The following is a 56,424-nucleotide window of genomic DNA, read 5'->3' as shown; positions in this document are numbered from 1 at the left end:
CGGCACCACCGGCAGCGAGTTGGCGGTCCGCGACGAGAGCAGCGCGCTGGCCAAGGTCGGGCCGGTCGACGTCGCGTTCTCCCTGCTGCACGGGCCGTTCGGCGAGGACGGCACGATCCAGGGCCTGTTCGAGATGATGGGCACCCGCTACGTCGGCGCCGGCGTGCTGGCCAGCGCGGTCGGCATGGACAAGCACTACATGAAGCTGGTGCTGGCCGGCTCGGCGATCCCGGTCGGGCCGTACGCGGTCGTCACGCCGCACCAGTGGCGGACCGACCGGGTCGCCGCCCTGGAGGCGGTCGCGCCGCTGACGTACCCGCTGTATGTGAAGCCCGCCCGCGGCGGCTCCAGCCTCGGCATCAGCAAGGTCGACGACCCGAGCAAGCTGGAGGCCGCGATCGAGCAGGCCCACGAGTTCGACCCCAAGGTGATCGTCGAGCAGGCGTTCGTCGGGGCCCGGGAGCTCGAGTGCGGCGTGCTGGCCGAGGTCGACGGCGGCACGCCGCGGGCCAGCAAGATCGCCGAGATCCGGATGCACAACGAGTCCGGCTTCTACGACTTCGAGGCGAAGTACCTGCCCGAGGAGCAGGTCGACCTGGACGTGCCGGCCGACATCGAGCCGGCGATCGCGGAGGAGATCCAGCGGCTGGCGATCGAGACGTTCGAGGCGATCGGCTGCGAGGGGCTGGCCCGGGTGGACGTGTTCGTCACACCGGAGGGCCGGGTCGTCGTGAACGAGATCAACACGATGCCCGGCTTCACCGAGCACTCGATGTTCCCGCGGATGTGGGCCGCCAGCGGCGTCAGCTATCCGGAGCTGGTCGACCGGCTGATCCGGCTCGGCCTGGAGCGCCCGCTCGGCCTCCGCTGAACCGCTGGCACGGCTCGGCGTGACGCAGCCTCGGGGGCCGGTGAAGTCGGCCGACCGCGCGCTGGCGGCGATCGACCTGGTCGCCGCCCTCGGCTCGGCGAGCTTCGCCGAGATCGCCGAGGCACTACAGCTGCCGCGGTCCAGCGCGCACGGGCTGCTCGGCACCCTGGTCGACGCCGGCTGGCTGGACGTGTCGGCGGAGCCGCGGCGCTACCGGCTCGGCCTGCACGCCTGGCAGATCGGGCAGCGGTACGACGGTCACCGGCTGCTGCTGGAGAAGGCGAAGCCGTTGATGGACGCCCTGGTCGGCGCGACCGGTGAGACGGTCCAGCTGGCCCGGCTGGACGGCGTCGAGAACGTCTACATCGGGATCAGCCTGTCGCCGAACCCGATGCGGATGGCGTCCTCGGTCGGGATGCGGCTGCACGCGCACGCGACCGGGATCGGCAAGGCGCTGCTCAGCGTGCTCGACGAGGCCGACGCCCGGGCCCGGCTGGAATCCGTCGTGCTGCCGCAGCTGACTCCCCGGACGCTGACCGATGTCGACGAGATCCTGGCGGCCGTCGGGCGGGCCCGCGAGGTGGGTTTCGCGACCGACGACGAGGAGTTCGTGGCCGGCTGCCGGTGCGTCGCCGTACCGCTGACGACCGAGCGGGAGACCGGGATCGCCTCGGCGATGAGCCTCACCATGCCGACGGCCCGTACCGACGGCTCCTGGCCGCACGGCCTCTATCCGCCGCTCCGCGACGCCGCGCAGGCGATCCGGGAGCAACTCGGACTGACCGGCTCGCTGTCGCCCTGATCTGCTCAGGGACCGTTGCATGGCGCCCGCGGTTGTGGCACCATCTGCCGATTTCACATTGATGAACCCAGATTCACATCCGTGAACAGCTCTGGAGATCGACGGAGATTCCTATGACCACGACGTCGACGGCGAACCTCGCGCCCGTCATCCGCAAGGTGACAGCACGGCTCATCCCGATCCTGCTGCTGATGTACATCCTGGCCTTCCTGGACCGGTCCAACCTCGGCTTCGCCAAGGCCGCGTTCCAGGCCGACACGGGCCTCTCCAATGCCGCGTACGCCCTCGGCGCCGGGATCTTCTTCCTCGGCTACGCGGTGCTCGAGGTGCCGAGCAACCTGCTGATGCGCCGGGTCGGTGCCAAGGCCTGGCTGGCCCGGATCATGATCAGCTGGGGCATCGTGTCGGCGCTGATGATGTTCGCGACCAACGAGCCGACCTTCTATCTGTTGCGCGTGCTGCTCGGCATCACCGAGGCCGGCTTCTTCCCGGGCGTGATCTACTACCTGACCCAGTGGATCCCGGTCGAGCACCGGGCCCGGGTGAACGGCCTGTTCTACTTCGGGGCGCCGCTGGCGTTCATCTTCGGCGGGCCGCTGTCCGGCCTGCTGCTCGATCTGGACGGCCTCGGCGGGTTGCACGGCTGGCAGTTGATGTTCTTGATCACCGGTCTGCTCACGGTCGTCGTCGGCATCGTCGTGATCAGCTATCTGCCGAACGGGCCGAAGGACGCCCGCTGGCTGTCCGAGGCCGAGCGGGCGACGCTGCTCGCGGCGATGGACTCCGAGGACGACGCGAAGCAAGATCATTCTCCGCGCGGCGCGCTGCGGGCGTTGGCGAATCCGGGGGTGCTCTATTTCAGTGCCATCTATCTGACCATTCAGATGGCCGTGTACGGCGTCACGTTCTACCTGCCGACGCAGGTGGCCGGCGTGGTCGGCCAGGAGGTCGGCCTGCAGGTCGGTCTGCTCACCGGCGCGGTGTGGACGCTGGCGATCGTCGGCGTCGTCGTGGCGACCCGGATCGCCGACCGGACCGGGCATCGCCGGGTGGTGGCGGCCGTGGCGCTCGGCCTTGCAGCGTTGGGAATCCTGCTGTCCGTGGTGCTCGCCCAGCCGGTCCTGGTGCTGCTGTCGCTGGCCGTCGGCGCGGCCGGGTTCATCGCGGTCCAGCCGGTGTTCTGGACCCTGCCGACCTCGTTCCTTGTCGGCGCCGCCGCGGCGTCGGGCATCGCCTTGATCAACTCGGTCGGCAGCCTGGGCGGCTTCCTGGCGCCGATCGTCAAGAACTGGGCCGACGGGGCCTGGGGACCCAAGGGCGGGTCGATCACGTTGGCGATCATCGCGGCCGTCGGTGCCGTGCTGATCGCGGTCAGTCATGTCGTTTCCGCGGGAGTCCGTACGATCGCGGAACGCCGAGAGAACGTGGAGGAGCACTCGTGAAAGCACTGCGACTGGAGGAGATCGGGCGGCTCGAGGTGGTCGACCTGCCCGATCCGGAGCCGGGCCCGGGCGAGGTACGGCTGCGGATCGTCGCGACCGGGATCTGCGGGTCGGACCTGCACGGGTTCACCGGTGAGAACGGGCGGCGGCATCCCGGTCAGGTGATGGGACACGAGGCGGTCGCGATCATCGACGCGGTCGGTGCGGGCGTCGACGGTCTGGCCGTCGGGTCGCCGGCCACGTTCAATCCGGTCGTGGTGCCGGAAGCTGATCTTGAAGCGTTCGCGGGCCGGGAGCAGTTGTCGCCGGGCAAGCAGGTGATCGGGGTGGCCCGGGAGATCGTGGCGGCGTTCGCCCAGTTGATCATCGTGCCGGCCCGCAACGTGGTGCCGCTGCCGGCGTCGATGCCGATCGAGCTGGGCGCCCTGGTCGAGCCGCTCGCGGTGGCCGTGCACGCGGTGCGCCGGGCCGGAGCGGCGCCGGGGGACCGGGTGCTGGTCGTCGGCGGCGGGCCGATCGGTCAGTCGGTGGTGCTGGCGCTGCAGATGGCGGGCGTGGAGCGGGTCGCGGTGACCGAGCTGGCGCCGTCGCGCCGGGCGCTGGTCGAGCGGCTCGGGGCCTCGGCCCTGGATGCGGCCGCGGCCGACGCGGCGGCGGTCACCGAGGCACTGGGCGGGCCGGCCGATGTGGCGATCGACGCGGTCGGCGTCGAGGCGACGGTCCGGCTCGCGCTCGAGGCGACCCGGCTCGGCGGCACCGTGTGCCTGGTCGGGATGGGGGCGCCGAAGCTGGGGCTGGACGCCTACCTGGTGAGCACGGGGGAGCGGGCGCTGGTCGGCAGCTTCACGTACACGGCGCAGGACTTCGCCGACGCCGCCGCCTGGATCGGGCAGGCCCCGGCCCAGGCGGGCGAGTTGATCTCGCGGGTGGTGCCGCTGGAGGAGGGGCCGGGCGCCTTCGTCGAGTTGGCCGGGCACGCTGACGTACCGGGAAAGGTCTTGGTCCGCCTCGATCAGGGAGAGGAACAACGATGACGCAGCCGACGATCCGCGAGGTGCGCGCGACCACGGTCCGCGGCAAGGGTGCGGACTACCATGATCAATCCGGCTACCACTGGATCGATGATCACATCGCGACGCCGATGTCGGTCTACCCGGAGTACCGGCAGTCGCGGCAGTCGTTCGGGCTGAACGTGCTGGGCACGCTGGTGGTGGAGATCGAGGCGAGCGACGGCACCGTCGGGTTCGCGGTCACCACGGGCGGCGAGATCGGCGCCTGGATCGTCGAGAAGCACCTGGCCCGGTTCCTGGAGGGGCGGCCGGTCACCGACCTGGAACGGATCTGGGACCAGCTGTACCGCTCGACGCTCTACTACGGTCGCCGCGGCGTCGTGCTGAACACGATCTCCGGTGTTGATCTTGCCCTCTACGACCTGCTGGGCCGGCTCCGCGGCGAACCCGTGTATGCGCTGATCGGCGGACCGGTGCGCGACGAGCTTCAGTTCTACGCGACCGGCGCCCGGCCCGACATCGCCCAGCAGCTCGGCTTCATCGGCGGCAAGATGCCGTTGCACCACGCGCCGGCGGAGGGGCAGCAGGGCTTCGTCGACAACCTGGCCGCGCTGGCCGACATGCGGTCCCGGGTCGGCGACGACTTCTGGCTGATGTGGGACTGCTGGATGTCGCTCGACGTCGAGTACGCCACCCGGCTCGCCCACGCCGCCGCCGAGCACAAGCTCAAGTGGATGGAGGAGGCGCTGATCCCGGACGACTACTGGGGTTACGCACAGTTGAAGCGGCAGGCGCCGGCCGGGATGTTGATCACCAGCGGTGAGCACGAGGCGACCCGGTGGGGCTTCCGGCAGCTGCTGGAGACCGGCGTCGACATCATCCAGCCGGACGTCAACTGGTGCGGCGGCATCACGGAGTTGATCAAGATCTCGGCGCTGGCCGATGCGCACGGCACCATGGTCGTGCCGCACGGTTCGTCGGTGTATTCGTACCACTTCGTGGTGACCCGGACGAACAGCCCGTTCGCCGAGTTCCTGATGATGCACGAGACCGCCGAGGAGGTGGTGCCGATGTTCACACCACTGCTGCTCAACGAGCCGGTGCCGGTGAACGGGCGGCTGCGGGTCCCGGAAACGCCGGGCTTCGGCGTCGAGCTCAATCCCGAGGTGCCGCGGGAGCGTCCGTACACGCACTGATCATGATCAACAACCGCCGCGGTCCGGGTCGTGCTCGGTGATCACGGGAGCCAGGTCGATCAAGGCGTCGCCCGGGGGCTGATAGCGCCCGGGCACCCGAACCTCGATCATCGCGTCCCGGCCGATCGCGGTGAAGATCGCGCCGCCGTCGGCCTCCTCGGGGAACCAGTCGACGCCGTTGGCCGTGAAGCAGGTGACCGCGCCGGCCATGGCGGCCGGCCGCTCGACGCCACAGCGGAGCGTGATGGTCGGGGAACCCCAGGCGGCGGCGTAACGACCCGGCGTGACGTCGCGCCGGGGCTGGCCGAGCACCCGCTCCGGCAGCGCGGACATCACGGCAGCACAGGCCGCGGCTGCGGGTCCCGTCGGGGTCGGCTCGTCGAGGGCGACCGTCTGCGTACATCCCGCCGCGAGCAGGAGCGCCGCTCCCAGGCCGAGGCGGCGCAGTCGTACGGGCTTCAGATGTGCACCACCGGGCAGGTGACGGTGCGCGTGATCCCCTCGACGGTCTGCACCTTCGCCACCACGAGTTGGCCGAGCTCGTCGACGTTGGCCGCCTCGGCCCGGACGATCACGTCGTACGGTCCGGTCACGTCCTCGGCCAACGTCACCCCCGGGATCGTGCCGATCTTGGCGGCGACCTCGGCGGCCTTCCCGACATTGGTCTGCACCAAGATGTATGCCTGTACCACCATCGCGTCGGTCTCCTTCGTCACTCTGCTCCAGACCGGCCGCGATCTAGGTAGCAGCGCCGCCGGATGCCGCCACGGTACAGCGTTGGCGGTTGGGCCCGCGACCGGTGGTGTCGGAAGACGGATCGACGATGAGGGCAAGGAAGGGAAACGCATGAGCGAGCCGACGATCGGGGAGTTGGGCGAGTTCGGGCTGATCGAGTTGATCACCGCCGACCTGCCGGAGACACCGGCGGTGGTGATCGGCCCCGGTGACGACGCCGCCGGGGTGACGCTGGAATCACCGGTCCTGGTGACGACCGACGTCCTGGTCGAGAACGTGCACTTCCGCCGGGCCTGGTCGACCGGGGCCGATCTCGGCCGGAAGGCGATCGCGGTCAACGTCGCCGACATCGAGGCGATGGGCGGCCGGGCGGTCGCCGTGACGCTGGCCCTGTCCGCGCCACCGGACACCACGGTCGCCTGGGCGCGCGAGTTCGCCGCCGGCGTCCGCGCCGAATGCGCCGCCGCCGGGGTCGCGCTGGCCGGCGGCGACATCACCGGGGCGGGCGAACTGGTCGTCTCCGTCACCGCGCTCGGCGTCACCGACGGGCGGGCGCCGGTGCGCCGGAACGGTTGCCGGGTCGGTGACGTGGTTGCGGTGCGCGGCAGGCTGGGCTGGGCCGCCGCCGGGCTGGTCGTCCTCGGCCGCGGGTTCCGGTCGCCGCGGGTCGTGGTCGAGGCCCAGCGGGCACCCGAGGTTCCGTACGGGGCCGGGGCCGAGGCCGCCGAAGCCGGAGCCACCGCCATGATCGACGTCTCCGACGGCCTGCTGGCCGACCTCGGCCACCTGGCCCGAGCCTCCGGCGTGACGATCGACGTGACCGCCGGCGCCTTCGAGATCCCGGAACCGCTGCAGGCCGTCGCCGCCGCGACCGGCACCGACCCGCTCCGCCTCGTCCTCACCGGCGGCGAGGACCACGCCCTGGCCGCCACCTTCCCCGCTCCGGACGCGGTCCCGGACGGCTGGCTCGTCGTCGGCACCGTACGAGCCGGCGACCCGGCCGTCCTCGTCGACGGCGAACCCTGGCCCGACGAAGACCGCGGCTGGAAGCACTTCTGACCCCGTAAACCCCGCCGACCGGTCACAAAAGCAGCGCTTTTGGCGGCGTGTCGCTGCAGAAGTGACGTGTCGGTGCGGAGGCGGCGCGCCCGGGGCCGAAGTCGTCCACGCGGCGGAGGTCGGCGCCTTTCCTGCGTGTCCGCGACCGTTCGTCGCAGCCGCGACTGGTGCAACGGTCGCGGAGGCGAGCAATGGTCGCGGCTGTCTGCCGGGAGGCTGCGTCGGATCTGAGCAGCCGACCTGAGGTCAGCGGGTTCGGAGGGGGCGGTGGCTGGGATCGCGGGGTGTGCCGAGGAAGAGGGGGAGGCCGCCGTGCCAGTCGGGGGCCTGGCCGGCCAGGAGTTGGGTCGGCGTCTGGCCGGAGATCGTGCGGCACTCGCGGGACAGGTGGGCCTGGTCGGCGTAGCCGGTCTCGGCGGCGAGCTCGGCGAGCTGCGCGTACGGACGGCTCCGGGCCAGTCGCATGAAGCGCTGCAGCCGCAGGATCGAGCGCAGGGTGGCCGGACCGTAGCCGAAGTAGCGCTGGCTGCGGCGCTCCAGCTGCCGTTCGGTGATCGCGGTCTCGGCGGCCAGGTCGCTGATCCGCCAGTTGCGGCCGGCCAGGGCCATGCCGATCCGGCCGGCCCACGGGTCGGTGTCGTCGGTCCGCCGGCGCAGTTCGCGGGCGAGGTCCTCCAGCACCGCCACCCGGGCCGTCGGGTCGGGCGCCTCGTCCAGGCGCGCGGTCACGGTCCGGCCGAGCCGTTCGCCGGCGAGGTCGGCCAGCCCGGCGCGCCGGTTCCGGAGCTCGTTCAGCGGCGTCCGGAACAGGTCCGCGACCAGGCCCGGCCGGAACCGGATCCCGACCGACTTCCTGCCCGGCGGCAGCGAGAACGTCCAGGCACTGGTGTCCGGCCCGCAGAGCAGCACGCCGGCGCCCTCCAGCCACATCACGTCGATGCAGCCGTCCGGCACCAGCCGGTGGGTGCCCTCGATCTCGGCGGTCCAGGAACAGACCAGCCGATCGGCGAGATCGGGCGCCACGGCGCGCGGCACGTACCAGGTCATGATTCGAACAGTAAACCCAAGCACTGACACCGGGCGGCGTGTACCGGGCCTCGCGGAGGTCCCGATCGCGTAGGCTCGCGACCATGGCGACCCGCGCGTCTTCCCCGTCGCGGTCTCGAGCCTCCGGCGGTTCCCGCTCCGGTTCGAACTCGCGGTCGAGCGGAAGCAAGAAACAGTCGGCGAGCAAGAGCCAGTCGACGAGAATGAGGAACGTGCCCGGAAAGGCTTCCGGCCGGCCTCGTTCCGGACGAGGCTCGGCTCGGAACCGACAGCCCCAGCGGCGTTCACTGCCCCAGGTGATCGGCGGCGGTCTCGCCACGCTCTGGCTCGGCATCGCCGGTGCGCTGGGCAACGGCCTGCGCCGGATCGGCAACGACGCCAAGGAACTCGACCCCGAGCTCCGCCGGGACGGCGTCGGCCTGTTCCTGGTCGGCGTCGCGGTGATCTTGGCGGCTCAGTTCTGGTTCGGCCTGCCGGCGCCGGTCGGCCCGGTGATCAAGGTCGGCGTCACCAGTGTGATCGGTACGCTCTCGTACGCCGCTCCGCTGCTGTTCGGCCTGATGGCCTGGCGCACCCTGCGCCGCCCGGACCGCAACGGACCGGCCGGTCGCCAGATGATCGGCTGGTCGGCGATCCTGCTCGGCCTGCTCGGCTTGATCAACGTCGCCAAGGGCCTGCCGCGGACCGACAAGCCGGAGCTGCTGCGCGAGGCGGGCGGCATCCTCGGCTACATCTCCTCGACCCTGCTGGCCGACCTGCTCACCGTGTGGGTGGCGGTGCCGCTGCTGGTGCTGCTGCTGTTGTTCGGCCTGATCGTGGTGATCGGGATTCCGCTGCACCAGTTGCCGGACCGGATCCGGTCGCTGCGCGAGTTCATGCAGCGGCCCGGCGACGATGATGATCTTGACGATACCGAGGTGTACGGCACCGAGAAGCCGTACGAGTCCGTGCTGACCATCGAGGCCGATCAGGCACCGGCCGGCGAGCTGACCACCGGCCGCGACATCACCGCGGAGCCGGAACCGGACGAGTTCGACGCCGAGGAGCCGACGGTGATCGTCGACGAACCGGGCGACCGCAAGCCGGGCAAGCCGGTGACGGCCGGCCTGCCGCCCGGCGTGACGGTGCACGGCGAAGATCAGGAACTCGAACCGCCGCTGCACACGCCGATCCCGCAGCGGGTCGAACAGCTGCAGCTGTCCGGCGATGTGCAGTATCTGCTCCCGGACTCCGAGGTGCTCAAGCAGGGCAGCGTGCACAAGGCGCGCACCGAGGCGTCCGATTCGGTGGTGCACCGGCTGACCGGCGTCCTGCAGCAGTTCGAGATCGACGCCAAGGTGACCGGCTACACCCGGGGCCCGACCGTCACGCGGTACGAGGTCGAGCTGGGCCCGGCGGTGAAGGTGGAGAAGGTCACCGCGCTGTCCAAGAACATCTCCTACGCCGTGGCCAGCAACGAGGTCCGGATCCTGTCGCCGATCCCGGGCAAGTCCGCGATCGGCATCGAGATTCCCAACACGGACAAGGAAGTCGTCTCCCTCGGCGACGTGCTGCGGTCCAACGTGGCCCGCAATGATCAACATCCGATGACGGTCGCGCTGGGCAAGGACGTCGAGGGCGGGTTCGTGACGGCCAACCTGGCCAAGATGCCGCACCTGCTGGTCGCCGGCGCGACCGGCTCCGGCAAGTCCAGCTTCATCAATTCGATCATCACGTCGATCATGATGCGGGCCACGCCGGACGAGGTGCGGATGATGCTGGTCGATCCGAAGCGGGTCGAATTGACCGCGTACGAAGGCATTCCGCATCTGGTCACGCCGATCATCACCAACGCGAAGAAGGCGGCCGAGGCGCTGCAGTGGGTGGTCCGCGAGATGGACCTGCGCTACGACGACCTGGCCGCGTTCGGCTTCCGGCACGTGGACGACTTCAACAAGGCGGTACGGGCCGGTTCCGTCACCCCGCCGGAGGGGTCGGAGCGGGTCCTGACCGCGTACCCCTATCTGCTGGTGATCGTCGACGAGCTCGCCGACCTGATGATGGTCGCGCCGCGCGACGTCGAGGACTCGATCGTCCGGATCACCCAGCTGGCCCGGGCCGCCGGCATCCACCTGGTGCTGGCCACGCAGCGGCCGAGCACCGACGTGGTCACCGGTTTGATCAAGGCCAACGTGCCGAGCCGACTCGCGCTGGCGACGTCGTCGATGACCGACTCGCGGGTGATCATGGACCAGCCGGGCGCGGAGAAGCTGGTCGGGCAGGGCGACGCGCTGTTCCTGCCGATGGGCTCGAGCAAGGCGATCCGGATCCAGGGCTCCTGGGTCAGCGAGACCGAGGTGCGCTCGGTGGTCAAGCACGTCACCGATCAGCTGAAGCCGATCTATCGCGAGGATGTCACCGAGAAGCCGGAGAGCAGCACCAAGGTCGCCGAGGACATCGGAGATGATCTTGAACTGGTGCTACAGGCGGTCGAGCTGGTGGTCAACCTGCAACTCGGCTCAACCTCGATGCTGCAACGCAAGCTCCGGGTCGGGTTCGCCAAGGCCGGCCGGCTGATGGACATCCTGGAGACCCGCGGCGTCGTCGGTCCCTCGGAGGGGTCGAAGCCGCGCGAGGTGCTGGTCAAGCCGGACGATCTCGAAGCCGTGATGGAGAATCTCCGGTCCTCCTGATCCCCGCTCGGCCCGCGCGGTGGCGTGCGGGCCGGGGCTCGGCTCAGTAGGCTGCGGCGGATGTATTACATCGACTTCCTGACCGAGGTCCATCGTCGGCACCGTCCGGGCGCCTATCTGGAGATCGGTGTCGCCAGCGGCAAGAGCCTCCGGCTGGCCGAGTGCCGGGCGGTCGGGATCGATCCCGCCTTCGCGATCACGGCCCCGTTGGACAACGACGTCGCCGTGTTCCGGACCACCAGCGACGAGTACTTCAACCGCCCGGATCCGTTGCAGGCAACGGGAGGGCAGCCGTTCGAGCTGTCCTTCATCGACGGCCTGCACCTGTTCGAGTTCGCGCTGCGCGACTTGATCAACGCCGAGCGGACCTCGAGCCCGCACGGCGTGATCATCATCGACGACATGTTCCCGCGTACGGTCGACGAGGCGGCCCGGGTCCGGCACACCGACGCCTGGACCGGCGACGTGTTCTGGATCATCGACGTGCTGGCGCGGTATCGGCCCGGCCTGACCGTCGTCGGCGTCGACACGCGGCCGACCGGCCTGCTGCTGGTGTTCGGGCTCGACCCGTCCGACACCACGCTGGCCGATCACTACGACGAGATCCTGGCCGACTACCGCCGGGCCGACCCGCAGCCAGTGCCGGACCAGGTGCTCCAGCGGTCGATCGTGTTCCCGGCGGACCGGCTGCTCGAGTCCGAGTTGATCGAGGAGACCCGGTCGGCCGAGACGCCGGCCGCGATCCAGGCGAACCTGCAGCGGGTGGCTGCGGCTCGCCTGGGCACGGCCTTCGTCACGGCGTGAAGATCCGCGTCACGGCGTGAGGATCCGCGTCACGGCTTGATCAACCGGCGGATCCGGCGGTAGACGGCCCGGGCGGTGCGCGGCGCGGTCAGCACCGGAGCCGCGCCGGCCGGGCCGACCGGATTGAGCGATGCCGGCTTCGGCGCCGCTGCGGCCGGTTGCGGGGTGGTCGGCTTCGCGACCTTCGGCGGCACGGCAGCGACCGCCGGCTCCTTCGGCGGTACGGCGGCCGGCCGCGGGATCACCTGCATCCGGCCGATCGGCGAGACGTCGAGCAGCAGCTCCAACGGCGTCCTGGCGGTGCCGAACCGGGTCGACAGCTGGACCCGGCCGCTGAGCCCGGAGACGTACGCCTCGAGCACGCCGACGCCGTCCTGCTCGACGATCCGGGCCGGCACCCGGAGGCCGCCCAGCCCGATCTCGCCGGCGAGGTCCGTACCCGGTTCGGCGACGATCCGGGGCAGCGTGAGCCGCAGCAGCGTGCCCCGGGCCGAGTCGGTGATGCTCGCGTCGCCCGCGTCGGCCTGCTGGACCAGGCTGGCCCGGACGCAGCCGGCGTCGAGATGCAGTCGGTCGTCGATCGTGACCACGCCGACCGGCCGGCCGTCGAGCACCGCGCCACTGGGCGCGCCGCCGCGGAGTGGCGCCTGGGCCCGGATCCCGACCGCCACCAGGTCGCCGTACAGCTGGTGGATCGCCGTCTCCAGCGGCCGGCCGTCCCAGCTCGACCGCGGATCGAGCTCGGCCTGCAGCCGGACCCCGCGGGAGCCCTCGGCGTCGCCGGCGCTGAGCCACTGGGTCCGGGCCGGCAGGATCAGCTCGGTTCCGGCAGCCGGTTCGCGGACCCGGAGCACCCCGGTCGGCTCCGCGTCGTCCGCCGCCAGCCCGGTGAACCGGCCGGTCGCCTCGATCAGCAGCCGGCCCTCGGTCCAGCGCAGCGTCGGCCGGTCCCAGCTCAGGCTCACCGGTGGGTGCCGCGCGTCCAGGGTGCGCAGCCGTTCCGCGACGCCACCGCTCAGCAGCGACGGGTCGGACACCGGCGCGGGCTGCCAGCGCCTGCGGCCACGAAGGTCGAGGGCGGGGTAGCCGGCCAGGACGGCGACCGCCGGCCCGGCGGCGAGCAGCGGGCCGCGCTCACCGGGCAGAACGGCCACCGGAGCCGCCGCCGCGAGGCCGCGCCGGATCAGCACGGCCGGCTCCCGTACGGCAGCGGCGCGGAGGTCGTCGGCCGGGGCGGGCAGGCCGAAGACGACCGGGTCGGTGAACGCGCCGGCCAGTCCCACCGAACGCCCGACCACCAGGTCGGCCTCCGGCGCCCGGCCGGTCAGCAGTTCCAGGGAGCGGGGGAGCAGCCGGTCCTCGGGCCGGACCGCCAGCACCCAGTCGCCGGTGGCCGGCCGGATCGCGGCCGCGGCGAGCTCGGCCTCCGAAGCCGCGCCCTCGTCGGCGACGAGCCGCAGATTGGGGCGGCGGCCGGCGCTCACCGTCGGCCCGATCGCGTCCGGTCCGAGCGAGGCCGGGACCGCGACGACGACCTCGAACTCGTCCAGCCGCAACGATTGGCGGTCCAGCGAGCCGAGCAGCCCAGCCAGATCGGCCGGCTCGACGACGGGCACGATCACACTGACTCTTGGTGTTCTTGTTCCGTTCACCTCAGGTGTCATGCCGCCTCATCCTGGCAGCACCCGCGGTGGTTCGGCAGCCCGAACCACCGCGGGCCGTCACTTCAGCAGGTTTCCAGCGGCGTCGCGTCGACGAGGCCGTACTCGCTGCGGGCGTCCAGCAACAGCGGGATCAGGCCCCGGTCGGGCTGCGCCAGCGGGACCAGCCGGCCCTCGTCGGCCGCCTGCGACGAGATGCCGTGCACGGCCAGGGTCGGCTTCAGCTGCTCGTACTGCTCGCCGGTGAGCCGGTAGCCGCACATCGGGTGCGGTTCGACCTGGTCGGCGTCGGTCGGGATCATGTCGTCCTGGCCGGCGAAGTAGATCACGCCCGAGCCGTCGGCCCCGGCCTCGGTCTGCCGCTCGGCGGCCGCGGCGGTCTCGGTGATCAACGTGTCACGCTGCTCCTGCACCAGCTGGATGCTGCCCAGCGCGCTGTTGTAGTTGACCGTGACCCGGCGCCGGTTGGTCAGGGCGGGGTCGGCCTCCTCCGCGTCGTCCAGCGGCGCGTTCGCGGTCTCGCTGAGCATGCCGACGACGTTGGCCAGGCCGGCGTAGTTGCGCAGGATCCGGGCCTGGCCGTCCCCGGCGACCTGCAGGTACGGCTCGCCGTCCTTGATCAACTGGCCGTAGACGCCAGACGTGTAGCCGAGCGAGGTGACCTGCGCGGACGCGTACTCCTCGCTCATCTCCCGGGCCAGATCGTGCAGGCGGGCGTCGACGTTGCGGTTGCGCGGCCACAGGTGGAGCAGGTCGGTGTCATAGTGCTCGCGCGGCCCGTACTCGTGCAGATCGTTGAGCACGTCCGGCTTCCAATCGCGGATCACCTTGAGCACCGCCTTCGCCTCCGGGGTGGCGGCGGCCAGGTAGTCCCGGTTCACGTCGGTGCCGTCGGCGTTGCCGCGGGTGTCGGCGACCCAGCCGTCCGGGTTGGCGTTGATGAACAGCACCGTGGTCCGTTCCAGGAACCGGGTCACGGCCGCGTCGGTGCTCAGGGCGAGATCGCGGGCCAGCTGCAGGCAGGCCTCCCGGCCGGACGGCTCGTCGCCGTGCACCGAGCAGACGAACAACGCGACCGATCCCTGCGCGGCCTCGGCGACCGGCTTCGGCGCCGGGGCGCCGACCGAGACCAGTTGCAGCGGGCGGCCCTCGGTGGTGCGGCCGATGTTCTCGACCTTCACCCGTTCGCTGGCCGAGTCGAGCGAGCGGAGGTAGCGCAGGCTCTGCGGGTGGCTGGTCCAGGTCGCGCCGTTCGACGTCTCGAACGGTGTCGGCAGCGGGCTTCCCGGTGCGGCGGCGAGGGCCTGCGCGATCGGACGGTCGGCGCCGGCGCCCGGGTTGGGCTCCGCCTGCGCCGAGACGGCGACGGCGGTGGTGAGCAGGGCCGCAGTGGCGGCCGCCGCGAGGACGAATCGAGGTTTCATGGTGCGGGTTCCCCTTCGTTGGGTGGTACGGCGGTGAACGTCACTCAAATTCGTCGGAAGGACCCTGTCAATGGCCCCGGCGCCCGGGATCGGCGATGCCGGAACCGCCGTGCGGCGCTGTCATACTGGTCCGGTCATGACTGCAGAAACCCGCTCCGATTCCCTGACTTCGGTTCACCTGATCACCCTCGGCTGTGCCCGGAACGAGGTCGACTCGTCCGAACTCGCGGCCCGGCTCGAGGTCGGCGGCTTTCAGCTGGTCGACGACCCCGAGGCCGCCGACGCCGTGATGGTGAACACCTGCGGCTTCATCGAGGCGGCGAAGAAGGACTCGGTCGACACGCTGCTCGCCGCCGCCGACCTGAAGACCGACGGCAAGGCGCAGGCCGTGGTCGCGGTGGGCTGCATGGCGGAGCGGTACGGCAAGGAACTGGCCGACTCGCTGCCCGAGGCGGACGCGGTGCTCGGCTTCGACGACTACGCCTCGGTCGCCGAGCGGCTGCAGTCGATCCTGGCCGGCAACCAGCACCAGGCGCACGTGCCGCGGGACCGGCGCACCCTGCTGCCGATCTCGCCGGTGGACCGGCAGGCCGCCGCGGGCGGCGCCGCGATTCCCGGGCATGCCCCGGTCGCGCCGGACCTGCCGACCGGTCTCGCGCCGGCCAGCGGGCCGCGGGTGGTCCGGCGGCGGCTGGACGGCGCGCCGTCGGCGCCGCTGAAACTGGCCTCGGGCTGCGACCGGCGCTGCACGTTCTGCGCGATCCCGTCGTTCCGCGGCGCGTACGTGTCGCGGACGCCGGACGAGATCGTCGCGGAGGCGCGCTGGCTGGCCGAGAACGGCGTCCGGGAGGCGTTCCTGGTCAGCGAGAACTCGTCCTCGTACGGCAAGGACCTGGGCGACATCCGGCTGCTGGAGCGGCTGCTCGGCGACCTGGCTGCCGTGGACGGGCTGGACTGGGTCCGGGTGTCGTACCTGCAGCCGGCGGAGACCCGGCCGACACTGGTCCAGACCATGGCCACGACGCCCGGCGTGGTCCCGTACTTCGACCTGTCGTTCCAGCACGCGTCGGCGCCGGTGTTGCGCCGGATGCGGCGGTTCGGCCACACGGAGACGTTCCTGGGTCTGATCGAGTCGATCCGGGCGCTGGCTCCCCGGGCCGGGATCCGGAGCAACGTGATCGTCGGCTTCCCGGGCGAGACCGAGGACGACGTCCAGGTCCTGTCGGACTTCCTGATCGCGGCCGGCCTGGACGCGATCGGCGTCTTCGGCTACTCCGACGAAGAGGGTACGGAAGCGGTCGGCTTCGACGGCAAGCTCAGCGAGGACGAGATCGAGGACCGGCGCAACCGGCTGACCGACCTGGCCGACGAACTGGTCGCGGCCCGCGCCGAGGAACGGATCGGCGAGCCGGTCCGGGTGCTGATCGAGGAAGTCGCCGACGGCGAGGTGATCGGCCGTGCCGAGCACCAGGGTCCGGAGGTGGACGGCGCGACGACCGTCACCGGGCTGACCGACGCGCGGCCCGGCATGATCGTCTCCGCGACCGTGATCGGGACCGACGGGGTCGACCTGATCGCCGACGCCGGTGAGCCGGCGTGACCAGCGATCCGCCGGTCGAACCTCGGGAGGCTTCTCCCTGGAACGTTCCGAACGCCCTGACGGTGTTCCGGATCATCTTGGTCCCGGTCTTCGCCTGGATGCTGCTGGCCCATCCCGATCAGCCCGGCTGGCGGATCGCGACGACGCTGGTCTTCGCGCTGGCCATCGGCACCGACTGGATCGACGGCTATCTCGCCCGTAAGTACAAGATCGTCACCAGCTTCGGCAAGCTCGCCGACCCGATCGCCGACAAGGCGCTGACCGGGATGGCGTTCATCGGGTTGTCGATCATCGGCGAGCTCTGGTGGTGGGTGACCATCGTGATCCTGGTCCGCGAGTGGGGGATCACGATCATGCGCTTCGTCATGCTGCGGTACGGGGTGATGGCGGCCGGCCGCGGCGGCAAGATCAAGACCGTCGTCCAGGCCGCGGCCTTGATCATCGCGCTGTTGCCGCTGCCCGGCTGGGCGTTGCCGATCTCCTGGACCGTGATGGGCGCTGCGCTGGTGCTCACCGTGATCACCGGCATCGACTACGTGCTGGAGGCGCGCCGGCTGCGGACCGGGAAGTGGACCGGGTGACCGACCCGGAGCAGCTGGCTGCTGGGGTGATCGCCCGGCTGATCGAGCGGGGGGAGACCCTGGCCACCGCGGAGTCGCTGACCGGCGGCTTGCTCGGTGCGTTGCTGACCGGCATCCCGGGCGCCTCGCTGGCGTACCGCGGCGGGCTGATCGTCTACGCGACCGACCTCAAGGCCACCCTGGCCGGCGTGGCCGAGGAGACCCTGGCCCGGGACGGCGCCGTCGCCCAGAGCACGGCGGCCGAGCTCGCTGCCGGCGCGGCGGACCGCTGCGGCGCGACCTGGGGCCTGTCCGCGACCGGGGTGGCGGGGCCGGACCGCCAGGAGGGCCATCCGGCCGGGACGGTGTTTGTCGGGCTGGCCGGGCCCGATGGGCCGGAGGTGCGCCGGCTCTCGCTGTCGGGGGATCGGGCTGCGATCCGCGGGCAGACCTGCGTGGGTGCGCTTGATCTGCTGCTGGGCAGACTGACCGAAATCCAGCGCACTTCGCCCTGATCCTCACCGATCCGGCCCGATTCCGACGAAGTGCCCTCGATACCGGTCACGATCTCGGAATGCGGGCGGCCCGCGTGGTGTTCGGGAGTGGTGTGCGTGAGTTGTCGGACGGGGTGGGTAGAGTTTCGGTATGCGACCGGAGGATTCGTTGAGGCCAGTGCTGATGCGCGAGTTGATCGGCGAGTCCTTGCGTGAAGAACGAGTCACGCAGGGCAAGACGCTGCGCGAGGTCTCCAAGGAGGCCCGGGTGAGCCTGGGCTACCTGTCCGAGGTCGAGCGCGGCCAGAAGGAGGCGTCCAGCGAACTGCTGGCCTCGATCTGCGGCGCCCTGGAATTGCCACTCTCCGTCGTGCTCGGCACCGTGAGCGAGAAGATGGCCCGCCAGGAACTGCTGGCCAAGGTCCCGACGATCCGCCCGGTGGCCAGCGTCGCCGCCGCCTGAATTGCACGCTGCTCTGTATTGGGTGAACGGGTTGAGGATCTGCCGTCGCCAGAGCAGGTTCCGCTGAGTCTCGGTCAGTCTGACCAGATCTGCTACCTCGTCCCACTCGTTCGTGATCACGTCGCGGACCGAACGCCATCGCCTGCGCCGACATCTCGCCGGACCGCGGCTGCGGGCAGAGGTCGTAGGCGGGTGTGAGGTCGAGTGATTCGCCGTTCCAGAACGCCGCGTGATTGCGGGCATGATCATCGTTGTTCCCGATGGCCACGTTGAACACGATCCGCTCGAAGAGCCGGCGTCCGACCCTCGGGTCTGCGCCGTCCTTGCGTAGCACGTCCAAGAGCTCGGGATAGGTTGCGTAGCGGCCCTCCATCTCATCAAGGCCGAGCATCGTCAGGCCGGACACGACGAGGCGGCGGCATGCGTCGCCGACCCGATCGAACCGCTCGACGAGGAGCACGTCCTTGCCCAGCGAGGTCGTGACGAACGAGCGAGGGACGTCGATACCGACCCGGCGGGCGAACTCCATCGCCAGCGCCTCGGCGTTCACCACCGGGTAGTGATCACTCGACGAGGAGAACTTCGCGACATAACGGTGGCCGCCGTCAGTGATCAGCGCCTTGGGCCGGGCTCCGCCGATCGATGTTCCGCGGACCAGCGCGGCCGCAAGGTCGTCCGTGAGCGGATGCCCCTGCTCCAGCGCATCCGCCGCTGCATGCAACTCGTCCAGCGAGGCCGACGAGCCGCGCGCACGGTACGTTTCCGGGCTGGCCTGGAAATCGAGGCCGCCGATTCGATCGGATCCGGACTCCAAGAAGTACGTGAGCTGATCAAGGTCACCCGGATCGGCGTCCATACCGTGACGGCCGTACAGGCGCTCCAGGATGACCCGCTGACCCCACGAATCGGGTCCCGCGTCTCGGAGAACCGAGGCCACCGAGAGGTTGTCTGTCGGGTACTGCCAGCCCGACCGGAGCGGCAACTCTGGTGAGTAGAGACTGATGGCATCGGACCGCTCGAGGTAGCTGCGGCCGTAGCCGAAGCGATAACGGCCGCCTTGCCGCTGAACCCTGCCGGCGACCGTGGGTTCGGGGTGATCGGGGAGCCACACCCACACGAAGGCATCCGTCCGGTCAGAAGTCGAGGCCATCGTCATCCTTGGCGCTCCGCGGTGCGTATTCCCGACTTGGGATCAAGGCAACCCGCTCCTCGCCCTGGCGCCGGAGCCGCGCCAGCCCGGCCTCGCCAGCTCCGAAGAGCTGCAGCCCGACCACGGACGCAGCATTGAACACGGTGCCGACGGCAACGCCCGGGCTGCCGCGCTCGATCGCGGTCACCGTCCGGGCGGTCACGCCGATTCGGGCACCCAGGTCGGCCGCGGTCCAGTTTCGGTCGTGCCTCGCCAACCGGACCTGCGATCCGAGGACCGCCAACGCGTCTGCCGCCGCCCGAGTCGGGACGACCTCCTTCTTGGCCATGTCAACTCCTATAAAACGTCGCTAGAACCAATCTAGTGACGTTTTATAGTCAATACTAGTGGTCTGGTCTGTGCCTCAGCCCTTGACGGCGCCGGCGGTCAGGCCGCGGACGAAGAAGCGCTGCAGGCCGAAGAAGACCAGCATCGGCACCGCGATCGAGACGAAGGCACCGGCCGGCAGCAGCTCGAAGCCCTGACCCTGGGTGCCGAGCAGGCCCTGCAGGGTCACGATCACGGTGGCGTTCTCGCCCGAGCCGAGGAAGAGCAGCGCGATCAGCAGGTCGTTCCAGACCCAGATGAACTGCAGAATGCCGAACGCGGCGATCGCCGGCACCGACATCGGCACGATCAGCCGCCAGAACGTCTGGAAGTGGGTCGCACCGTCGATCTTGGCCGACTCGATCACCGAGTTCGGCAGGGTAGCCATGTAGTTGCGCAGCGTGTAGATCGCCAACGGCATGCCGAAGCCGGTGTGCAGGATCCAGACCGCGAGGTACTGCCCGTTGATGTTCAGGTTGTTCGGGCCGAGCAGGTCGAGCATCGGGACGAAGGCGACCTGGATCGGCACCACCATGACGGCGACGATCACGATGAACAGCACGTCCCGGCCGGGGAACCTCATGAACGTGAAGGCGTACGCGGCGAAGGCGGCGAACATCAGCGGCAGGATGGTCGCCGGGATCGCCACCACGATGCTGTTCAGGAACGAGTTGGCCATCCCACCGCCCCCGCCACCGGACAGCACGTCGCGGTAGTTCTCGATCGTCCAGCCGCTGCCGAACGGGTTGAACAGGGCGGTCCACCAGCCGGTGGAGACCTGGTCGTCCACCGGCCGGAAGGACGTGATCAGCAGGCCGATGGTCGGAATCGACCACAGCACCACGAGCAAGATCATGATGATCCAGGCCGGGATGTTCCGCGGCTTGATCGACGGCGCTTCACTCATCGCATGGCCTCCTGTTGGCGGAAGGCTCTGACCTGGTAGACCAGCACCGGGGTGATCACGATCAGCAGCACGACGACGATCGCCGACGCGATGCCGGACTGGGAGTTGGCGAAGATCTCCTGGAAGAACAGGTTCGCGATCACGTTGGTGTCGAACCGGCCGTTCGTCATCACGTACACGATGTCGAAGATCTTCAGGACCAAGATCACCAGTGTGACGAAGACGGTGATCATGGTGCCGCGGATCTGCGGGATCACGATCCGCATGAAGATCTGGAACTCGTTGGCCCCGTCGATCCGGCCGGCCTCGATGGTGTCCTCCGGGACCCCCTTGATCGCCGACGACAGCAGCACCATGCCGAACCCGGCCTGGATCCAGATCAGGATCACCATCAGCAGCAGGTTGTTCAGCTTCAGCTGGGTCTGGCTCATCCAGGAAACCGGGTCGCCGCCGACACCGGTGACCAGGGCGTTCAGCAGGCCGACCTGCGGCTGGCCCGGCGGGTTGTACGCATACATGGCGCCCCAGATGGTCGCCGCACCGACGAACGAGATCGCCATCGGCAGGAAGATCAGGCTCTTGGTGACGTTCTCCGCAGCGCCGGGCAGCCGGTCGGCGAGCACCGCGACGATGGTGCCGAAGAAGACGACCGCCGCCGGAACGATCAGCAGCCAGAGCAGGTTGTTGATCAAGGACGACAGGAACTCCACGTCGGTGAAGATCGCGACGTAGTTCGCCAGGCCGACGTAGGCGGTGCTGTCGGCGTTGGCGAAGCTGAAGTTGATCGTCTGCACGGTCGGGTAGAGCAGCATCAGGCCGATCAGCCCGACGCCCGGCAGCAGGAAGGCGTACGGCATCAGGCCGCTGGACACCCGCTTCGGCAGGGCCTCGACGAACATGTTGATGAAGTAGAAGACCGCCGCCGCGCCGAGCACGCCGAGCACCACCGCCAGCAGTCCCTGCAGCAACTTGGGGAAGAACTGCGGGTAGTAGACGAAGGCCTGGAACAACGACCCGATGCCGGCGATCAGCACCCAGATGCCGACCACGGCGATGATCATCCGCAGCACCGCCGGCAGCCGGTGCTCGCGCTGGGCCGGCCCCTCCGGTTCCGCCGCCGTGCCCGGTCCGGTCCCGCCCGGTCCGCCCGAGCCCTGCCCGGCCGTGCGCTGCTCGCTCGCCGCGTCCGCGGCTACTTCGGCCACGACGCCTCGATCTCATCGGTGACCTGCTTGGTCGACTTGGTGCCGCGCACCCACTCGACCATGCCGGTCCAGAACGTCCCGGAGCCGACCGCCTTCGGCATCAGGTCCGAGCCGTCGAACCGGAACACGTCGGCGTCGGCGGCGAACGCCGCGATCTTGCGCGTCGTCTCGTCGGGATAGTTGCTCGGGTCGAACGTCTTGTGCGGCGAGAGCCAGCCGCCGTCGGCCGCCCACTCCTTGCCGAACTCGTCCGAGCTGAGGAACTTCATCACCTCGATGGCGTCCGGGTCGTTTCCGTTGAACAGCCCGGCCAGGTCGCCGCCGCCGAGCACCGGGCTGCCGGAGTACTCACCGTCGTAGCGGGGGAACTTGAACACGTCGACCCGGTTGTCCAGATCGGCCTGCACCTCCTGGGGGTAGAAGGAGTAGGCGAAGTTGCCCTGCCGGTGCAGCAGGCACCGCGGCGGGTCCTGGAAGGCCGGGTTCATCGCGTCGCCGAACGGGGTGTTGATCACGCCATCGGCACCGCCGAAGACGTTGCCCTCGGTCAAGATCAACTTGCCGAACTCGTCGAACGCCTGCTGGACCCGCTCGTCGTTGAAGGGGATCCGGTGGCTGGTCCAGTCGTCGTACACGTCCGGGCCCCACATCCGGAGCATGTACTCCTCGATCCAGTCGGTGCCGACCCAGCCGGTCGACTGGTCGGCGTTGAAGCCGACACACCAGGGCGCGATGCCCTTGCCGCGGATCTCCGCGGCGACCTTGTCCAGGTCCTGGATCGAGTCGACGTTGGTCGGATAGCCGTCCTGCGAGTACGTCTTCGGGGCCCAGACCACGCTCTTCACGGCCATCCGCATCGGCGCCCCGTAGACCCGGCCGTTCAGCCGCGCCGATTCCAGGAAGCCGGGGACCAGGGTCCGGTCGATGGCGTCGAAGTCGAGGTACGTGTCGATCGGCGCGATCTGGTTCTGCGCGGCCAGTTCGAGCAGGCCACCGGGCTGCGGGAAGAGCGCGATGTCGGGCTCCGACCCGCCCTGTACCCGGGTCTTGACGATGGTGGTGAAGTCGGACGAGTCGACGTACTCGATCGTGATGCCGGTGCGCTGCTGGAACTCCTGCAGCGACTTGACGAAGGAGTCCTTCTCGGCGCCGCCGAACGCTCCGAGGATCTCGACCTTCTTGTCGTTGTCGACCGTGTTGTTGTCGGCGATGGCCTCCCCGCCGCCCGTGCCGCCGTTGCGCGAGCCGGCGTTCGGATCACGCAGGCAGCCGGTCAGGCCGAGCACCAGAATCAAGCACCCGGTGATCGCCGCCACCAGTCGCTTCGCATGCGATGTCATGGTCACGCTCGCTTCCCCACGGGCCCGATCGCCCGCCGGATCGATCAGTCCTCTATCTCTACCCCCATTCGGCGTGACTGTCCACCGAACTCGCCAGACCGGTACGGGATCGCTGCCGCCCCCGGCGGTTCCAAGATCACGAGTCGGTCACGCGGCATGATCGACTTTTTCATGATCAACTCGTCAGTAGCCGGCGGCCGGCCGGATCCGCAATCCCTGCGGCGTCATCACGAAACCCGCTTCTTGAAGCGCTTTCCGTACCGGCTCGGAGCCGAAGACATGATCACCGTCCGCGCGCTGCACGGTCAGCTTGCCGAGCTGGCCGCGCCGTACCGCCGAGGCCAGCGCGACGGCCGCAGGCTCCAGCACGTCGCGCCGGTCGGTGAAGCTGAGCAGGGTCCGGCCGCCGCGTTCCACGTAGAAGATCAACTCGCCGGCGACCAGGACGACCAGGGCGCCGGCCTTGCGACCCGGCCGGTGCCCGGCCCGGTCCGGCCAGCCCAGCGCCGCCCCGTACGGGTTCGCCGGATCGCAGGCGGACAGCACGATGGCCTCCGGGTGCTCCGGCTCGGCCGACGCCGCGCGCAGCCGGTCGACCGCGCCGGGGAGCGCGAACTGGGCAGCGCCGAGCCCCTCGATGAAGTAGCCGCGGCGGCACTGGCCGGACTCCTCGAGCGTGGCCAGGGCCCGGTAGGCGGCGCCGAAGCCGCCCTCGGTGCCCTCCGCGGTGACGGCGCCGCGGGTCACCACGCCGTAGCGGTCCAGCCAGCCGAACACCTGGTCCGTGAACCGGGTCGACCGATCGGAACCGCCGTCGCCGACCAGGGACTCGCGCGCGACCAGGGACCAGCGGCCGGCGGTGGTGGGGCTGGCGTTGATCCGGGCGGCCACCCGGGCCCGCAACTGGGCCCGCAGCTGCCCCCGGTGGGTCCGGCTGCGCGGCGCCGGTCGGCTGCGGTGCACGCCGCCGCTGACCCGGGCCCGGACCGGGGCGAACGTGTCACCGGTGACCAGACCGGCCCAGACCAACTCCCAGAGCGCGTCCTCGTAGCCGGCCGTCTCGTCGTCATCGCCGAGTCGCCGGGTCAGCTCGGCCAGGAACGAGGCGCCGCCGGGCTGGAACACCGACAGCAGCGCCAGGGCGCGCTGATCCTCCGGTTCCCGCCGCGGCGGTGGCGCCTCCAGGCCCGGCAGCAGGAACCGGATCCAGCCGTCCGACTCGCCGATCGGCCCGTCCCCGGCCCAGCTGACCTCGCCGGCCGTGATCAACTGGTCCAGCAGCGCCGGCTGGTAGTCGATGACTCGGGCCGGCAGGATCACCGACTCGACCGCGCTGGCCGGCACCGGATAGCCGGCCAGGGATTCCAGCGCCGCGAGCACGCCGTCGGCACCGCGGCCCGGACTGCCGATGCCGTGCCAGTCGACCAGGAACCGGGCGTACGCGACCCGCTCGACCGGCTCGACCTCGCGACGCAGCCGGGCCAGCGTGCGCCGCTTGATCAACGCCAGGACGCGTTGGTGGCAGAACTGCCGCAGGTGCTGCTGCTCGTCGGCCAGCTGGACGAAGTGGCCTGCCACAATCGCACCGTCGTCGATCAGCCGGCGGCACGCGTCGGTGACCACGCCGAGCGGCAGCCCGTACCGGTCCGCGATCGTCTCGGCGACGAACGGCCCGTGCTGGCGGGCCCAGCGCAGCACCAGGTCGGCGACCGGCTGTGGCACCGGCTCCGCGAAACCGGCGGCGACGCCCGGCGGCACCGGCACCCCGAGCCCGTCGCGGAGTCGCGGCACGTCCTCGATCACCGCGACCAGGTCGGCGCCGGCGATCCGTACCTCGACCAGGCGGCGCGCCGTGATCAACTCCTTGACCGCGCCCTCATGATCGAAGTCCGCTGGGGTGCGGTCCGCCAGCTCGTCGATGCGGAACGGACCGGCGGTGCGGATCAGGTCGTACAGCTGTTCGGTGGTGGACGCCTGGCGCTCCTCGCTGAGCCCCTGCAGGTCGGCCTCGATCTCCGCGATCACCTCCGGATCGAGCAACTGCTGCAGGCCGTCCTTGCCGAGCAACTCGGCCAGCAGGGTGGCGTCCAGGGCGAGCGCGGCGGCCTTCTTCTCGGCCAGCGGCACGTCGCCCTCGTAGACGAAGGCGCCGACATAGCCGAACAGCAGCGACCGCGCGAACGGCGACGGCTCGGTGGTCTCCACCTCGACGACCCGCAGTTCGCGACTCGCGATCGCCTGCTGGACCTTGATCAACTCCGGCAGCTCGAACACGTCGGTCAGGCATTCCCGCATCGTCTCCAGCACGATCGGGAACTCGGGGTAGCGGGCCGCGACGCCGAGCAACTGGGCGGACCGCATCCGCTGCTGCCACAGGGGAGAACGGGCTCGTGGGTCCCGGCGGGGGAGCAGCAGCGCCCGGGCCGCGCACTCGCGGAACCGGGAGGCGAACAGCGCCGAGCCGCCGACCTCGTCGGTGACGATCTGCTCCAGCGCCTCGGGATCGGTGATGATCAAGTCCGCGCCGGGCGGATCGGCGTCGGTGTCCGGGATCCGCAGGATGATCCCGTCGTTGGTCGCGGTGGCCTGCACCTCGGCGCCGTACCGGTCCCGGGCCGTGTGCTCGATCGCCAGCGCCCACGGGGTGTGCACGCCGAGGCCGAGCGGCGAGTGCAGGCAGACCCGCCAGTCGCCGAGCTCGTCGCGGAACCGTTCGAAGACCACCGTCCGGTCGGTCGGCAGTGCGCCGGTCGCCTGCTGCTGCTCGGCCAGGTAGCTGACCAGATTGCGCGCTGCGGAGTCGTCCAGACCGGCCTCGCGCAGCCGCTCGGTCGCCGGGCCCGTCTTGAGGCCGGCCAGCTCCCGGACGAAGCCGCCGAAGGCCGCGCCGAGCTCGGCCGGGCGCGCGGGGGCGTCGCCCTTCCAGAACGGCAGCCGGCCGGGTTGGCCGGGCGCCGGCGAGACCAGCACCCGGTCGTGGGTGATCTGCTCCACCCGCCAGCTCGTCGTACCGAGGGTGAACACGTCGCCCACCCTCGTCTCGTACACCATCTCCTCGTCCAGCTCGCCGACCCGGCGGCCCGGCCCGGTGTCCTCGCCGGCCAGGAAGACGCCGAACAGGCCGCGGTCGGGGATGGTGCCGCCGGAGGTGACCGCCAGCCGCTGGGCGCCGGGCCGCGCACTGAGCGTGTCGGTGTCGCGCTGCCAGACCAGCCGCGGCCGCAGCTCGGCGAAGTCCTCCGACGGATAGCGGCCGCTGAGCATGTCCAGCACCGCGTCGAAGACGCTGCGGGGCAGGTCGGCGAAGTTGGCGGCCCGCCGGACCAGCCGGTAGACGTCGTCGGCCGCCACCTCGCCGCCGGCCGTGATCGCGACGATCTGCTGGGCCAGCACGTCGAGCGGATTACGCAGTTCCGGTACGGCCTCGATGGCGCCGGCCCGCATCCGCTCCACCACCACCGCGGACTCGATCAGATCGCCGCGATGGTTGGGGAAGAAGACGCCGCGGGAGACGGCGCCGACCTGGTGACCGGCCCGGCCGACCCGCTGCAGCCCACTGGCCACCGACGGCGGCGCCTCCACCTGGACCACCAGGTCGACCGAGCCCATGTCGATGCCCAGCTCGAGCGAGGACGTGGCCACGACACAGGGCAGCCGGCCCGACTTCAGGTCGTCCTCGATCTGCGCCCGCTGCTCCTTGCTCACCGAGCCGTGGTGGGCCCGCGCGACCACCGGCGTCGTCGTGCCGTCCCGGCCGGCCGACTCACCGGACTGGGCCATGATCTGGGCCGGCAGCTGGTGTGGCTCGGTGACCTCACCGAGCCGTTCGGCGTGCAGTTCGTTGAGATGGGCGGTCAATCGCTCGGCCAGCCGCCGAGAGTTGGCGAACACCAGCGTCGTCCGGTGCCGGCCGATCAGGTCCAGAATCCGGTTCTCCACGTGCGGCCAGATCGACGGCGGGCGGCGGCTGTCGGCGGCCTCCGGCTCGTCCGAGACCGAAGCCCGGGGCGCGGCAGCGGCCTGCAGATCGCTCATGTCCTCGATCGGGACGACGATCTCGAGGTCCCAGCTCTTGTCCGCCAGCGGCGCGACGACCGTCACCGGCTGGTCGCCACCGAGGAACCGGGCGACCCGTTCCGGCGGTCGCACCGTGGCCGAGAGCCCGATCCGCTGCGGCGGCCGCTCGGTCAACTCGGCCAGCCGCTCCAGCGACAGGGCCAGGTGGGCGCCGCGCTTGGTGCCGGCCAGCGAGTGCACCTCGTCGACGATCACCGTACGGATGCCGGTCAGGGTGTCCCGGGCCGCCGACGTGAGCATCAGGAACAGCGATTCCGGCGTGGTGATCATGATGTCCGGCGGCCGGGTGACCAGCTTCCGGCGGTCGGACGCGGTGGTGTCGCCGGACCTGATGCCGACCGTGACACTCGGCGCCGGCTCGCCCAGCCGGGCCGCGGTCCGGCCGATGCCCGCCAACGGCGCCCGCAGGTTGCGCTCCACGTCGACCGCCAGCGCCTTCAGCGGCGACACGTACAGCACCCGGCAGCGTTCCTTGGCCGGCGGCTCCGGCTCCCGGATCAGCCCGTCCAGCGCCCAGAGGAACGCGGCCAGCGTCTTGCCGGACCCGGTCGGCGCGATCACCAGCGCGTTCTGCCCGGCCGAGATCGCCGACCAGGCACCGGCCTGCGCCGGCGTCGGCGCGGCGAAGACGTCGGTGAACCAGGCCGCGGTCGCCGGGGCGAACGCGGCCAGCGGATCGAGGACCTGCTTGGACACGTTCTCCATCCTGCACCCGACCACCGACAGTCCCGGTCGGGATCGCTGGTTGCGCGGCTCCGAGCGACTCTGGTCGCCATCCAATCGAGTTGTCAGTGGTCCCCCCATACCTTGCCGTCCCTCAGACCTGGGGGGCGCAACCATGACCGAGCCGCAACCGTTGTGGACGGTGGAGTACGAGGGAGATCAGTTCGAGCGGTTCTACACCGATCTTCACGAATACGACCAGGCGGTTCTGACGGCAGCGATCACCCACGTCCTGAGGGTCCGCGGGATTGACATCTGCTCAGGGTTCACCGCCACTTCCATGGAGCGCGGATCGTGCTGCTGCTCGGCGGATACGACAAGGGCAGGGACAGCTCGGAGCGACGTCAGCAACGGGAGATCAAGAGGGCTCGGAAGGAGTTGGCTCGGTGGCGAAGGAGCCGTCCGTGATCAACTGTCGAGCTCGTCCTCGTTGCTGGCCCCTCACAGTCTTATGTGCTATAACACATAGGCACAGCCATCATCCGGTTTGCCATTCGAGGAGGCGACGTCGTGCCGAAGAGTTTCGATCAGCTGGCTGCCGGGGCCGCCGACGGATGGTCCGAGGATGCCAAGCAGGTGCATGCCGCGGCCAGCGAGGTCTTCGAGCGGGAGATGACCGTCCAAAGCGAGTTCGGTCTGATGCTCGCCGCCGCGAGGGAAGAGCAACAGATGACCCAGCAGGCGCTGGCCGCAGCCGCTGGAGTACGCCAGCCGGAGATCAGTCGAATCGAGAATGGTCAGGCCAACCCGACCCTCGAGACCCTTGCCAGGCTGACGGCGGCACTGGGCAAGCGGCTGACACTGACGTCGTGAACGGTGATCCAGGAAAGTGTTCGTCGGCCGACCGCTGCGGCAGCAGGGCGCAGGCCGTGGTGGCAGCGATGACGCCCCGGCCAGGGCGAACAGGCTGCGCGTCTGCTCAGTATGGGCGGATGGTATCCGTCGACAGGCCTCGGACCAGTGATCAATTCGTTAGATTAACCGCGACGCGGGCGGACTGAACCCCTTAAGCTACGGCGGGTACCCAGGTCTCTCGAGGAGGACGTATGCGCCCCACCCGTACTGTGGTCGCTCTGCTGGCTGTGGCGAGTCTGTTGTTGGCCGGCTGCTCCGGCGGACGGAACGCCCAACAGGGTGACCCGACCGCGGCTCCGGGGGCCCAGCTCGACCAGGACGGCTACGCGGTGCACACCGGCGAGGCCAAGAAGGGCGGCGTGGTCCGGGTGCTCGGCCAGCCCGAGTTCTCCCACCTCGACCCCTCGATGGGCAACGACGGCGGCGTGAACAACTTCTACCGGTTGATCTACCGCACCCTGGTCACGGCGGCCAACGAAACGGGGCCGGGTGGCACCAAGATCGTTCCCGATCTTGCGACCGACACCGGCCGGCCGAACGAGGACGCCACCGAGTGGACGTTCACGCTGAAGGACGACATCTTCTTCGAGGACGGCACGCCGATCACCGCCGCCGACTTCAAGTACGGTCTCGAGCGCTCGATGGACCCGGCGTTGCGGATCGGCTCGGACTTCCACATCCAATACCTGGAAGGGGCCTCGGACTACAAGGGCGTCTACCAGGACCCGAAGGGCCTGGACTCGATCGAGGTCGTCGACGAGAAGACGATCACGTTCCACCTGAACCGGCCGGTGGCCTACTTCCCGGTGGTGGCGATGACGCCGCCGTTCACGCCGTTCCCGGCCGGCAAGGTGGCCAACGTCCGGCAGATCGACGAGAAGCCGATCGCCTCCGGCCCGTACAAGCTCGACAGCTACCAGCGCGGCTCCAAGTTGATCTTGGTCCGGAACGAGCAGTGGAAGCCGGAGACCGACCAGGTCCGGCCGGCGCTCCCGGACGGCTACGAGTTCCTGTTCGGCATCGACGCCGCCACGGTGGACGACCGGATGCTCGCCGCGCAGGGCGAGGACGCCAACGCGGTCGGTGTCTACTCGATCCAGCCGGCGACGCTGGCCAAGATCCAGACGCCGGAACTCAAGGCGCGCACGATCCGTGATCATCCGAGCTGCACGTTCTATCTCTTCCTGAACATGTCGAAGAAGCCGCTGGACGATCTCAAGGTCCGGCAGGCGATCAACTACGCGATCGACAAGCAGAGCGTGATCACCGTGACCGGCGGACCGCTGGTCACCCAGCCGGCCACCGACATGCTGCTGCCCAGCGTGCCGGGCCGGGAGGAGTTCGACCTGTACCCGACGCCGGACTTCAAGGGCGACGTGGAGAAGGCGAAGCAGCTGCTCGCCGAGGCCGGTCATCCGAACGGGTTCAAGGTCACCATGGACGTCCGCGGGCTGCCGAAGTGGCAGGCGCAGTCCGAGGCGATCCAGGCCTCGCTGGCCAAGGTCGGGATCGACGCGACGCTGAACGTGATCGACGCGTCCACCTATTACGAGGTGATCCAGACCACCGCCAAGCAGAACGAGATCGGGATCACCGGCTGGTGCGGCGGCGGGCAGACCGGCGAGACCCTGCTGGCCCCGCTGTTCGACGGCAAGCGGCTGTATCCCACCGGCAACAACAACAACAGCCAGCTGGACGATCCCAAGATCAACGCCCGGTTCGAGGAGATCGCCAAGATGAGCAACATCGACGAGCAGAACGCCGCGGTGGCTCAGCTGAACCGGGAGATCATGGAACTGGCGCCGGTTGTTCCGCTGGTCCGGGACACCCCGCTGCAGTTGATCGGCCCGAACATCGGCGGCGCCTTCGCGCACGCCGGGATGACGGGGTACGTCGACCTCACCTCGCTCGGCCTGAAGAACCCGTGATCCGGCGGGCCGGCGCAAGGTGAGCACGCCCGCCCGGCTGACCGGCCCGGGACCGGACAGCGACGGCACGGGTGGTCCGGGGGCGCCGGGGCTGGCACCCCGCGGGCTGCCGCGGCGCCGTCGGCTGCCCCGGTTGCTGCTGTCCCGGCCGGCGTCCGTGATCAGCCTGGTCTTCCTCGCCCTGCTGGTGCTGATGGCGCTCTTCGCCCCGGTGCTGACGGCGATCTCGGGCCACGACCCGTACGCCTTCGACGAGGACGCGATCGACCCGCGGCTCGGCGGGCTGCCGATCGGCCCGCTGGGCGGCATCTCGGCCGAGCACTGGTTCGGCGTCGAGCCGCTGAACGGCCGCGACATCTTCGCCCGGATCGCTTACGGGGCTCGGTTCTCGCTGAGCATCGCGGTGCTGGCGACGGTGCTGACGGTGGTGATCGCGGTGCTGCTCGGCACCATCGCCGGTTATGCCGGCGGGGTGGTCGACACAGTGATCGGCCGGGTGATGGACTTCCTGATGGCGTTCCCGTCGCTGATCTTCATGATCGCGATCCTGTCGGCGGTGCCGCAGGCGAACCGGATGGTCATGTTGATCACCGTGCTCAGCCTGTTCGGCTGGCCGCAGCTGGGCCGGGTGGTCCGGGCTCAGGCCATGTCGCTGCGGCAGCGGGAGTTCGTCGAGGCGGCCGTGGCGTCCGGGGCGGGGCCGTTCCGGATCGTGTTCGCCGAGGTGATCCCGAACCTGTCCGGGACGATCATCGTAGTGGCGACGCTGATGCTGCCGCAGTACATCGCCACCGAGGCCGGGCTGAGCTTCCTCGGTGTCGGTGTCCGGCCGCCCGACCCGTCCTGGGGCCAGATGATCGCCGGCGCGGTCCAGTGGTCCGCCACGAATCCCATGTTCTTCGCCATTCCCGGCCTCTTCCTCACCTGCACCGTGCTGTCCTGCATGGTGATCGGTGATCACATCCAGCGGATCATGGCCCGGCGGGAAGGGATCTGACCATGATCAGTTACGTGCTGCGCCGGGTCGGCTGGGCCCTGCTCACCCTGTTCGGCGTCTGCTTATTCACGTACGCGATCTTCTTCCTGCTCTCGCCCGACCCGGCGGTGCTGATCTGCGGCCAGACCTGCACGCCGGAGCGGATCGCGACGATCCGTGATCAACTCGGCCTGGACCAGCCGTTCTGGGTCCAGTTCGGCACCTTCCTGCTCGGCCTCGTCGCCGGCCGCTGGTATGGCAGCGGACCCGGCGCCGTGCACTGCGCGGCACCGTGTCTCGGGCACAGCTTCCAGAGCGGGCAGAGCGTCGGCACCATGATCGGCGAGCGGATCGAGGTGACGATCACCCTCGCCGTCGGAGCCGCGCTGCTCTGGCTGGTCTGGGGCCTGCTGTCCGGCGTGCTCAGCGCGCTCCGCGAGGGCAGCTGGGTCGACCGCTCGTTCAACACCGTCGCGCTGGCCGGCATCGCGCTGCCGAACTACTTCGTCGCGCTGGTGCTGCAGTTCGTGCTGGTGGTACAGCTCGGCGTGCTGCCGTTCCCGACCACGGTCCGGTTCAGCGAGGATCCGGCGCTGTGGTGGGACAGCTACCTGATGCCGTGGATCGTGCTGGCCCTGATGTACGCGGCGATGTACACCCGGCTGACCCGGTCCAACGTGCTGGACACGCTGGGCGAGAACTACGTCCGGACCGCCCGCGCGAAGGGCCTGCCGCCGGTCACCGTGGTCGGCAAGCACGTGCTGCGGCCGTCGCTGACGCCGATCATCACGATCTTCGGGATGGACGTGGCGACGCTGATGGGAGGCGCGTTGATCACCGAGTCCGTGTTCGGCCTGAACGGGATCGGCAAGATGGCCCGGGACGCGATCAGCACCAACGACCAGCCGGTGATCATGGGCTTCACCCTGGTCGCGGCGTTCTTCGTGATCACCGCCAACATTGTGGTCGACCTGCTCTACTCGGTGCTCGACCCCAGGATCCGGGTGCGTTCCGCATGAACGACTTGATCACCGTCGAGGACCTGACGATCACGTTCCCGACCGCGGACGGCGAACCGGCCGTCGTGGTGGACGGGTTGTCGTTCACGATCGAGTCCGGCGAGGCGCTGGGCCTGGTCGGCGAGTCCGGCTCGGGCAAGTCGATGACCGCGCTGGCGATCATGGGCCTGCTGCCGCCGGCCGCACAGGTCACCGGGTCGATCCGGCTGGCTGGCCCGGACGGCGAGGAGCTGGAGCTGGTCGGCCGCTCCGACCGGCAGCTGCGGCGGATCCGCGGGATGCGGATCTCGATGGTGTTCCAGGACCCACTGTCCTCGCTGAACCCGTACTACACGGTCGGTGATCAGGTCGCCGAGGCGTACCGGGCGCACCGGGGCGGTTCCCGGGCCGACGCCCGGAGGGCGGCGATCGCGGCGATGGAGCGGGTCCATCTGCGCGAGCCGGCGCGGACGTACCACAACTATCCGCTCCAGTTCTCCGGCGGCATGCGGCAGCGGATCATGATCGCGATGGCCCTGGTCTGCGAACCCCAGCTGGTGATCGCCGACGAGCCGACCACGGCCCTGGACGTGACCGTGCAGGCGCAGGTGCTGGACCTGATCAAGGAGGTCCGGGAGACCACGAGGGCCAGCCTGCTGTTCATCACTCATGATCTTGCCGTGGTGAGCCGGGTGACCGACCGGGTGCTGGTGCTGAACCAGGGCGTCCGGCAGGAGCTGAGCACGACCCGGGAACTGTTCACCGACCCGCAGTCGGCCTATACGAGGATGTTGATCGACGCCACGCCGCGGCTCATCGATCCCGATCAGGGCGGGGAGACCGCGTGACCACCACCGACACCGCGCCGCCGCCGGTGATCTTGGCCGCGGAGAACCTGATCAAGGACTACCGGGTGTCCCTGCGCGGCCGGGTGCTGACCAGCCGACGTACCTTCCGGGCGGTCGACGACGTCTCGCTGGAGATCCCGGAGGGCCGGACGGTCGGCCTGGTGGGGGAGTCCGGCTCCGGCAAGTCGACCACGGCCCGGATGATCGGCCGGCTGATCGAACCGTCCCAGGGTCGGGTCCGGATCGGTGCTCGCGACGTCACCCGGGCCACCGGGCCGGCGCTGCGGGAGTTCCGGTGCAGTGTCCAGTTCGTCTTCCAGGATCCCTTCTCCAGCTTGAATCCGCGGCAGAACGTCGAGCAGTTGGTGTCGGCGCCGCTGCGCTACCAGGGCCTGTCAACGCTGGCCGCTGCCGTGCCGCGGGTCAAGGAGTTGATGGAACGGGTCGGGCTCAACCCGGACCACTCGCGGCGCTACCCGGCCCAGTTCTCCGGCGGCCAGGCACAGCGGATCGGGATCGCCCGGGCGATCGCCTGCAACCCGCGGGTGATCATCTGCGACGAGCCGGTCTCCGCGCTCGACGTGTCGGTGCAGGCGCAGGTGCTCCGGTTGCTCACCGAACTGCAGGCCGACTTCGGGTTCAGCTACCTGTTCATCTCCCATGATCTTGCGGTGGTACGGCAGGTGGCGCACCGGGTCTGCGTCATGCAGGGCGGCAAGATCGTCGAGCAGGGCGAGCGGGACCAGATCTTCGCCGAACCGCGGCACGAGTACACCCGGACCCTGCTGGCGGCGGTGCCGACCATCCCGCCCGAATGGGAAAGCGAGCGACGCTCGCGAGGAGGAGCGCGATGACTGCGTCATCGGGAGACAGCGCGCTGCGGCGGCTGTACACCGACGAATGGGCCTGGCGGACCGGCGAGCTCGGCCACGGCAGCTGGCGGTCCACCGAGACGGACCCGTTCCTGCCCGACGTCGGGCCGGCCGCCCAGGAACGCCGGCAGCGGCGCTGGGAGGAGACCCTGGCCGCGGTCCGGGAGATCGACCCGGCCACCCTGTCCGAGGCCGAGCGGACCAATCAGGCCGTTTACGCCAACCAGCTGCAGACCTTGATCAACCAGCAGCGGTTCCGGACCTGGGAGGCGCCCGCCAACGCCGACAGCTCGTTCTGGAACGACCTGATCGACCGCGGCCGCCGGCCGATCACCGACCCGGACCAGGCCGACCGCTGGCTGAGCCAGCTGGAGCACGTACCGGCCTACCTGGAGCAGCAGATCGAGAATCTGGGCGCCGGCCTGGCCCGCGGTTTCGGCCCGCCCAAGATCACCATGACCGGCCGCGAGACGACCGCCCGGACGGTCGCCGAGGCCACCGACCCGGCCGCGCTGCCGTTCGTGACGACCCTGGACGGGGTGACCGGCTCGCGGGCGGAATCTCTGCGCAGGCAGGCGATCCGGCTGGTCGAGGAGCGGGTCCAGCCGGCCTTCCGTGGCCTGGTCGACTACCTCACCGAGAGCTATCTGCCGAACCTGCCGGAGTCGATCGCCGCCGTCGAGATCGCCGGCGCCGACTACTACGCCGCTCAGCTGCGCGAATACACCACGCTCGACCTGACCCCCGAGGAGATCCACGCCATCGGGCTGCGCGAGGTGGACAAGATCAGGACCGAGATGCGGGCGATCGCCGAGCAGACCGGTTTCGGCGGCGACGTGGACGCGCTGCTGGCGTTCATGCGCTCCGATGATCAGTTCTACGTCGACGAGCCGCGGGAGCTGCTCCGCGAGGCGGCCTGGCACGCCAAGAAGTTCGACGCGGTGGTGCACCGCTACTTCGGCCGGGTGCCGCGGCAGCGGTTCGCGATCATCGAGGTGCCGCCGGACCTGGCGCCGTTCTACACGTTCGGCCGCGGCGGGGTGGACCGCTACCTGCTGAACACGTACGGCCTCCGGGAACGGCCGCTCTACTCGCTGCCGGCGCTGACCCTGCACGAGGCGGCGCCCGGGCACGCGTTCCAGATCCCGCTGGCGCTGGAGCAGCAAGATCATCCCGAGTTCCGTCGCAACGACTACCTGTCCGCCTACGGCGAGGGCTGGGCGCTCTATACCGAGCGGCTCGGCGTCGAGATGGGGATGTACGAGACCCCGTACGAACTGATGGGCATGCTGGGCTACCAGATGTGGCGCGCCGTCCGGCTGGTGATCGATCCGGGGATCCACGCCCTCGGCTGGTCCCGCGAGCGGGCCCAGGCCTTCCTCCGGGACAACACCGCGATCGGCGGCCACGAGGTGATCACCGAGGTGGACCGCTACACCGCCTGGCCCGGGCAGGCCTGTGCCTACTATCTCGGCCAGCTGGAGATCCTGGAGTTGCGGGCTCGGGCTGAGCGGGAACTCGGCGAGGGCTTCGATCTCCGGAATTTCCATGATCAGGTGCTGTCGCTCGGTTCCGTACCGCTGCAGGTGTTGCGGGCCGAGATCGAACGCTTCATCGCCCGCGGCGGTACGTCTCCGTACCCGGCGTCGGGCCTCACACAGTGACGATCGAAACCTCGCCGTCCCGAACCTCGGTGAGTCGAGCAAGATCGTCGGGATCGCTGGTCAGCAACTGATCGCCCGGCTTGGTGAGCATCGCCACGAGTGTCCGTCGGCTCGGTCCACAGCGATCAGGGCCCTGCGCCGAACAAGGTTCAGATCGCCGTCGACTTGGCGCTCAGTGCCGCGGCGGCGGAGGAAGATAGATGACTCCCGCGTCCCGGGCGAGGGCCTTGAGTTCGTCCTCGCTGAACGTGCCGTGCTCCGTCTCATATTCACTCAGCCAGGCGTCGATCAATCGCCCTCGCGCCCAGGCGGCAAGCGCGGTCGTGACGACGGCCGAGAACGGCACGCCGAGCTGATCGGCCTCGTGCGCGATGAGGTGCTGTAGCTCCTCAGGCAAGGCGATCGTGACGCGAGACGTCCTCATGCTGCAGAGCGTACTTCGCTCTGCGCGCTGGAGGTCAGATCCAGCCGTGCCGGCGGGCGACCTGGATCGCCTCGTGCCGGTTGCTCGCGCCGAGCTTCGAGGTGGCGGCGGACAGGTAGTTGCGGACGGTGCCGAGCGACAGGTGGCTGCGGGCGGCGATCTCCTCGGCGTCGGCGCCCTCGGCGGCGAGTTCGAGCACGTCGGCCTCGCGGGGCGACAGCGGGGATTCGCCGGCGGCGATGGCGTCGGCGGCCAGGTCGGAGTCGACGTAGCGGCCGCCGGCGGCGACGGTCCGGATCACCTCGGCCAGCACCGACGCCCGCGTCGTCTTCGGGACGAAGCCGCGCACGCCGGCGGCCAGGGCGGCCTTCAGATAGCCGGGCCGACCGTGGCTGGTCACGATGATCAGGCCGCACTCGGGCTGCTCGGCGGCCAGCCGGCGCGCCGTCTCGATGCCGTCCAGCCCGGGCATCTGAAGATCGAGAACGGCGACGTCCGGGCGTACCTTGGCCGCGACCGCGAGCGCCTCGGTCCCGGACGCGGCCTGCCCGACGACCTGGAGATCATCGACCAGGTCGAGCAGCGCGGCGAGCGCGTCCCGGATCAGGTTCTCGTCGTCGGCCAGCAGTACGGTGATCATGGAACATCATCCTTGGTGGGCAGGGTGACCAGCAGCGTGAAGGTAGCACCCGACCGGCGCTGCTCGACCACCCCGCCGAGCGGCTCCAGCCGCTCGGCCAGGCCGAGCAGCCCGGAGCCCGTCTCGCCGGGGTCGGCCTCGACGCCGTTGTTGATCACCTCCAGCCGGGCCCAGGCGCGGGCCTTGGTGATCGAGATCGTGCACTCGGTCGCGGCGGAGTGCCGGATCACGTTGGTCACCGCCTCGCGGACCGCCCAGCCGAAGGCCGTCGCCTGCTGGTCCGGCAGCTCCAGGTCCTCGCCGAGCACGGCACAGGCGATGCCGGCGGAGTCGAGCAGGGCCCGGGCTCCCCGGAGTTCCTGGCCGAGATCGGCCTGCCGGTAGCCCGCCGCGACCGCGCGGACCTCGGCCAGCGAGTCCTGCGCCAGCTGCCGTACCTCGAGCATCGTCGTCGCGGCGTCGTCTGGCCGCCGGCCGGTCAGCTGGGCGGCCAGCTCGCTCTTGACCGCGACCGCGGCCAGCACCCGGCCGAACACGTCGTGCACGTCGCGGGAGAACCGCAACCGTTCCTCGGCCACCGCCAGCCGGGCCGCTGTGCCGCGGGCCCGGTCCAGCTCCCGGACCACCCGGAGCATCCAGGCCGAGCTCGCGTACACACTGAGCCACATGATCACCCAGACCAGTGCGCCGAACGAGACCAGGACCGCCGCCACCGGGCCGTACGGCAGCTGAAGCCCGATCATGATCACGACACAGCCCGCGCCGACCAGGGCGACGGTCCGGGGTCGCAGCACCGGCACCCAGCTCGCCGCGACACCGGTGATCACCAGCAGCTGACCGAAGACGGACGGGCTGAGGAACAACGATTCCGCCGGAGCCCGGGTCAGTCCGAGCATGATCAACACCGCCGCACCGCAAAGGATCTGGGCCACGGCGAGGGGCCGCCGGATCCGGTCGCCGGCCAGGGTGCGGCGCAGCATGATCAGATTGAGCACGGTCTGGGTGACGTACGGCAGCAACGCGGCCCAAGCGAGCCAGTCGACCGGCCCGCGGCCGGCCGCCAGCTGGAACGCGTAGATGAACGGTGGCAGGGCGGACAGGGGATAGAGCGACCAGCGCATGTACGCGTCGAACCGCTCCGGCTGACTGCGCTCCCGCCACGGCTTGATCCGCCATCTCACCCGGCCCAGCCTTCCACCTGGACGGCCGGGACGGGCGAATCAGCGCCGTTCGGGCGGTTCGCCGGGGAGGTCGCGGAGGAACCGTGACGACCGGCCGGACTGGTCGACGTAGCCGAGCCGGCGGTAGAAGGCGTGGGCGTCGCGGCGGCGGTCCGCACTGGTGACCTCCATCCGGACACAACCGCGGCCGGCGGCGAAGGCCTCCGCCTCCGCGACGAGGCGACTGCCGACGCCGAGCCCGCGGGCCTCGAGCGAGACGACCAGGGCCACGATCCGGCCCCAGGACCCGTCGCGTTCGAAGAACGGGCAGCAGTGCACGGCGACGACGCCGAGCACCGTGCCGTCGACCTCGGCGACGTAGGCGGCGCCGTCCGGGTGATCCGCCCAGGCCGTCAGCCGGGCCGCCGTGGCACCGGGCACGTGCTGTGGATAGCCCAGTTGGTGCAGCAGCTCGTCGATCGTCGCGGCGTCGTCGGGATGGGCCGGTCGGAGCTTCATGCCTTCCTTCCTTGTCCGGATCATCAGGAGACGGGAAAGTCGTAATAGGTGTCCGGATGTGGTTCGTCCCGGAGCCGGTAGTGCCACCATTCGCGATCGTAGGCGTCGAAGCCGGAGGCCCACATGATCGACCGGAGATACTGCCGATTGCGGGTCTCGGCCTCGGTGATGCCGGGCGCGCCGTGGTGCGAGACCGGATCCATCAGGTCATGATCACCACCCATCGGTACGGCCTCGCCGGTGGACAGCCGGAACAGTGTCAGGTCGATCGCACTGCCCCGGGTGTGACCGGACCGGGCGGCGATATAACCGCGTTCGAACAATTCCGCCCGGGCCAGATTCGGATGGTGCCTGGCTTTCGTACGGCCGTTCTCCGGCGAGCGGGACCAGCGCAGAAAAGCGTCCACGGCCCGCTGCGGTCGATAACCGTCCCAGAGCAGCAGTCCGAAGCCGATCGAAGCCGCCTTCTCCTGCGCCAGGTCCAGGGCGACGCAGAGCGTTTTGGTGCCGATGATGCGATTCGCCAGATAGCCGTCCACCGGTGCGCCGGTGAAATTGTCGGCCGTCGCATAACGGGCGTCCCACCGAATTCCGGGTACGGCCTCGTCGACGTAGACGAAGTCGTCGATCATCGCCCGGTGCCGGCGAGCGCCAACGCCACCAGCCGGTCGATCAATTCGGTCATCGAGATCCCGGCGGCCGCCATCATCCGCGGATAGCGGCTGTAGGAGGTCAGGCCCGGCAACGTGTTGACCTCGTTCAGGATCGCCCGCCCGTCCTCGGTGAGGAACAGGTCGACCCGGGCCAGCCCGCGGCAGCCGAGGGCACGGTAGATCGCCTTCGCCGTGTCCTTGATCAACTCCTGCGACGCGGCCGGGATGTCCGCGGGGACGATGAAGGACGCGTTCTCCGAGCCGGTCTCCGGGCTGTCCTCCTGGTGGATCTTGAAGAAGCCGTGGGTCAGCGCGACCCGGTCCACCTCGCCGGTGATCAGGTCGCCGTCGTTGCCCAGGACCGCGCAGCCGATCTCGCTGCCGATCACCGCCTCCTCGATCACGACCTTGCCGTCGAACTCGCGCGCGACCCCCAGCGCGTCCGCCAGCTCGTCCTTCCCGGTCACCTTGCTGACGCCGAACGAGGAGCCGGATCGGGCCGGCTTCACGAAGATCGGATAGGGGAGCGCGTCGGCGTCCGGCTCCTCACCGTCGGCGAGGATCCAGAACTTCGGCGTGGCGATCCCGGCGTGGCCGACCACCGTGTAGGTGAGCGTCTTGTCGATGCAGAGGGCGGAACTGGGGATGTCGCAGCCCACGTAGGGAATCCCGGCGAGTTCGAACAACCCCTGGATGGCCCCGTCCTCGCCGTGCCGGCCGTGCAGCACCGGCAGCACGACGTCGAGCTGGATCGTCTCGTAACGATCTTGGTCCAGTACCAGCAACCCGGGCAGGGTCCGGTCCGGCGACAGCACCACCGGCCGCCCGAGCTCGCTGTCCCAGCCATCCTCGGGGCCGTCGCAGAGCAGCCAGCCGCCGCTCTTGGTGATGCCGACGTAGTACGGCTCGTACTTCTCCGGATCGAGGCTATTGGCCACCTCCCGGGCGGACTTGACGGAGATCGGATGCTCCTCGAAGGGGCCGCCGAAGACGATGCCGAGCTTCACCTTAGCCATGCTGATTCCTGCTTTCCCATTCCAGGCAGTTGATCATGGAGTTCTCGACCGTGTCCCGCAGGGCGTGGTCGGTGTAGTAGGCGGTGTGCGGGCTGATGATCACGTTCGGCAGCGCCTGCAGACGCACCAGATGATCACTGCCGACCGGCCCGCCGCTGCGGTCGGCGTAGAAGATCCCCTCCTCGCCCTCCAGGACGTCCAGAGCGGCGCCGCCCAGCCGGCCGTTCTCCAGCGAGGCAAGGAGAGCGGCGGTGTCGAGCAGTGCGCCGCGGCCGGTGTTGATCACGTACGCACCCGGCTTGAGGCCCGCGATCCGGCGGCGGTCCAGGAGATGGTGGGTCTCGTCGGTCAGCGGGGTGTGCAGGGTGATCAGATCGCTGTGCCGGAGCAGCTGATCGAGCGGCACGTGGTCCTGGGCGATCTTGGGCCTGAGATCGTACGCGAGCGTCCGGCAGCCGAAACCCCGCAGTCGCTGCAGGACGGCCGCACCGATCCGACCGGTCCCGATCACGCCGACCGTCAGATCCCGCAGCTCCCGTCCTCTCGTCTCGTGCAACCGATAATCGTGGACGTCCGTCCGGCGGATCGTCGCCTTCGCATTCCGGACCGCCATCAACATCAACATCAACGTGTAATCGGCGACGCTGTCGGGGGAATAGGCGACGTTGCCGACGGTGATCCCGCTCCGCTCGGCGTACTCGATGTCGAGATGATTCGTCCCGATGCTCCGGGTGGAGAGATAACGTACGCCGACCCGGCCGAGAGCGAGCAGGGCGGAATTCGGGATCGGCGACTTGTGGCCGACGCTGATGCAGCGGCGCCCGAAGGCCAGTTCCGCATTCGCCTCGGACAGCGGCTCGTCGATGAGGTCCGGAACGACGCCGAGCCGGGGCGCGAGTTCGCTGAACAATTCGGCCTCGTCGGGTCCGCAGCCGTACACCGTAAGCCCCAGCTGCGGCAGCACCGAGGTCGGCGAACGACGCGCTGTTTCGCTGAAGATCATGCCGCCATTGAAGAAGGGTGCGTGTTGTGGCCGCGTATCCGGATTTCGATACGCCGGCGATATCCGCGGTTGCCGAGGCTGGCGCGCATGATTGCTCTCACTCTCGGCGAGATCGCCGGCGTCGTCGGCGGCACGGTCAAGGGCGCCGCGGATGATCTTGAAGACGCCGTCATGGTGACGGCCCCCGCCGTGCTGGACGGCCGGGACGCGGAGCCGGGTGGACTCTTCGTCGCGTTCGCCGGCGAGCAGGTCGACGGTCACGACTTCGCCGACCAGGCCGCCCGCGCCGGTGCGGTGGCCGTGCTCGGTTCCCGGCCCACCGCGCTGCCGACCGTCGTGGTCGACGACACCCAGGCCGCGCTGCAGACCCTTGCCGCTCATGTCGTCCGGCAGCTGCGGCGCGGGCTGACGGTGGCCGGCGTGACCGGGTCGCAGGGCAAGACCAGCACCAAGGACCTGCTGACCGCCGTGCTGGCCGGCGCCGGCCCGACGATCGCCACGATCGGTTCCCGCAACAACGAACTCGGCGTGCCGCTCACCATGCTGCGCGCCGACGCCTCGACCCGCTTCCTGGTGTTGGAGATGGGCGCCCGGCATCGGGGCCAGATCGCCGACCTGACCCGGCTGGTGGCGCCCGACCTGGCCGTCGTGCTGAACGTCGGCCGGGCGCACCTCGGCAAGTTCGGCTCGCAGGCCGGGATCGCCCAGGCGAAGGGCGAACTCGTCCAGGGCCTGGCGCCGGGCGGCACCGCGATCTTGAACGCCGACGACCCCCGGGTGGTCGCGATGCGCGCGCTCACCGACAGCCCGGTGCTGACGTTCGGGCTGGCCGAGCACGCCGACGTCCGGGTGATCGACCCGACCCTGGACCGACTGGCCCGGCCGTCCTTCGAGCTGCGTACGTCCCGGGCAGCGGCCCGCGTCGCCCTGCCGCTGCTGGGCGCCCACCAGGCCCTGAACGCCGCGGCTGCCGCGGCGGCCGGATTGGCGGCCGGCCTCACCCTGGACCAGGTCGCGGCGGCGCTGGCCGAGACCAGACTGTCGAAGTGGCGGCTGGAACTGCACGAGCTCGCCGGCGGCGCGACCATGATCAACGACTCCTACAACGCGCATCCGGAGTCGACGATGGCCGGCCTGGACGCGCTGGCCGCGGTCGAGGGCGGCCGGCGGATCGCCGTCCTCGGCGCGATGCTCGAGCTCGGCGACGAGAGCGACGCCGAACACCGGGCCGTGGGGGAGTACGCGGCGGCGCGGGCGGACCTGGTCGTCGCCATCGGCGAGCTGGCCCGGCCGATCGCCGACGGGGCCCGGCCGGTGGTGGGCGAGCGGGCCGTGGCGCTCGTGGACAAGGACGCAGCGATCGACTGGCTCCGCCGCGAACTCGGAGCCGGTGACGTGGTGTTGATCAAGGCCTCGCGCGGCGCCGGGCTCGACGAGGTCGCCGCCGCGTTAGTGTCCTGAGCGCCGGCGGGCCATCCACCAGGAGAACGCCCGGTAGATCACCGGGCGCAGCGGCAGGTCCCATTCGCCGACGTAGCGTACGGCCCGGCCGCCGGTGCCGACCTTGAACTGGATCAGCCCGACGTGCGGGTCGTCCGCGGCGAGCGTCGGGGTGATGCCGCGCAGGTCGTACACGCCGCAGCCGGCCGCCAGCGCGTCCTTGATCATCTCCCACTGGCACGCGTTGGAGCCGCGCACCTCGCGCTTCTCGGTCGACGACGCGCCGTACGCATACCAGGCGTGGGCGCCGACCCGGATGCCGAGTGTCGCCGCCACCAGGTCACCCCGGTGCCGGGCCAGGTAGAGCCGGACCCGGTCCGGATCCTCGGAGCTCAGTTCGGTGATCATGGTCTCGAAGTACGGCAGCGGCCGGGGCGTGAACCGGTCCCGTTCGGCGGTGTGCACGTAAAGATCATGGAACGCCTTCAGCTCCCGGCCGGCCGCGTCGCCGGCGACCGTGACCTCGACACCCTCCTTGGCCGCCTTCTTGATGTTGCGCCGCCAGAGCTGATTCATGCCGCGCAGCACGTCGTCCTCGGTCCGGCCGGCCAGCGGGAGTTCGTACTTGAACTGCGGCTGGCCGGCGCCGAAGCCGTCCTCCGGGTTCTGCGGCAGCCAGCCCGCGCCGGTGAGCCAGTCGGTCACCCGGGCGCCGACCGGGTCGGCCGGCTCGCCGGGCACCTGGGTGAGCCGAGCGACGGCCGGATCGGCGATGCCCTCCTTGACCTGGGCGGCGGTCCAGGTGTTCGTCCGCACCGGCGGCACCAGCCTGATCGCGAACGCGCCGCGCGCGATCAGGTACGCCGCCAGCGGGTCGAGCCAGGCGTCCAGCTCGCCGGTCCAGTCGATGGTCGGGCCCTCCGGCAGGTACGCCAGCGTGAAGCGCTCGAGTCTCGGCACCGGCCGGTGCAGCACCAGGCCGGCGCCGACCAGGCGGCCGTCGTCGTACCAACCGAGGGATTCGCTGCGCCATTCCGTCTTGACCCGTCCCCAGGCCGGGGTCTGCAGGAAGCTGACCGACCGCCGGGTCCGGATGAACTGCAGGTGCTCGGCCGGGCTGATCGGTGCGACGGTCAGAACCATGCCGGCCAGCCAAGCCGAGCGGGCGTTCCCGGCACGTATGCGGTTTTCGATACGCCGGCGATATCCGGTCTAGGCCGGGCGGACGCCGCGGAAGGTCGAGCAGGTGCCGAAGCCCCAGCGGGCCTTCACGTCGCCGGTCCGGGCGACCTCGGTGAAACCGTGCGAGCGGAGCCGGTCCGGGATCCGCTCGTCCGCGGCGTCCCGGATCCGCTCCGGCAGCCGGCCGTGGCCGCCGCCGGTGAAGTCGAGCAGGTGCAGCTCGCCACCCGGCCGGAGCACCCGGAACGCCTCCCGCAGGGCTCCGTCCTTCCCGGCCTCGTCGAGATGGTGGAACATCAGCGAGGACAGCACCCGATCCTGACTGCCGTCGGGGTACGGCAGCGCGTCCGCGTAACCCACGTCGAACCGGATCGAGAGCCGACGCCGGGCCACCTTCCGTTCCGCGTTGGCGAGGGCGATCCGGTCCGGGTCGAGCCCGGTGAAGGTCGCGCCGGGATGCCGCCGGGCGGCCCGGATGATCAGGTTGCCGGTGCCGCAGCCGATCTCCAGCACCGCCATCCCGGCGCCGATCGCCGCCTGGTCGAGCAGGGACCGATGCATCCTCGGCACGCCGGCCAGCCAACCCGTGAGGTCGTAGACGGGGAGGAAGCGCTGCTGGCCCATCGCGGGAATGAAATGGCGGTGTTCGTGGACCTGGTCGGCCATGGTGACTGCTCCTCGTGTGGGACGATCATCGGGTGGTAGTAGCGAGTCTCTCTCCTGACACAGATCGAAACCATGGACCATTGCCCGGACGAGTTGGACGATCTTTCGCCTCCGAGGACACCGGACGACGAATCGCCGGCCGGCCCGTCTACGGCTACCGCCGGGTGCCCGGGCTGCCGCCGGTCGGCGTGTACCGGCAGCACCGGTCGGAACTGCCGGACCGGGCCCTGCCGCATGCCCACGACTTCCTGGTGCTCGGCTTCGTCGTCGCCGGCAGCCAGCTGGTCCGGCTGGACGGCCGGGACTGGCGACTGCGGCCCGGTGACTTGTTCCTGGTCGCGCCCGGCGAAGTGATCGACGTCGAGCACGGCGGGTCGGACCGATCGGAGCCGGTGGGCGACCTGGAGGTGTGGACCGCGTTCTTCCCGCCCGACGCCGTGGACGCCAGCGCGCTGCGGGCCTGGCGTGATCATCCGCTGCTTGCTCCGTTCGTCCGGGCCGGTGGCGGGCTGCAGCGGATCCCCGTACCGGAAGGGCAGCGGGACCGGCTGGCCGACCGGTTCGCCGCGCTGGAACGGGAACTGCGGGACCGCCGCGAGGGCTTCGCCGAGGCTGCCTTGGCCCAGCTCACCCTGCTGTTGGTCGACGTGCTGCGGCTGGCCGCCGACGTGGCCGGTGGGCTGCGGCTCCGCGACGAACCGCTGCTGGCCGACGTGTTCGCCGTGATCGAGGAACGCTACGCCGAACCGATCTCGCTGCGCGACGTCGCCACCGCGGTCGCGATCACACCGGCCCACCTGACCACCGTGGTCCGCCGCCGGTCCGGCCGGACCGTGCAGCAATGGCTCACCGAGCGTCGGATGATCGAGGCGCGTCGGCTGCTCGCCGAGACCGATCTGACCGTCGCCGCGATCGCCGCCCGGAGCGGGTTCGCCGATCCCGGCTACTTCACCAGGGTCTTCCGGCGCGAGCACGGCGTCCCGCCGCAGGCCTGGCGGGACGCCTGACTCGCCGGACTGTCGGCACTGCCGCGTACAGTGACCGGCGTGGTGGAGCAGACAGGCGAGGCGCGCCGATGAAGGAGACCGAGCTCTGGAACCGGCTGAATCGCCATCTCGGCGACTCCTATGCCCGAGTCTGGGCGGCCGAGTACAACGTGGCCGAGCTGGACGGCCGGACGGTGGTGCAGGCCCTGGCGGAGGGCGTACCGGCGAAGACGATCTGGCGCGCGGTCTGGGCCGCACTGGAACTGCCCGCCCGTGAACGCTGACCTGCGCCGCCATCCACGGCGCAACCGGGTCACGCCGGCCGGCGAGTTCATCGCGACCGAACACCGTGGCGCCTGGTACGGCAACCGCGGCGTGCTGCACAACGAGCAGCTGGACCTGGTCCGCCGGCATCAAGGCCGCCGCTGGATCATCTGCGTGCTCCGGTTCAAGGACCGTCGCCGCCCGCTGCTGCGACCCGACCGGTTCACCGAACTGTTCTTCCTCGACGAGGCGGGCGCCCTGGCCGCCGGCCACCGGCCGTGTGCCGAGTGCCGGTACGCGGACTATCAGCGGTTCCGGACCGCCTGGGCCGCCGGGCACGGCCTCGGTTCGCTGCCTTCGGCCGATGAGCTGGACCGGGCGCTGCATCCGCAGCGGATCCTGCACGACGGGCTCCGGCTGCTGCACCCGGCGCCGCTGGACTCGCTGCCGGACGGAGTCTTCGTGCAGTGGCGGGACGCTCCCTGGGTGTGGGCCGGCGGCCGGCTGTGGCGCTGGACTCCGGGCGGGTACGACCAGCGCCGCGACCCGTTCGACGGACCGGCCGACGTACTCACCCCACTCTCCACCGTTGCTGCGATCCGGGCCGGCTACCGGCCCCAGCTTCACGAGTCCGTCCGCGGATGATCGCCGGACAGCGGTGACGCACCGCGTTCGCCGGGCCGGCGCTTCGGCCTCCCCCTCTGGGTAAGACCAGGTGATGGAACCGTTCACGGTGCAGGTGCCGGAGTCCGTGCTGTCCGATCTCGCCGACCGGCTGTCCCGCACTCGGTGGTCCCGGCCCTGGGATCGGCCCGGCTGGGAGGACGGCGTCGACCAGTCCTATCTCCGTGACCTGGTGGCCTGGTGGCAGGACGGGTTCTCCTGGCGAGCCCGGGAAGCCGAACTCAATCGGTACGACCACTTCCGAGCCGCCGTCCGGGGCACTGTGCTGCACTTCGTCGTGGTGCGGGCCCGCCGGCCGAAGGGCCGGATGCCGTTGTTGTTGTGCCACGGTTGGCCGTCGACCTTCTATGAGCTGTTGCCGTTGGCCGATCGGCTGAGCCAGGTCGATGTGGTGATCCCGTCGCTGCCCGGCTACGGATTCTCCGACCCGCTGGACGGATTCCGGTCGGCCAACCGCATCCCGGCGCTGTACGCCGGCCTGATGACCGAGGTGCTCGGCTACTCGCGGTTCGGGATCCACGGCGGCGACATCGGCGCCATGGTCGCGAACCGGCTGGCACTGGAGCGCCCGGATCTCGTGGCCGGCGTGCACGTCACGATGCCTGCCGAGCCCTACCTCGAGCCCGGGACCGGGTTGACCGAGGACGAACAGGCCTTCTTGCGGGATCGGCGGATCAGCCAGGAGCGCGGCACGGCCTACGCACACCTGCAGCGGACCCGGCCGGCCACCCCGGCGCACGCGCTGGCCGACTCGCCGGCCGGTCTGGCAGCGTGGATCGTGGAGAAGTGGCGCGACTGGAGCGACTGTGACGGCCGGATCGAACGGCGCTTCACCAAGGATCAGCTCCTGACGACGGTGATGCTGTATTGGGTTACCAACACGATCGGCACGTCGTTCCGGATCTACCGTGACTGGGCCCTCGCCTCGGAGGACACCCCGCAGGCCTGGCCGGATGACGACACCCTGATCGGCGGGGTGGCCGGAGCGCCGCTGCCGCCCGGTCGGCGCATCGAGGTTCCGGCCGCCGTCGCCCTCTTCCACGTACGTCAGCCGCGGGAATGGGCCGAGCGCGCCTATGCCAACCTGCAGCGTTGGTCCCCGATGCCGTCCGGGGGCCACTTCGCGGCTATGGAGGAACCGGATCTGCTGGCCGACGACATCTCCGAGTTCTTCAGCGCCGTCGAACGATGATCGATCGAACCTACGGCCGGGCTGCTCAGCCCTCGGGCTGGTCTGCGCCCCGGTGACTCGGCCAGTTCGGATTCCGGCCGGCCTGGCCGAGCGCACGGTCGAAGGCGGGACGGTCCTCGGGCACCGGGACCTCAGGTCCGTACGCGCCCATGGTGCGGCCGAGTTCGGCGGACTCGGCGACCAGCCGGAGCAGTTCCGCGCCGACCGGTTCGGGAACGGTGAGCGTACGGCCGCCGGACCGGGCCAGGTCCCAGCCGTGCAGCAGCGCCTCGGCGAACGCCATCTGGCCGACCGCCTCGGCGGTCATCTCGCTGGTCCCGAAATCGACGGCTCCCTGCCAGGCCTGGGGATCGGCCCATGCGTCGCCGAGCTGCTCCAGGCTCGCGGCCAGCCGTTGGCTCCAGTCGTCGGCCGGTGGCCGGCCCTGACCCCACGGGTTGTCGGAATCGAGCGGCTCGCCGCGGCCGATCCGGCCGAGCGCCTCGGCCGTCCCGGAGAAGTGGCCGATCAGGGCGGCGGCGTCGAAGTCGGTGCACGGGGTCGGCGCCGCGAGGTCGAGTCGGCCGAGGTCGCGGACGGTGTCGGCGACGAGTGCTACAGCGGTCGGAAACAGGCTTGCGGTGGTCATGGAGACGAGTCTTGCCGCACCCCGCTGGGCGGTGCTTGAACGAATCCGACGTCCCGCGCGGCGAGGTCGGCGTGTCGGTTGGCCGTTCGAACATGTGTTCGCCTAAGTTATCCACCGAGGGACGGCAACTTTTGCGTCATCCACAGATTTTCGAGGCGCTGAACGACTGTCAGCGGTTGTGCTTAGAGTCCGGAACGAAGAGCTACACACGAAGCGGCACGGCGAACCCTGACGGGTTCGGAGGAGGGAACACCAATGGCAGGAGCAGCCACCAAGGATCGCGAGAAGGACCGGGCGAAAGCCCTCGAAACGGCCCTCTCGCAGATCGAGCGGCAGCACGGCAAGGGCACCGTCATGCGCCTCGGCGACGAGGTGCGGGCACCGATCGAGGTGATTCCGACCGGATCGATCTCGCTTGACGTCGCACTCGGCATCGGCGGCCTGCCGCGCGGCCGGATCGTCGAGATCTACGGCCCGGAGTCCAGCGGCAAGACGACGGTCGCGCTGCATGCGATCGCCAGCGCCCAGTCAGCGGGTGGCATCTGCGCCTTCATCGACGCCGAGCACGCCCTCGACCCGGACTATGCCGCCAAGCTCGGGGTCGACACCGACGCCCTGCTGGTCAGCCAGCCGGACAACGGCGAACAGGCGCTGGAGATCGCCGACATGCTGGTCCGGTCCGGCGCGCTGGACCTGATCGTGATCGACTCGGTGGCCGCGCTGACGCCGCGGGCCGAGATCGAGGGCGAGATGGGCGACAGTCACGTCGGCCTGCAGGCCCGGCTGATGAGCCAGGCGCTGCGCAAGATGACCGGTGCGCTCAGCGGTGCCAACACCACGGCGATCTTCATCAACCAGCTGCGCGAGAAGATCGGCGTCATGTTCGGCTCGCCCGAGACGACGACCGGTGGCAAGGCGCTGAAGTTCTACGCGTCGGTGCGGCTCGACGTCCGCCGGATCGAGACCCTGAAGGACGGCCAGGAGATGGTCGGCAACCGGACCCGGGTCAAGGTCGTGAAGAACAAGGTCGCGCCGCCGTTCAAGCAGGCCGAGTTCGACATTCTGTACGGACAGGGCATCAGCCGCGAAGGCGGCCTGATCGACCTCGGGGTCGAGGCCGGCCTGATCCGCAAGGCCGGGGCCTGGTTCACCTACGACGCCGACCAGCTCGGTCAGGGCCGGGAGAACGCCCGCGGCTACCTCCGCAGCAATCCCGATCTCGCCAACGAGCTGGAGAAGAAGATCAAGGAGAAGCTCGGCATCGGCGCCCGGGTCGACGATCCCGCCGTGCCGGAAGGCATCGATCCGGTGACCGGCGAGGTGGAGTTCTGAGTTGACCCCGAAGGACCCGGTCCAGCAGGCGCGGGAGTGGCTCGCCGCTCACGCGCCCGCCCGTGCCGACGCGCCGCGTGAGCCCGATGGCCAGACGATCACGGCGCCCCGAGACCAGACGATCCCTGAGCTTGTCGAAGGGCAAGGCCACCTCGATTCACCGCCCGTGGAACCGGAATCCCGCGAACCGGTCGAGCAGCGGGCCCGAACGGCACGCTCCTCGCGGCGGCCGGGCCGGCGACGCCGTACGGAGGAGCCGGCGGAACGCCACGACGGACCGGATGCGGATCCGGAAGCGACGGCTCGGTCGATCGTCCTCCGCAAGCTGACCGGGCAGGCCAGGACCAGACAGGAACTGGCCGATGCGCTGGCCGACCGGGACGTGCCGGACGATGCGGCCGGGGCGGTGCTGGACCGGATGGAGGAGGTCGGTCTGGTCGACGACCGGGGGTTCGCCCGGGACTGGGTGGAGAGCCGGCAGTCGCGCCGCCAGCTGTCGCGGTCGGCGATCCGGCGGGAGCTGACCGCCAAAGGCGTCGATCGGGACCACATCGACGAGGCACTGGCCGAGGTCGACGACTCCGACGAGCTCGGCGCGGCCCGGGCGCTCGCCGAGAAGAAGGTGCGCTCGATGTCCAAGCTCGAGCCCCAGGTCCGCTATCGACGCCTCGCCGGGGCCTTGGCGCGGCGCGGATTCCCCTCGCACGTGACGACCCAGGTGTTGGACGAGGTCCTCTCGGACCAGTCCGACTCCTGACCGACGACACTTCGGCAAGGCTGACGATGCTTGACCGTTCATGCAGGCCCACTTACGCTGCCAAGTGAGGGTTGAACTGCAAGCTTGATCGATATGAACAACACACCACGCTCCGGTGAGCGTGCGGTGACTGATGAAATCGCAATATCGCAAGGTCGCTCGTCGAGCGAGGTCTGATCGAGGGTTTCCCAACGTGGCGTGACCGCACTCCGCGGCAGCCTGCCCTTCGACCGGGCCGAACTGCAGCGCCCTCCTGAGCACACGCGTCAGCGTGGAGAGGGGAGTGCGACATGGGAACCTTCGAATTCCTGGTACTCGCCGGCCTGGTGATCCTGATCGGGGTCGTGATCGTCGCCGTCCTGGTGTTGCGGAAATCGAGTGCGCGCGCGGCCGAGGCCGAGCGCTCCGCCCAGGCGTCCGCCAACGAGGCCGCCCTGGCTGCGGCCAACGAGGCGGCCCAGGCTGCCACTGCGCGGGCCGAGACCTGGGCGGCGCACGTCCGTGACGACGCCCGGGCCTATCGCGACCAGGTTCGTGCGAAGGCCGATGACCTGCTCGAGCTGGCGAAGGCGCAGCGGGCCGAGGCGGAGGAGGAGCTCCGGGTCCGTCGCGCCGAACTCAAGGAACGGCGGGTCGAGCTGGAACGTCGCGAGCAGCGCCTCACCGACCGAGAAGAGCGGATCGACGCCGAGGCGCGGCAGGCCGACGCCCGCTCGCAGGAGCTGGAGCGGGCCGAGGTCGCACTGCGCGACGGACGCCGGCGGCTGGCCGAGGCCGACGCCGAGCGCACCGCCGAACTGGAGCGGATTGCCGGTCTCACCGTCGAGCAGGCCAAGGCCGAACTGGTCGGCCTCGTCGAGGCCGAGGCGAAGCGGCAGTCCGTGATCGTCACCCGCGAGATCGAGCGGGAGGCGGCCCGGGAGGCCGAGTCGCGGGCCCAGCACATCATCGTCGGCGCGATCCAGCGACTGGCCTCGGACCAGACGGCCGAGTCGGTGGTGACCGCCGTGCACCTGCCCGGCGACGAGATGAAGGGTCGGATCATCGGCCGCGAGGGCCGCAACATCCGCACCTTCGAGCAGGTCACCGGCGTCAACGTCATGATCGACGACACCCCCGAGTCGGTGCTGCTGTCCTGCTTCGACCCGGTGCGCCGAGAAACCGCCCGGCTCACCCTGACCGACCTCGTCGCCGACGGCCGGATCCATCCGGCCCGGATCGAGGAGGTGCACGAGCGGAGCAAGTCCAAGATCAACGAGCAGTGCCTGCGCGCCGCCGAGGACGCGCTGGCCGAGGTCGGCATTTCGGACCTGCATCCCGCCCTGGTGCCGATCCTGGGCACGCTGCGCTTCCGTACCTCCTATGGCCAGAACGTCCTGAAGCACCTCGTCGAGTGCGCCCACCTGGCCGGCCTGATGGCGGCCGAGCTCCGGCTCGACGTGGCCACCTGCCGCCGGGCCGCCTTCCTGCACGACATCGGCAAGGCGCTGACCCACGAGACCGAGGGTTCGCACGCCCTGGTCGGTGCCGACCTGGCCCGCCGCTACGGCGAACATCCCGACGTCGTGCACGCCATCGAGGCGCACCACAACGAGGTCGAACCGCACACCGTGGAAGCCGTGCTGACCCAGGCCGCGGACGCCATCAGCGGCGGCCGGCCGGGTGCCCGGCGGGAGAGCGTCGAGGCCTACGTCCAACGCCTGGAACGACTGGAGCGGATCGCCGCCGGTCACGACGGCGTGGACAAGGTCTTCGCCATGCAGGCCGGCCGCGAGGTCCGGGTCATGGTCGCCCCCGAGACCGTCGACGACATCGCCGCCCAGGTCCTCGCCCGCGACATCGCCAAGCAGGTCGAGGAGGAACTGACCTACCCCGGCCAGATCCGGATCACGGTCGTCCGAGAGTCCCGAGCCACCGAAACCGCCCGCTGACCACCGCTCGCTCCCGTGCGTTGAGCCCCCTGCCCTTCGACAAGCTCAGGGAACGTCGGGGACCCGTCCAACGAGGCGCCTCCACCCGTCGCGAAGTCATCACCGCTCGGTCATCTGGTCGCCCCGACCATGATCAGCGCCCGGCTCTGACCGATCCCCAAGTGTTCGGGCGACAAAGTCAGCGCGGTGGGGTTCGGGGTGCCGGTGCGCGGGCGTGGATGGGACTGGCCGTCGCGCGCACACCGAATCACGGCAGCGGCACCAAGATCACCGCGCGCGACTGGTTGCCCGCGCACCGGCACCCCCGAACCCCACCGCGTGGTGCCCTCTCATACTCCTGAGCAGAGTCAGCGCGGCGAGGCCACAGCAGGCTCAGCCTCGGGCGCCCCGATCAAGGCCACCTCCGGCTTCCGCCGCGACATCCGCCCGGACCGCTTCAGCCGCTGTTCCAGCCAGCCGGCGACCCGGGTCAGCGCGTAGTTGATCACGATGTAGATCGCGGCCGCGACGAGCAGGGCCGGGATGGTGTTCGCGTACGCGGAGCCGATGTTGCTGGCCTGCTGGAGCAGGTCGGACGCGGTGATCCAGGTGCCGAGGGCGGTGTCCTTCAAGATCACGACCAGCTGGCTCACGATCGACGGCAGCATGGCCGTGATCGCCTGCGGCAGTTGGACGGTGAACAGGGCCTGCACCTCGGTCATGCCTATCGCCAGCCCGGCCTCCCGCTGGCCGCGGGGGAGTGAACCCACGCCGGACCGGACGAGCTCGGCGATCACGGACGAGTTGTAGAAGAAGAGTCCGCTGACGACGCCGAAGAACAGCCCGGGCATGCCGGTGAGCTGCAGCACGTACAACCCGAAGAAGTAGGCGAACAGCATCATCATCAGCACCGGCACGGCGCGGAAGAACTCCACGAACACACCGCACACCGCGCGCACGATCACATTCGGGGCGAGCCGGCCGAGGCCGAGCAGGATGCCCGCGATGATCGACAGCACGACCGCGGCGAGCGCGGAAGCGAGCGTGAACAACAGCCCGGGAATGATGTAGGAGGTCCAGGTGCTGCGGAGCAGGAACGGGTACCACTTGTCCGGCGCGAACTGGTTGTTGGCCGGGTTGGCCAGGCCGATCACGATCACGGCCAAGACGCCCGCGACCAGCAGCAGGCCGGCGAAGCCGATGATTCGGTGCCGGACCTGCGCCTTGGGCCCGGGTGCGTCGAACAGGACGGTGGGTGCTTCCTTCATCGTTGCACCGCCAGTCGTCGGGAGAGCCAGGTGAGGAGGACGCCGAGCGGCAACGTCAGGATGACGAACCCGGCCGCCATGATCAGGAAGATCAGGTAGAGCTGCGAGGAGTCGAACTCGATCATGGCCCGCATCGTGTACGCGGCCTCGGCGACCCCGATCGTGGCGACCACGGTGGTGTTCTTGGTCAACGCGATCAGGGTGTTGGCGAGCGGGGCGACCGCGCCCCGGAACGCCTGCGGCAGCACGATCGAGGTGAGCGTCGGCAGGAAGGCGAGTCCGATCGACCGGGCCGCCTCCGCCTGGCCGGGCGGCACCGTGTTGATGCCGCTGCGCAGTGCCTCGGCGACGAAGGCGGCGTGATAGACCGACAGCCCGACCACGCCGAGCCGGAACGCGTTGTCGGCCAGCGACGTCGGCGAGTTCGGGTCGGCCAGCTGGATCTGGAGCGTGTTCGCCAGGCCGAACAGGCAGAAGAAGACGATCAGGGTGAGCGGCGTGTTCCGGATCATCGTCACGTACGTCGTGCCGGCCGCCCGCAGCACCGGTACCGGCGAGACCCGGAAGATCGCGATCACGGTGCCGATGATCAAGGACCCGATCGCACCCCCGATGGTGAGCTTGATCGTCATGAAGAACGCGCCGAGCACGTCGTACCTGCTGAACAGGTCGATCAGGTCAGCCACCGATCACCTCCGATCGTCGTCAGAGAAACGTCGGCCCGCCGACTCGGCGGCGGGCCAACGCGGTTGGGTCAGGAACAGGCGTCCGGCTTCGGCGGGTTCTTCGTCTCGTCCGGGGTGAACGCGTCACCGACGGTGTCGGTCAGGGCCTGCTTCCAGGCGCCCTCGGAGACCATCTTCTCCAGCGCGGTGTTGATCTTGGTGCAGAGCTCGGTGTCGCCCTGCTTGATCCCGACGCCGTAGCGCTCCTCGGTGAACGGCTTGCCGACCACCTTGAGCTTGCCCTTGTACTGCTCCTGGGCCGCGAAGCCGGCCAGGATCACGTCGTCGGTGGTCACCGCGTCGACCTGGCCCGAGTTCAGGGCCTCGACGCACTTGGAGTAGGTGTCGAACTCGGCCAGCTGCACCTGGGTCGCGTAGTCCTTCTTGATCTTCTCGGCCGGCGTCGAGCCGGTCACCGAGCACAGCTTCTTGCCGTTCAGCGTCTCGGGGCCGGTGATGTCGGTGTTGTCGGCACGGACCAGCAGGCCCTGACCGGCGATGAAGTACGGCCCGGCGAAGGAGATCTTCTTCTTCCGGTCGTCGGTGATCGAGTACGTCGCGAAGATCATCTGGACCTGGCCGCTCTGCAGCAGCGTCTCCCGCTGCGCGCTCGGCGACTGCTTGAACTCGACCTCGGTGTACCCGAGCTCCTTGGCGACATAGCGCGCCACCTCGACATCGAAGCCGGTGTAGTCCTCACCGACCTTCAGCCCGAGGCCGGGCTGATCGAACTTGATGCCGATCACCACCTTGCCGCCTCCGCCCGGGTTGCCACCCGGAGTGCCGGTCTGCGTGTCGTTGACGCAGCCGGCGAACGCCGCGGTGAGGCCCAGACTGGCCAGCACCGCGACAACGGCCTTCATGATCTTCATGTTTCCTCCAGCTTCACCGGCCGGCCTGGCCGATGGTTCGGTTTCGGTCAGTGGGTCAGGATCTTGCCCAGGAAATCCTTGGCGCGTTCGCTCTTCGGTGCGGTGAAGAACGTGTCCGGGTCCGCCTCCTCGACGATGGCCCCGTCGGCCATGAAGATCACCCGGTTGGCCGCCTTGCGGGCGAACCCCATCTCGTGCGTGACGACGATCATGGTCATGCCCTGGCGGGCCAGGTCGACCATGACCTCCAGTACCTCGTTCACCATCTCCGGGTCGAGCGCGGAGGTCGGCTCGTCGAACAAGATCACCTTGGGCTCCATGGCCAGCGCCCGGGCGATCGCGACCCGCTGCTGCTGCCCGCCGGACAGTTGCGCCGGGTACTTGTCCGCCTGATTGGCGACGCCGACCCGGTCCAGCAGCTCCCGGGCCCGCGCCTCCGCCGTCCGCTTCGGAGTCCGGCGCACCTTGATCGGCCCGAGCGTGATGTTCTCCAAGATCGTCTTGTGCGCGAAGAGATTGAACGCCTGGAACACCATCCCGACGTCCGCCCTCAGCCGCGCCAGCTCCTTACCCTCACTGGGCAAGGGTTTGCCGTCGATCGAGATCGATCCGTCCTTGATCGTTTCCAGGCGGTTGATCGCCCGGCACAGCGTCGACTTCCCGGAGCCGGACGGGCCGATCACCACGACCACCTCACCCTGATTGACGGTGAGGTTGATGTCCTGGAGCACGTGCAGTTGACCGAAATACTTGTTCACGCCGTCGAGGACGACCAGCGGCCCGCCGAGCTGTCGCGGGGCGACCGAGTCTCCGACGGTCGGGTCCGTCAGGTCGACTCCGTTGTCGCTTGCCGGCTCGGCCGGAACGGTTTCACCGGTTTCGGTCATGGCCTGACCCTATTCGACCACCTCGGCACGAGGTGGGAATTTCGTGTTGAAATTCGGTTACGGCCCACTGCGTCATCAGGCGCCGCGGATGCCCCAGCGACCGGCGAACGAGTCGCCGGACCGGAGCACGATCACGTCGTCGTGAGTGACGCCCGGATTGAAGGCGTCCGGGCCGCAGGTCATCGGTTCCACGGCGATCGAGAGGTCCCGCCGGTCGGCGCCGGTGTAGACCTGCAGCCAGCCGAACTTGGCCTCGGCCCACAGCTCCGCCCAGCGGTCGCCGAGTTCGAGCCGGACCGACCAGGTGCCGCCCTCGCCGGCCAGATCGGTGAACGCCGTGTCCAGGTTCACGTCGCCGAGCGGATCGCCGGCGCGCAGGTCGTAGTCGGTCCCGGCGACCGGCCGGAGCTCGATCGGCAGCAGCCGGTCGTCCACCTCCAGATAGCGGGCCGCGGGCAGCGTCACCG

Annotated in this window: 52 protein-coding genes and 1 pseudogene (2 of these 53 cut by a window edge); 27 read left to right on the top strand and 26 right to left on the bottom strand. The window is 70.0% G+C overall.

The annotated features are described in order from the left end of the window. The 5 genes from BKA15_RS03490 to rhmD all read left to right on the top strand — a co-directional run. Nucleotides 1-871 carry the 3' portion of a D-alanine--D-alanine ligase family protein gene (locus BKA15_RS03490; RefSeq protein WP_281385379.1) on the top strand. The gene continues 242 nt to the left of window position 1, outside the view, so the window shows 871 of its 1,113 coding nt (coding positions 243-1,113); the start codon falls outside the window, past its left edge; the stop codon is at nt 869-871. 19 nt (nt 872-890) lie between these two features. Beyond that, nucleotides 891-1,673, top strand: a complete 783-nt coding sequence (locus BKA15_RS03485; RefSeq protein WP_179748123.1) for an IclR family transcriptional regulator — start codon at nt 891-893, stop codon at nt 1,671-1,673. A 113-nt stretch (nt 1,674-1,786) separates the two neighbouring features. Then, entirely contained in the window at nt 1,787-3,115 is a 1,329-nt protein-coding gene (locus BKA15_RS03480; RefSeq protein ID WP_179748121.1) for an MFS transporter, read from the top strand. Beyond that, a complete protein-coding gene (locus tag BKA15_RS03475) occupies nt 3,112-4,149 on the top strand; it encodes a zinc-dependent alcohol dehydrogenase (RefSeq protein WP_179748119.1) in 1,038 nt (345 codons plus the stop codon). The genes BKA15_RS03480 and BKA15_RS03475 overlap by 4 nt, the downstream gene beginning before the upstream one ends. Then, entirely contained in the window at nt 4,146-5,321 is a 1,176-nt protein-coding gene (gene rhmD / locus BKA15_RS03470) for an L-rhamnonate dehydratase (RefSeq protein ID WP_179748116.1), read from the top strand. Before BKA15_RS03475 ends, rhmD begins: the two co-directional genes overlap by 4 nt. A gap of 6 nt (nt 5,322-5,327) precedes the next feature. Here the strand turns inward: rhmD and BKA15_RS03465 are convergent, their stop codons facing one another. Continuing rightward, on the bottom strand, nt 5,328-5,738 hold the full coding sequence (locus BKA15_RS03465) for a DUF3515 family protein (protein ID WP_179758210.1): 411 nt from the start codon (nt 5,736-5,738) through the stop codon (nt 5,328-5,330). Nucleotides 5,739-5,779: 41 nt separating this feature from the next. Then, complete coding sequence (locus BKA15_RS03460; RefSeq protein ID WP_218871046.1) at nt 5,780-6,016, bottom strand: Lrp/AsnC family transcriptional regulator; 237 nt, start codon at nt 6,014-6,016, stop codon at nt 5,780-5,782. A 151-nt stretch (nt 6,017-6,167) separates the two neighbouring features. Between BKA15_RS03460 and BKA15_RS03455 the strand changes: the two genes are divergently transcribed. Further along, the gene (locus BKA15_RS03455) at nt 6,168-7,115 is read left to right on the top strand and encodes a thiamine-phosphate kinase (RefSeq protein WP_179748114.1); all 948 of its coding nucleotides are present in this window, start codon (nt 6,168-6,170) and stop codon (nt 7,113-7,115) included. Between the two features lie 246 nt (nt 7,116-7,361). On the opposite strand, the gene BKA15_RS03450 is transcribed toward BKA15_RS03455, so the two are convergent. Continuing rightward, nucleotides 7,362-8,162: a helix-turn-helix domain-containing protein gene (locus BKA15_RS03450; RefSeq protein WP_179748112.1), complete on the bottom strand. Its 801-nt coding sequence runs from the start codon at nt 8,160-8,162 to the stop codon at nt 7,362-7,364. A gap of 83 nt (nt 8,163-8,245) precedes the next feature. Here BKA15_RS03450 and BKA15_RS03445 point away from each other — a divergent pair, with 83 nt between their 5' ends. Both BKA15_RS03445 and BKA15_RS03440 read left to right on the top strand, forming a co-directional pair. Then, the gene (locus BKA15_RS03445; protein WP_179748110.1) at nt 8,246-10,834 is read left to right on the top strand and encodes a DNA translocase FtsK; all 2,589 of its coding nucleotides are present in this window, start codon (nt 8,246-8,248) and stop codon (nt 10,832-10,834) included. 60 nt (nt 10,835-10,894) lie between these two features. Continuing rightward, nucleotides 10,895-11,638 carry a class I SAM-dependent methyltransferase gene (locus tag BKA15_RS03440; RefSeq protein WP_179748108.1) on the top strand — a complete coding sequence of 248 codons (744 nt, stop codon included), beginning with the start codon at nt 10,895-10,897 and terminating at the stop codon, nt 11,636-11,638. A 29-nt stretch (nt 11,639-11,667) separates the two neighbouring features. Here BKA15_RS03440 and BKA15_RS03435 read toward each other — a convergent pair whose 3' ends face one another. After that, nucleotides 11,668-13,302 carry a hypothetical protein gene (locus tag BKA15_RS03435; protein ID WP_179748106.1) on the bottom strand — a complete coding sequence of 545 codons (1,635 nt, stop codon included), beginning with the start codon at nt 13,300-13,302 and terminating at the stop codon, nt 11,668-11,670. A gap of 62 nt (nt 13,303-13,364) precedes the next feature. Further along, nucleotides 13,365-14,723: a M14 family zinc carboxypeptidase gene (locus tag BKA15_RS03430; RefSeq protein WP_179748103.1), complete on the bottom strand. Its 1,359-nt coding sequence runs from the start codon at nt 14,721-14,723 to the stop codon at nt 13,365-13,367. Nucleotides 14,724-14,859: 136 nt separating this feature from the next. Here BKA15_RS03430 and rimO point away from each other — a divergent pair, with 136 nt between their 5' ends. The 4 genes from rimO (at nt 14,860) to BKA15_RS35260 (ending at nt 17,840) form a co-directional block, all read left to right on the top strand. Then, a complete protein-coding gene (gene rimO, locus BKA15_RS03425) occupies nt 14,860-16,323 on the top strand; it encodes a 30S ribosomal protein S12 methylthiotransferase RimO (protein WP_179748101.1) in 1,464 nt (487 codons plus the stop codon). Continuing rightward, a complete protein-coding gene (gene pgsA / locus BKA15_RS03420; RefSeq protein ID WP_179748098.1) occupies nt 16,320-16,904 on the top strand; it encodes a CDP-diacylglycerol--glycerol-3-phosphate 3-phosphatidyltransferase in 585 nt (194 codons plus the stop codon). Before rimO ends, pgsA begins: the two co-directional genes overlap by 4 nt. Beyond that, nucleotides 16,901-17,398 carry a CinA family protein gene (locus tag BKA15_RS03415; RefSeq protein ID WP_312878807.1) on the top strand — a complete coding sequence of 166 codons (498 nt, stop codon included), beginning with the start codon at nt 16,901-16,903 and terminating at the stop codon, nt 17,396-17,398. The genes pgsA and BKA15_RS03415 overlap by 4 nt, the downstream gene beginning before the upstream one ends. 130 nt (nt 17,399-17,528) lie before the next feature. Next, nucleotides 17,529-17,840: a helix-turn-helix domain-containing protein gene (locus BKA15_RS35260; protein WP_179758207.1), complete on the top strand. Its 312-nt coding sequence runs from the start codon at nt 17,529-17,531 to the stop codon at nt 17,838-17,840. Nucleotides 17,841-18,006: 166 nt separating this feature from the next. Here BKA15_RS35260 and BKA15_RS37190 read toward each other — a convergent pair. The 6 genes and pseudogenes from BKA15_RS37190 to BKA15_RS03380 form a co-directional block, all read right to left on the bottom strand. Next, nucleotides 18,007-18,990 (bottom strand): annotated as a pseudogene (locus BKA15_RS37190) (type II toxin-antitoxin system HipA family toxin); the annotation flags it as partial. Next, nucleotides 18,974-19,318, bottom strand: a complete 345-nt coding sequence (locus tag BKA15_RS03400) for a helix-turn-helix transcriptional regulator (protein WP_179748096.1) — start codon at nt 19,316-19,318, stop codon at nt 18,974-18,976. The pseudogene BKA15_RS37190 and the gene BKA15_RS03400, both read right to left, overlap by 17 nt. Nucleotides 19,319-19,393: 75 nt before the next feature. Then, entirely contained in the window at nt 19,394-20,263 is an 870-nt protein-coding gene (locus tag BKA15_RS03395) for a carbohydrate ABC transporter permease (RefSeq protein WP_179748095.1), read from the bottom strand. After that, nucleotides 20,260-21,468 (bottom strand): carbohydrate ABC transporter permease, encoded by a 1,209-nt coding sequence (locus tag BKA15_RS03390; protein WP_312878806.1) that lies wholly within the window; start codon nt 21,466-21,468, stop codon nt 20,260-20,262. The genes BKA15_RS03395 and BKA15_RS03390 overlap by 4 nt, the downstream gene beginning before the upstream one ends. Next, entirely contained in the window at nt 21,456-22,808 is a 1,353-nt protein-coding gene (locus BKA15_RS03385; protein WP_179758205.1) for an ABC transporter substrate-binding protein, read from the bottom strand. The genes BKA15_RS03390 and BKA15_RS03385 overlap by 13 nt, the downstream gene beginning before the upstream one ends. 183 nt (nt 22,809-22,991) lie before the next feature. Further along, nucleotides 22,992-27,590: an ATP-dependent helicase gene (locus BKA15_RS03380; protein ID WP_179748094.1), complete on the bottom strand. Its 4,599-nt coding sequence runs from the start codon at nt 27,588-27,590 to the stop codon at nt 22,992-22,994. Nucleotides 27,591-28,118: 528 nt separating this feature from the next. On the opposite strand from BKA15_RS03380, the gene BKA15_RS35255 reads away from it, so the two are divergent. The 7 genes from BKA15_RS35255 (at nt 28,119) to BKA15_RS03345 (ending at nt 35,749) form a co-directional block, all read left to right on the top strand. Continuing rightward, the gene (locus BKA15_RS35255) at nt 28,119-28,421 is read left to right on the top strand and encodes a helix-turn-helix domain-containing protein (protein WP_179748093.1); all 303 of its coding nucleotides are present in this window, start codon (nt 28,119-28,121) and stop codon (nt 28,419-28,421) included. A 233-nt stretch (nt 28,422-28,654) separates the two neighbouring features. Continuing rightward, entirely contained in the window at nt 28,655-30,391 is a 1,737-nt protein-coding gene (locus tag BKA15_RS03370; RefSeq protein ID WP_218871044.1) for an ABC transporter substrate-binding protein, read from the top strand. A 19-nt stretch (nt 30,392-30,410) separates the two neighbouring features. After that, nucleotides 30,411-31,388 (top strand): ABC transporter permease, encoded by a 978-nt coding sequence (locus BKA15_RS03365; RefSeq protein ID WP_179748092.1) that lies wholly within the window; start codon nt 30,411-30,413, stop codon nt 31,386-31,388. A 2-nt stretch (nt 31,389-31,390) separates the two neighbouring features. Then, a complete protein-coding gene (locus BKA15_RS03360; RefSeq protein WP_179748091.1) occupies nt 31,391-32,386 on the top strand; it encodes an ABC transporter permease in 996 nt (331 codons plus the stop codon). Then, nucleotides 32,383-33,213 (top strand): ABC transporter ATP-binding protein, encoded by an 831-nt coding sequence (locus BKA15_RS03355; protein WP_179748090.1) that lies wholly within the window; start codon nt 32,383-32,385, stop codon nt 33,211-33,213. The genes BKA15_RS03360 and BKA15_RS03355 overlap by 4 nt, the downstream gene beginning before the upstream one ends. Continuing rightward, complete coding sequence (locus BKA15_RS03350; protein ID WP_312878804.1) at nt 33,210-34,067, top strand: ATP-binding cassette domain-containing protein; 858 nt, start codon at nt 33,210-33,212, stop codon at nt 34,065-34,067. The genes BKA15_RS03355 and BKA15_RS03350 overlap by 4 nt, the downstream gene beginning before the upstream one ends. Beyond that, nucleotides 34,064-35,749, top strand: coding sequence for a DUF885 domain-containing protein (locus BKA15_RS03345; RefSeq protein ID WP_218871043.1), 1,686 nt, complete (start codon nt 34,064-34,066; stop codon nt 35,747-35,749). Before BKA15_RS03350 ends, BKA15_RS03345 begins: the two co-directional genes overlap by 4 nt. 172 nt (nt 35,750-35,921) lie before the next feature. On the opposite strand, the gene BKA15_RS03340 is transcribed toward BKA15_RS03345, so the two are convergent. The 7 genes from BKA15_RS03340 to BKA15_RS03310 are packed head-to-tail and all read right to left on the bottom strand — an operon-like array spanning nt 35,922 to nt 41,164. Continuing rightward, nucleotides 35,922-36,173, bottom strand: a complete 252-nt coding sequence (locus tag BKA15_RS03340; RefSeq protein WP_179748088.1) for a type II toxin-antitoxin system CcdA family antitoxin — start codon at nt 36,171-36,173, stop codon at nt 35,922-35,924. Between the two features lie 34 nt (nt 36,174-36,207). Continuing rightward, nucleotides 36,208-36,813, bottom strand: a complete 606-nt coding sequence (locus BKA15_RS03335) for a response regulator transcription factor (RefSeq protein WP_179748087.1) — start codon at nt 36,811-36,813, stop codon at nt 36,208-36,210. Continuing rightward, on the bottom strand, nt 36,810-37,994 hold the full coding sequence (locus BKA15_RS36725; protein ID WP_179748086.1) for a sensor histidine kinase: 1,185 nt from the start codon (nt 37,992-37,994) through the stop codon (nt 36,810-36,812). Before BKA15_RS36725 ends, BKA15_RS03335 begins: the two co-directional genes overlap by 4 nt. A gap of 39 nt (nt 37,995-38,033) precedes the next feature. After that, complete coding sequence (locus tag BKA15_RS03325; protein WP_179748085.1) at nt 38,034-38,492, bottom strand: GNAT family N-acetyltransferase; 459 nt, start codon at nt 38,490-38,492, stop codon at nt 38,034-38,036. 23 nt (nt 38,493-38,515) lie between these two features. Then, entirely contained in the window at nt 38,516-39,124 is a 609-nt protein-coding gene (gene vanX / locus BKA15_RS03320; protein WP_179748084.1) for a D-Ala-D-Ala dipeptidase VanX, read from the bottom strand. Continuing rightward, nucleotides 39,121-40,161, bottom strand: a complete 1,041-nt coding sequence (vanA, locus tag BKA15_RS03315; protein ID WP_179748083.1) for a D-alanine--(R)-lactate ligase — start codon at nt 40,159-40,161, stop codon at nt 39,121-39,123. Before vanA ends, vanX begins: the two co-directional genes overlap by 4 nt. Further along, nucleotides 40,154-41,164 (bottom strand): NAD(P)-dependent oxidoreductase, encoded by a 1,011-nt coding sequence (locus tag BKA15_RS03310; RefSeq protein ID WP_179748082.1) that lies wholly within the window; start codon nt 41,162-41,164, stop codon nt 40,154-40,156. Before BKA15_RS03310 ends, vanA begins: the two co-directional genes overlap by 8 nt. Before the next feature lie 87 nt (nt 41,165-41,251). Here BKA15_RS03310 and BKA15_RS03305 point away from each other — a divergent pair, with 87 nt between their 5' ends. Then, nucleotides 41,252-42,625 carry a UDP-N-acetylmuramoyl-tripeptide--D-alanyl-D-alanine ligase gene (locus BKA15_RS03305; protein WP_179748081.1) on the top strand — a complete coding sequence of 458 codons (1,374 nt, stop codon included), beginning with the start codon at nt 41,252-41,254 and terminating at the stop codon, nt 42,623-42,625. Here BKA15_RS03305 and BKA15_RS03300 read toward each other — a convergent pair. Further along, nucleotides 42,614-43,747: a lipid II:glycine glycyltransferase FemX gene (locus tag BKA15_RS03300; protein ID WP_179748080.1), complete on the bottom strand. Its 1,134-nt coding sequence runs from the start codon at nt 43,745-43,747 to the stop codon at nt 42,614-42,616. The two genes, BKA15_RS03305 and BKA15_RS03300, sit on opposite strands and share 12 nt — an antisense overlap. A gap of 69 nt (nt 43,748-43,816) precedes the next feature. Continuing rightward, nucleotides 43,817-44,452 (bottom strand): class I SAM-dependent methyltransferase, encoded by a 636-nt coding sequence (locus BKA15_RS03295; protein WP_179748079.1) that lies wholly within the window; start codon nt 44,450-44,452, stop codon nt 43,817-43,819. A gap of 80 nt (nt 44,453-44,532) precedes the next feature. Here BKA15_RS03295 and BKA15_RS03290 point away from each other — a divergent pair, with 80 nt between their 5' ends. The 4 genes from BKA15_RS03290 (at nt 44,533) to BKA15_RS03275 (ending at nt 47,578) form a co-directional block, all read left to right on the top strand. After that, on the top strand, nt 44,533-45,459 hold the full coding sequence (locus BKA15_RS03290; RefSeq protein WP_218871042.1) for an AraC family transcriptional regulator: 927 nt from the start codon (nt 44,533-44,535) through the stop codon (nt 45,457-45,459). Nucleotides 45,460-45,527: 68 nt separating this feature from the next. Beyond that, nucleotides 45,528-45,722: a DUF3046 domain-containing protein gene (locus BKA15_RS03285; RefSeq protein WP_179748078.1), complete on the top strand. Its 195-nt coding sequence runs from the start codon at nt 45,528-45,530 to the stop codon at nt 45,720-45,722. Continuing rightward, nucleotides 45,712-46,347, top strand: coding sequence for a hypothetical protein (locus tag BKA15_RS03280; protein WP_218871041.1), 636 nt, complete (start codon nt 45,712-45,714; stop codon nt 46,345-46,347). The genes BKA15_RS03285 and BKA15_RS03280 overlap by 11 nt, the downstream gene beginning before the upstream one ends. 73 nt (nt 46,348-46,420) lie before the next feature. Next, nucleotides 46,421-47,578, top strand: a complete 1,158-nt coding sequence (locus BKA15_RS03275) for an epoxide hydrolase family protein (protein ID WP_179748077.1) — start codon at nt 46,421-46,423, stop codon at nt 47,576-47,578. A gap of 25 nt (nt 47,579-47,603) precedes the next feature. On the opposite strand, the gene BKA15_RS03270 is transcribed toward BKA15_RS03275, so the two are convergent. Next, nucleotides 47,604-48,206, bottom strand: coding sequence for a TIGR03086 family metal-binding protein (locus BKA15_RS03270; protein WP_179748076.1), 603 nt, complete (start codon nt 48,204-48,206; stop codon nt 47,604-47,606). 255 nt (nt 48,207-48,461) lie between these two features. Here BKA15_RS03270 and recA point away from each other — a divergent pair, with 255 nt between their 5' ends. From recA to rny, 3 genes are all read left to right on the top strand, one after another. Next, nucleotides 48,462-49,538 (top strand): recombinase RecA, encoded by a 1,077-nt coding sequence (recA, locus tag BKA15_RS03265; RefSeq protein ID WP_179748075.1) that lies wholly within the window; start codon nt 48,462-48,464, stop codon nt 49,536-49,538. 166 nt (nt 49,539-49,704) lie between these two features. Beyond that, a complete protein-coding gene (locus BKA15_RS36230) occupies nt 49,705-50,295 on the top strand; it encodes a regulatory protein RecX (protein ID WP_179748074.1) in 591 nt (196 codons plus the stop codon). A gap of 290 nt (nt 50,296-50,585) precedes the next feature. After that, on the top strand, nt 50,586-52,226 hold the full coding sequence (gene rny, locus BKA15_RS03255) for a ribonuclease Y (RefSeq protein ID WP_179748073.1): 1,641 nt from the start codon (nt 50,586-50,588) through the stop codon (nt 52,224-52,226). A 347-nt stretch (nt 52,227-52,573) separates the two neighbouring features. Here rny and BKA15_RS03250 read toward each other — a convergent pair whose 3' ends face one another. From BKA15_RS03250 to BKA15_RS03230, 5 genes are all read right to left on the bottom strand, one after another. Then, on the bottom strand, nt 52,574-53,473 hold the full coding sequence (locus BKA15_RS03250) for an amino acid ABC transporter permease (protein ID WP_179748072.1): 900 nt from the start codon (nt 53,471-53,473) through the stop codon (nt 52,574-52,576). Beyond that, nucleotides 53,470-54,159, bottom strand: coding sequence for an amino acid ABC transporter permease (locus BKA15_RS03245; protein ID WP_312878803.1), 690 nt, complete (start codon nt 54,157-54,159; stop codon nt 53,470-53,472). Before BKA15_RS03245 ends, BKA15_RS03250 begins: the two co-directional genes overlap by 4 nt. A 68-nt stretch (nt 54,160-54,227) precedes the next feature. Continuing rightward, nucleotides 54,228-55,070, bottom strand: coding sequence for a glutamate ABC transporter substrate-binding protein (locus BKA15_RS03240; protein ID WP_179748071.1), 843 nt, complete (start codon nt 55,068-55,070; stop codon nt 54,228-54,230). Between the two features lie 47 nt (nt 55,071-55,117). Continuing rightward, nucleotides 55,118-55,957 carry an amino acid ABC transporter ATP-binding protein gene (locus BKA15_RS03235; protein WP_179748070.1) on the bottom strand — a complete coding sequence of 280 codons (840 nt, stop codon included), beginning with the start codon at nt 55,955-55,957 and terminating at the stop codon, nt 55,118-55,120. A 75-nt stretch (nt 55,958-56,032) separates the two neighbouring features. Then, on the bottom strand, nt 56,033-56,424 hold the final stretch of the coding sequence (locus BKA15_RS03230) for an aldose 1-epimerase family protein (protein WP_179748069.1). Its footprint extends 547 nt past the window's final position; the window shows 392 of its 939 coding nt (coding positions 548-939); the start codon falls outside the window, past its right edge; its stop codon occupies nt 56,033-56,035.

The organism is Microlunatus parietis (genome assembly GCF_013407955.1).
Classification (GTDB): Bacteria; Actinomycetota; Actinomycetes; order Propionibacteriales; family Propionibacteriaceae; genus Microlunatus; species Microlunatus parietis.
This window is presented reverse-complemented; position numbering and strand designations above follow the sequence as displayed.

What these genes read in the sequence shown, in the direction of transcription:
- BKA15_RS03460 (WP_218871046.1), bottom strand. Translation starts at nt 6,016, where the DNA reads ATGGTGGTACAGGCATACATCTTGGTGCAGACCAATGTCGGGAAGGCC.
- BKA15_RS03455 (WP_179748114.1), top strand. Translation starts at nt 6,168, where the DNA reads ATGAGCGAGCCGACGATCGGGGAGTTGGGCGAGTTCGGGCTGATCGAG.
- BKA15_RS03270 (WP_179748076.1), bottom strand. Translation starts at nt 48,206, where the DNA reads ATGACCACCGCAAGCCTGTTTCCGACCGCTGTAGCACTCGTCGCCGAC.
- BKA15_RS03355 (WP_179748090.1), top strand. Translation starts at nt 32,383, where the DNA reads ATGAACGACTTGATCACCGTCGAGGACCTGACGATCACGTTCCCGACC.
- BKA15_RS03310 (WP_179748082.1), bottom strand. Translation starts at nt 41,164, where the DNA reads ATGATCTTCAGCGAAACAGCGCGTCGTTCGCCGACCTCGGTGCTGCCG.
- BKA15_RS03300 (WP_179748080.1), bottom strand. Translation starts at nt 43,747, where the DNA reads ATGGTTCTGACCGTCGCACCGATCAGCCCGGCCGAGCACCTGCAGTTC.
- BKA15_RS03275 (WP_179748077.1), top strand. Translation starts at nt 46,421, where the DNA reads ATGGAACCGTTCACGGTGCAGGTGCCGGAGTCCGTGCTGTCCGATCTC.
- vanA (WP_179748083.1), bottom strand. Translation starts at nt 40,161, where the DNA reads ATGGCTAAGGTGAAGCTCGGCATCGTCTTCGGCGGCCCCTTCGAGGAG.
- recA (WP_179748075.1), top strand. Translation starts at nt 48,462, where the DNA reads ATGGCAGGAGCAGCCACCAAGGATCGCGAGAAGGACCGGGCGAAAGCC.
- BKA15_RS03340 (WP_179748088.1), bottom strand. Translation starts at nt 36,173, where the DNA reads ATGAGGACGTCTCGCGTCACGATCGCCTTGCCTGAGGAGCTACAGCAC.
- BKA15_RS03335 (WP_179748087.1), bottom strand. Translation starts at nt 36,813, where the DNA reads ATGATCACCGTACTGCTGGCCGACGACGAGAACCTGATCCGGGACGCG.
- rhmD (WP_179748116.1), top strand. Translation starts at nt 4,146, where the DNA reads ATGACGCAGCCGACGATCCGCGAGGTGCGCGCGACCACGGTCCGCGGC.
- vanX (WP_179748084.1), bottom strand. Translation starts at nt 39,124, where the DNA reads ATGATCGACGACTTCGTCTACGTCGACGAGGCCGTACCCGGAATTCGG.
- BKA15_RS03450 (WP_179748112.1), bottom strand. Translation starts at nt 8,162, where the DNA reads ATGACCTGGTACGTGCCGCGCGCCGTGGCGCCCGATCTCGCCGATCGG.
- BKA15_RS03240 (WP_179748071.1), bottom strand. Translation starts at nt 55,070, where the DNA reads ATGAAGATCATGAAGGCCGTTGTCGCGGTGCTGGCCAGTCTGGGCCTC.
- BKA15_RS35260 (WP_179758207.1), top strand. Translation starts at nt 17,529, where the DNA reads ATGCGACCGGAGGATTCGTTGAGGCCAGTGCTGATGCGCGAGTTGATC.
- BKA15_RS03360 (WP_179748091.1), top strand. Translation starts at nt 31,391, where the DNA reads ATGATCAGTTACGTGCTGCGCCGGGTCGGCTGGGCCCTGCTCACCCTG.
- BKA15_RS03445 (WP_179748110.1), top strand. Translation starts at nt 8,246, where the DNA reads ATGGCGACCCGCGCGTCTTCCCCGTCGCGGTCTCGAGCCTCCGGCGGT.
- BKA15_RS03400 (WP_179748096.1), bottom strand. Translation starts at nt 19,318, where the DNA reads ATGGCCAAGAAGGAGGTCGTCCCGACTCGGGCGGCGGCAGACGCGTTG.
- BKA15_RS03325 (WP_179748085.1), bottom strand. Translation starts at nt 38,492, where the DNA reads ATGAAGCTCCGACCGGCCCATCCCGACGACGCCGCGACGATCGACGAG.
- BKA15_RS03295 (WP_179748079.1), bottom strand. Translation starts at nt 44,452, where the DNA reads ATGGCCGACCAGGTCCACGAACACCGCCATTTCATTCCCGCGATGGGC.
- BKA15_RS03250 (WP_179748072.1), bottom strand. Translation starts at nt 53,473, where the DNA reads ATGAAGGAAGCACCCACCGTCCTGTTCGACGCACCCGGGCCCAAGGCG.
- BKA15_RS03305 (WP_179748081.1), top strand. Translation starts at nt 41,252, where the DNA reads ATGATTGCTCTCACTCTCGGCGAGATCGCCGGCGTCGTCGGCGGCACG.
- BKA15_RS03430 (WP_179748103.1), bottom strand. Translation starts at nt 14,723, where the DNA reads ATGAAACCTCGATTCGTCCTCGCGGCGGCCGCCACTGCGGCCCTGCTC.
- BKA15_RS03380 (WP_179748094.1), bottom strand. Translation starts at nt 27,590, where the DNA reads ATGGAGAACGTGTCCAAGCAGGTCCTCGATCCGCTGGCCGCGTTCGCC.
- rimO (WP_179748101.1), top strand. Translation starts at nt 14,860, where the DNA reads ATGACTGCAGAAACCCGCTCCGATTCCCTGACTTCGGTTCACCTGATC.
- BKA15_RS03370 (WP_218871044.1), top strand. Translation starts at nt 28,655, where the DNA reads ATGCGCCCCACCCGTACTGTGGTCGCTCTGCTGGCTGTGGCGAGTCTG.
- BKA15_RS03345 (WP_218871043.1), top strand. Translation starts at nt 34,064, where the DNA reads ATGACTGCGTCATCGGGAGACAGCGCGCTGCGGCGGCTGTACACCGAC.
- BKA15_RS03480 (WP_179748121.1), top strand. Translation starts at nt 1,787, where the DNA reads ATGACCACGACGTCGACGGCGAACCTCGCGCCCGTCATCCGCAAGGTG.
- BKA15_RS03385 (WP_179758205.1), bottom strand. Translation starts at nt 22,808, where the DNA reads ATGACATCGCATGCGAAGCGACTGGTGGCGGCGATCACCGGGTGCTTG.
- BKA15_RS03440 (WP_179748108.1), top strand. Translation starts at nt 10,895, where the DNA reads ATGTATTACATCGACTTCCTGACCGAGGTCCATCGTCGGCACCGTCCG.
- rny (WP_179748073.1), top strand. Translation starts at nt 50,586, where the DNA reads ATGGGAACCTTCGAATTCCTGGTACTCGCCGGCCTGGTGATCCTGATC.
- BKA15_RS03435 (WP_179748106.1), bottom strand. Translation starts at nt 13,302, where the DNA reads ATGACACCTGAGGTGAACGGAACAAGAACACCAAGAGTCAGTGTGATC.
- BKA15_RS03285 (WP_179748078.1), top strand. Translation starts at nt 45,528, where the DNA reads ATGAAGGAGACCGAGCTCTGGAACCGGCTGAATCGCCATCTCGGCGAC.
- BKA15_RS03395 (WP_179748095.1), bottom strand. Translation starts at nt 20,263, where the DNA reads ATGAGTGAAGCGCCGTCGATCAAGCCGCGGAACATCCCGGCCTGGATC.
- BKA15_RS03235 (WP_179748070.1), bottom strand. Translation starts at nt 55,957, where the DNA reads ATGACCGAAACCGGTGAAACCGTTCCGGCCGAGCCGGCAAGCGACAAC.